General features: G+C 72.6%; 60 protein-coding genes and 1 tRNA gene (2 of these 61 cut by a window edge). 25 read left to right on the top strand and 36 right to left on the bottom strand.

Going from position 1 to position 55,712, the window contains the following annotated elements; translation table 11 throughout:
- From AC3CCI_RS13695 to argS, 18 genes are all read right to left on the bottom strand, one after another.
- Positions 1-473, bottom strand: the 5' portion of a protein-coding gene (locus AC3CCI_RS13695; protein ID WP_043594511.1) for a F0F1 ATP synthase subunit gamma. Its footprint begins 427 nt before the window's first position; 473 of the gene's 900 nt are visible here — the first part of the coding sequence; its start codon is at positions 471-473; its stop codon lies off the left edge, out of view.
- Positions 474-517: 44 nt separating this feature from the next.
- The gene (gene atpA, locus AC3CCI_RS13690; RefSeq protein WP_354592861.1) at positions 518-2,155 is read right to left on the bottom strand and encodes a F0F1 ATP synthase subunit alpha; all 1,638 of its coding nucleotides are present in this window, start codon (positions 2,153-2,155) and stop codon (positions 518-520) included.
- Positions 2,156-2,214: 59 nt separating this feature from the next.
- On the bottom strand, positions 2,215-3,009 hold the full coding sequence (locus AC3CCI_RS13685; protein WP_354592862.1) for a F0F1 ATP synthase subunit delta: 795 nt from the start codon (positions 3,007-3,009) through the stop codon (positions 2,215-2,217).
- 2 nt (positions 3,010-3,011) lie between these two features.
- A complete protein-coding gene (locus tag AC3CCI_RS13680; RefSeq protein ID WP_354592863.1) occupies positions 3,012-3,572 on the bottom strand; it encodes a F0F1 ATP synthase subunit B in 561 nt (186 codons plus the stop codon).
- 20 nt (positions 3,573-3,592) lie between these two features.
- Complete coding sequence (gene atpE, locus AC3CCI_RS13675) at positions 3,593-3,826, bottom strand: ATP synthase F0 subunit C (protein ID WP_043594505.1); 234 nt, start codon at positions 3,824-3,826, stop codon at positions 3,593-3,595.
- Between the two features lie 54 nt (positions 3,827-3,880).
- Positions 3,881-4,687 (bottom strand): F0F1 ATP synthase subunit A, encoded by an 807-nt coding sequence (gene atpB / locus AC3CCI_RS13670; RefSeq protein WP_354592864.1) that lies wholly within the window; start codon positions 4,685-4,687, stop codon positions 3,881-3,883.
- A 183-nt stretch (positions 4,688-4,870) separates the two neighbouring features.
- Positions 4,871-5,296: a Cg1360 family ATP-synthase-associated protein gene (locus tag AC3CCI_RS13665; RefSeq protein ID WP_354592865.1), complete on the bottom strand. Its 426-nt coding sequence runs from the start codon at positions 5,294-5,296 to the stop codon at positions 4,871-4,873.
- The gene (locus tag AC3CCI_RS13660) at positions 5,293-6,573 is read right to left on the bottom strand and encodes an MraY family glycosyltransferase (protein WP_354592866.1); all 1,281 of its coding nucleotides are present in this window, start codon (positions 6,571-6,573) and stop codon (positions 5,293-5,295) included. Before AC3CCI_RS13660 ends, AC3CCI_RS13665 begins: the two co-directional genes overlap by 4 nt.
- The gene (locus AC3CCI_RS13655) at positions 6,570-7,247 is read right to left on the bottom strand and encodes an L-threonylcarbamoyladenylate synthase (protein ID WP_354592867.1); all 678 of its coding nucleotides are present in this window, start codon (positions 7,245-7,247) and stop codon (positions 6,570-6,572) included. Before AC3CCI_RS13655 ends, AC3CCI_RS13660 begins: the two co-directional genes overlap by 4 nt.
- A gap of 39 nt (positions 7,248-7,286) precedes the next feature.
- Positions 7,287-8,177: a peptide chain release factor N(5)-glutamine methyltransferase gene (gene prmC / locus AC3CCI_RS13650; RefSeq protein WP_488627517.1), complete on the bottom strand. Its 891-nt coding sequence runs from the start codon at positions 8,175-8,177 to the stop codon at positions 7,287-7,289.
- The gene (prfA, locus tag AC3CCI_RS13645) at positions 8,174-9,256 is read right to left on the bottom strand and encodes a peptide chain release factor 1 (RefSeq protein WP_488627516.1); all 1,083 of its coding nucleotides are present in this window, start codon (positions 9,254-9,256) and stop codon (positions 8,174-8,176) included. Before prfA ends, prmC begins: the two co-directional genes overlap by 4 nt.
- A 2-nt stretch (positions 9,257-9,258) precedes the next feature.
- Positions 9,259-11,559 carry a transcription termination factor Rho gene (gene rho, locus AC3CCI_RS13640; RefSeq protein WP_488627515.1) on the bottom strand — a complete coding sequence of 767 codons (2,301 nt, stop codon included), beginning with the start codon at positions 11,557-11,559 and terminating at the stop codon, positions 9,259-9,261.
- A gap of 272 nt (positions 11,560-11,831) precedes the next feature.
- A complete protein-coding gene (gene thrB / locus AC3CCI_RS13635) occupies positions 11,832-12,785 on the bottom strand; it encodes a homoserine kinase (RefSeq protein WP_488627514.1) in 954 nt (317 codons plus the stop codon).
- Positions 12,782-13,864: a threonine synthase gene (gene thrC / locus AC3CCI_RS13630; RefSeq protein WP_354592870.1), complete on the bottom strand. Its 1,083-nt coding sequence runs from the start codon at positions 13,862-13,864 to the stop codon at positions 12,782-12,784. Before thrC ends, thrB begins: the two co-directional genes overlap by 4 nt.
- Entirely contained in the window at positions 13,864-15,195 is a 1,332-nt protein-coding gene (locus tag AC3CCI_RS13625) for a homoserine dehydrogenase (protein WP_488627513.1), read from the bottom strand. The genes thrC and AC3CCI_RS13625 overlap by 1 nt, the downstream gene beginning before the upstream one ends.
- 66 nt (positions 15,196-15,261) lie before the next feature.
- Positions 15,262-16,710: a diaminopimelate decarboxylase gene (lysA, locus tag AC3CCI_RS13620; protein WP_488627512.1), complete on the bottom strand. Its 1,449-nt coding sequence runs from the start codon at positions 16,708-16,710 to the stop codon at positions 15,262-15,264.
- Positions 16,711-16,775: 65 nt separating this feature from the next.
- On the bottom strand, positions 16,776-17,555 hold the full coding sequence (locus AC3CCI_RS13615; protein WP_488627511.1) for an LmeA family phospholipid-binding protein: 780 nt from the start codon (positions 17,553-17,555) through the stop codon (positions 16,776-16,778).
- An 83-nt stretch (positions 17,556-17,638) separates the two neighbouring features.
- Positions 17,639-19,300, bottom strand: coding sequence for an arginine--tRNA ligase (gene argS / locus AC3CCI_RS13610; protein WP_488627510.1), 1,662 nt, complete (start codon positions 19,298-19,300; stop codon positions 17,639-17,641).
- Positions 19,301-19,364: 64 nt separating this feature from the next.
- Here argS and AC3CCI_RS13605 point away from each other — a divergent pair, with 64 nt between their 5' ends.
- Positions 19,365-19,991 (top strand): hypothetical protein, encoded by a 627-nt coding sequence (locus tag AC3CCI_RS13605; RefSeq protein ID WP_488627509.1) that lies wholly within the window; start codon positions 19,365-19,367, stop codon positions 19,989-19,991.
- A 134-nt stretch (positions 19,992-20,125) separates the two neighbouring features.
- Here AC3CCI_RS13605 and AC3CCI_RS13600 read toward each other — a convergent pair whose 3' ends face one another.
- Positions 20,126-20,953 (bottom strand): gamma-glutamyl-gamma-aminobutyrate hydrolase family protein, encoded by an 828-nt coding sequence (locus AC3CCI_RS13600; RefSeq protein ID WP_488627508.1) that lies wholly within the window; start codon positions 20,951-20,953, stop codon positions 20,126-20,128.
- Positions 20,954-21,047: 94 nt separating this feature from the next.
- A complete protein-coding gene (locus tag AC3CCI_RS13595; RefSeq protein WP_354592877.1) occupies positions 21,048-21,767 on the bottom strand; it encodes a pyridoxine/pyridoxamine 5'-phosphate oxidase in 720 nt (239 codons plus the stop codon).
- Positions 21,768-21,844: 77 nt separating this feature from the next.
- Here AC3CCI_RS13595 and AC3CCI_RS13590 point away from each other — a divergent pair.
- Positions 21,845-21,919: transfer RNA gene (locus tag AC3CCI_RS13590), tRNA-Arg, on the top strand.
- Between the two features lie 112 nt (positions 21,920-22,031).
- On the opposite strand, the gene AC3CCI_RS13585 is transcribed toward AC3CCI_RS13590, so the two are convergent.
- The 4 genes from AC3CCI_RS13585 to AC3CCI_RS13570 all read right to left on the bottom strand — a co-directional run bounded on the left by AC3CCI_RS13585 (position 22,032) and on the right by AC3CCI_RS13570 (position 24,651).
- Complete coding sequence (locus AC3CCI_RS13585) at positions 22,032-22,670, bottom strand: hypothetical protein (protein ID WP_488627507.1); 639 nt, start codon at positions 22,668-22,670, stop codon at positions 22,032-22,034.
- Between the two features lie 40 nt (positions 22,671-22,710).
- On the bottom strand, positions 22,711-23,295 hold the full coding sequence (locus AC3CCI_RS13580) for a recombinase family protein (RefSeq protein WP_354592879.1): 585 nt from the start codon (positions 23,293-23,295) through the stop codon (positions 22,711-22,713).
- 98 nt (positions 23,296-23,393) lie between these two features.
- Complete coding sequence (locus AC3CCI_RS13575) at positions 23,394-23,609, bottom strand: hypothetical protein (protein ID WP_488627506.1); 216 nt, start codon at positions 23,607-23,609, stop codon at positions 23,394-23,396.
- A gap of 151 nt (positions 23,610-23,760) precedes the next feature.
- Complete coding sequence (locus AC3CCI_RS13570; protein WP_488627505.1) at positions 23,761-24,651, bottom strand: EamA family transporter; 891 nt, start codon at positions 24,649-24,651, stop codon at positions 23,761-23,763.
- 50 nt (positions 24,652-24,701) lie between these two features.
- Between AC3CCI_RS13570 and AC3CCI_RS13565 the strand changes: the two genes are divergently transcribed.
- The 6 genes from AC3CCI_RS13565 (at position 24,702) to AC3CCI_RS13540 (ending at position 30,835) form a co-directional block, all read left to right on the top strand.
- Positions 24,702-25,109, top strand: coding sequence for a hypothetical protein (locus AC3CCI_RS13565; protein WP_354592881.1), 408 nt, complete (start codon positions 24,702-24,704; stop codon positions 25,107-25,109).
- Between the two features lie 94 nt (positions 25,110-25,203).
- Positions 25,204-27,210 carry a TPM domain-containing protein gene (locus AC3CCI_RS13560; RefSeq protein ID WP_488627504.1) on the top strand — a complete coding sequence of 669 codons (2,007 nt, stop codon included), beginning with the start codon at positions 25,204-25,206 and terminating at the stop codon, positions 27,208-27,210.
- A gap of 107 nt (positions 27,211-27,317) precedes the next feature.
- On the top strand, positions 27,318-28,040 hold the full coding sequence (locus tag AC3CCI_RS13555) for a PspA/IM30 family protein (RefSeq protein ID WP_488627503.1): 723 nt from the start codon (positions 27,318-27,320) through the stop codon (positions 28,038-28,040).
- 80 nt (positions 28,041-28,120) lie between these two features.
- Entirely contained in the window at positions 28,121-29,176 is a 1,056-nt protein-coding gene (locus AC3CCI_RS13550) for a DUF418 domain-containing protein (protein WP_488627502.1), read from the top strand.
- Between the two features lie 13 nt (positions 29,177-29,189).
- Complete coding sequence (locus AC3CCI_RS13545; protein ID WP_488627501.1) at positions 29,190-30,032, top strand: arginase family protein; 843 nt, start codon at positions 29,190-29,192, stop codon at positions 30,030-30,032.
- Positions 30,029-30,835, top strand: coding sequence for a crotonase/enoyl-CoA hydratase family protein (locus AC3CCI_RS13540; protein ID WP_488627500.1), 807 nt, complete (start codon positions 30,029-30,031; stop codon positions 30,833-30,835). Before AC3CCI_RS13545 ends, AC3CCI_RS13540 begins: the two co-directional genes overlap by 4 nt.
- Before the next feature lie 78 nt (positions 30,836-30,913).
- Here the strand turns inward: AC3CCI_RS13540 and AC3CCI_RS13535 are convergent, their stop codons facing one another.
- Positions 30,914-31,084, bottom strand: coding sequence for a CsbD family protein (locus AC3CCI_RS13535; protein WP_043595102.1), 171 nt, complete (start codon positions 31,082-31,084; stop codon positions 30,914-30,916).
- Between the two features lie 194 nt (positions 31,085-31,278).
- On the opposite strand from AC3CCI_RS13535, the gene AC3CCI_RS13530 reads away from it, so the two are divergent.
- Genes AC3CCI_RS13530 through AC3CCI_RS13520 form a run of 3 tightly spaced genes read left to right on the top strand, consistent with a single transcriptional unit; the run spans position 31,279 to position 33,850 of the window.
- On the top strand, positions 31,279-32,679 hold the full coding sequence (locus tag AC3CCI_RS13530; protein WP_488627499.1) for a dihydrolipoyl dehydrogenase family protein: 1,401 nt from the start codon (positions 31,279-31,281) through the stop codon (positions 32,677-32,679).
- Positions 32,676-33,032 carry a Fe-S oxidoreductase gene (locus AC3CCI_RS13525; RefSeq protein WP_488627498.1) on the top strand — a complete coding sequence of 119 codons (357 nt, stop codon included), beginning with the start codon at positions 32,676-32,678 and terminating at the stop codon, positions 33,030-33,032. Before AC3CCI_RS13530 ends, AC3CCI_RS13525 begins: the two co-directional genes overlap by 4 nt.
- Positions 33,029-33,850 (top strand): SDR family NAD(P)-dependent oxidoreductase, encoded by an 822-nt coding sequence (locus AC3CCI_RS13520; protein ID WP_488627497.1) that lies wholly within the window; start codon positions 33,029-33,031, stop codon positions 33,848-33,850. Before AC3CCI_RS13525 ends, AC3CCI_RS13520 begins: the two co-directional genes overlap by 4 nt.
- A 103-nt stretch (positions 33,851-33,953) precedes the next feature.
- On the opposite strand, the gene AC3CCI_RS13515 is transcribed toward AC3CCI_RS13520, so the two are convergent.
- Positions 33,954-34,892 carry a siderophore-interacting protein gene (locus AC3CCI_RS13515; protein ID WP_354592890.1) on the bottom strand — a complete coding sequence of 313 codons (939 nt, stop codon included), beginning with the start codon at positions 34,890-34,892 and terminating at the stop codon, positions 33,954-33,956.
- 12 nt (positions 34,893-34,904) lie between these two features.
- Complete coding sequence (locus AC3CCI_RS13510; RefSeq protein WP_488627496.1) at positions 34,905-35,333, bottom strand: SIP domain-containing protein; 429 nt, start codon at positions 35,331-35,333, stop codon at positions 34,905-34,907.
- 284 nt (positions 35,334-35,617) lie between these two features.
- Between AC3CCI_RS13510 and AC3CCI_RS13505 the strand changes: the two genes are divergently transcribed.
- From AC3CCI_RS13505 to AC3CCI_RS13485, 5 genes are read left to right on the top strand one after another with little or no spacing between them, the layout of a single operon-like run.
- Positions 35,618-37,117 carry an ABC transporter substrate-binding protein gene (locus AC3CCI_RS13505; RefSeq protein WP_488627495.1) on the top strand — a complete coding sequence of 500 codons (1,500 nt, stop codon included), beginning with the start codon at positions 35,618-35,620 and terminating at the stop codon, positions 37,115-37,117.
- Complete coding sequence (locus AC3CCI_RS13500; protein WP_488627494.1) at positions 37,114-38,067, top strand: ABC transporter permease; 954 nt, start codon at positions 37,114-37,116, stop codon at positions 38,065-38,067. Before AC3CCI_RS13505 ends, AC3CCI_RS13500 begins: the two co-directional genes overlap by 4 nt.
- Positions 38,064-39,011, top strand: a complete 948-nt coding sequence (locus AC3CCI_RS13495) for an ABC transporter permease (RefSeq protein ID WP_488627493.1) — start codon at positions 38,064-38,066, stop codon at positions 39,009-39,011. The genes AC3CCI_RS13500 and AC3CCI_RS13495 overlap by 4 nt, the downstream gene beginning before the upstream one ends.
- Complete coding sequence (locus AC3CCI_RS13490) at positions 39,008-39,787, top strand: ABC transporter ATP-binding protein (protein ID WP_488627492.1); 780 nt, start codon at positions 39,008-39,010, stop codon at positions 39,785-39,787. Before AC3CCI_RS13495 ends, AC3CCI_RS13490 begins: the two co-directional genes overlap by 4 nt.
- Complete coding sequence (locus AC3CCI_RS13485; protein WP_488627491.1) at positions 39,784-40,590, top strand: ABC transporter ATP-binding protein; 807 nt, start codon at positions 39,784-39,786, stop codon at positions 40,588-40,590. Before AC3CCI_RS13490 ends, AC3CCI_RS13485 begins: the two co-directional genes overlap by 4 nt.
- 10 nt (positions 40,591-40,600) lie before the next feature.
- On the opposite strand, the gene AC3CCI_RS13480 is transcribed toward AC3CCI_RS13485, so the two are convergent.
- Positions 40,601-42,025, bottom strand: a complete 1,425-nt coding sequence (locus AC3CCI_RS13480; protein ID WP_488627490.1) for an amidase — start codon at positions 42,023-42,025, stop codon at positions 40,601-40,603.
- A gap of 121 nt (positions 42,026-42,146) precedes the next feature.
- Here AC3CCI_RS13480 and AC3CCI_RS13475 point away from each other — a divergent pair, with 121 nt between their 5' ends.
- Both AC3CCI_RS13475 and AC3CCI_RS13470 read left to right on the top strand, forming a co-directional pair.
- Positions 42,147-42,485 carry a DMT family transporter gene (locus tag AC3CCI_RS13475; protein WP_354592898.1) on the top strand — a complete coding sequence of 113 codons (339 nt, stop codon included), beginning with the start codon at positions 42,147-42,149 and terminating at the stop codon, positions 42,483-42,485.
- 4 nt (positions 42,486-42,489) lie between these two features.
- Positions 42,490-43,080, top strand: coding sequence for a TetR/AcrR family transcriptional regulator (locus tag AC3CCI_RS13470; RefSeq protein ID WP_488627489.1), 591 nt, complete (start codon positions 42,490-42,492; stop codon positions 43,078-43,080).
- 27 nt (positions 43,081-43,107) lie between these two features.
- Here AC3CCI_RS13470 and AC3CCI_RS13465 read toward each other — a convergent pair whose 3' ends face one another.
- The 6 genes from AC3CCI_RS13465 to AC3CCI_RS13440 all read right to left on the bottom strand — a co-directional run bounded on the left by AC3CCI_RS13465 (position 43,108) and on the right by AC3CCI_RS13440 (position 47,108).
- Positions 43,108-43,701, bottom strand: a complete 594-nt coding sequence (locus AC3CCI_RS13465; RefSeq protein WP_488627488.1) for a GNAT family N-acetyltransferase — start codon at positions 43,699-43,701, stop codon at positions 43,108-43,110.
- A 33-nt stretch (positions 43,702-43,734) separates the two neighbouring features.
- Complete coding sequence (locus tag AC3CCI_RS13460; protein WP_354592901.1) at positions 43,735-44,490, bottom strand: uracil-DNA glycosylase; 756 nt, start codon at positions 44,488-44,490, stop codon at positions 43,735-43,737.
- A complete protein-coding gene (locus AC3CCI_RS13455) occupies positions 44,487-45,230 on the bottom strand; it encodes a Type 1 glutamine amidotransferase-like domain-containing protein (protein ID WP_488627487.1) in 744 nt (247 codons plus the stop codon). The genes AC3CCI_RS13460 and AC3CCI_RS13455 overlap by 4 nt, the downstream gene beginning before the upstream one ends.
- A complete protein-coding gene (locus tag AC3CCI_RS13450) occupies positions 45,227-45,775 on the bottom strand; it encodes a phosphoribosyltransferase (RefSeq protein WP_488627486.1) in 549 nt (182 codons plus the stop codon). The genes AC3CCI_RS13455 and AC3CCI_RS13450 overlap by 4 nt, the downstream gene beginning before the upstream one ends.
- Before the next feature lie 34 nt (positions 45,776-45,809).
- On the bottom strand, positions 45,810-46,574 hold the full coding sequence (locus AC3CCI_RS13445) for a YqjF family protein (RefSeq protein WP_488627485.1): 765 nt from the start codon (positions 46,572-46,574) through the stop codon (positions 45,810-45,812).
- A gap of 90 nt (positions 46,575-46,664) precedes the next feature.
- A complete protein-coding gene (locus tag AC3CCI_RS13440) occupies positions 46,665-47,108 on the bottom strand; it encodes an SRPBCC family protein (protein WP_488627484.1) in 444 nt (147 codons plus the stop codon).
- Between the two features lie 72 nt (positions 47,109-47,180).
- On the opposite strand from AC3CCI_RS13440, the gene AC3CCI_RS13435 reads away from it, so the two are divergent.
- Positions 47,181-47,621, top strand: a complete 441-nt coding sequence (locus AC3CCI_RS13435) for a cytidine deaminase family protein (RefSeq protein WP_488627483.1) — start codon at positions 47,181-47,183, stop codon at positions 47,619-47,621.
- A gap of 38 nt (positions 47,622-47,659) precedes the next feature.
- Positions 47,660-48,073: a hypothetical protein gene (locus tag AC3CCI_RS13430; protein WP_488627482.1), complete on the top strand. Its 414-nt coding sequence runs from the start codon at positions 47,660-47,662 to the stop codon at positions 48,071-48,073.
- A 42-nt stretch (positions 48,074-48,115) separates the two neighbouring features.
- Here AC3CCI_RS13430 and AC3CCI_RS13425 read toward each other — a convergent pair whose 3' ends face one another.
- The gene (locus tag AC3CCI_RS13425; RefSeq protein ID WP_488627481.1) at positions 48,116-49,078 is read right to left on the bottom strand and encodes a glycosyltransferase family 2 protein; all 963 of its coding nucleotides are present in this window, start codon (positions 49,076-49,078) and stop codon (positions 48,116-48,118) included.
- Positions 49,079-49,765: 687 nt separating this feature from the next.
- Between AC3CCI_RS13425 and AC3CCI_RS13420 the strand changes: the two genes are divergently transcribed.
- Entirely contained in the window at positions 49,766-50,272 is a 507-nt protein-coding gene (locus tag AC3CCI_RS13420) for a hypothetical protein (protein WP_488627480.1), read from the top strand.
- Positions 50,273-50,284: 12 nt separating this feature from the next.
- On the opposite strand, the gene AC3CCI_RS13415 is transcribed toward AC3CCI_RS13420, so the two are convergent.
- Positions 50,285-51,061, bottom strand: a complete 777-nt coding sequence (locus AC3CCI_RS13415; RefSeq protein ID WP_488627479.1) for an SDR family oxidoreductase — start codon at positions 51,059-51,061, stop codon at positions 50,285-50,287.
- A gap of 186 nt (positions 51,062-51,247) precedes the next feature.
- Between AC3CCI_RS13415 and AC3CCI_RS13410 the strand changes: the two genes are divergently transcribed.
- From AC3CCI_RS13410 to AC3CCI_RS13395, 4 genes are all read left to right on the top strand, one after another.
- Positions 51,248-52,579, top strand: coding sequence for a bifunctional o-acetylhomoserine/o-acetylserine sulfhydrylase (locus AC3CCI_RS13410; RefSeq protein WP_488627478.1), 1,332 nt, complete (start codon positions 51,248-51,250; stop codon positions 52,577-52,579).
- Positions 52,580-52,667: 88 nt separating this feature from the next.
- Positions 52,668-53,867 (top strand): homoserine O-acetyltransferase MetX, encoded by a 1,200-nt coding sequence (metX, locus tag AC3CCI_RS13405; RefSeq protein WP_354592912.1) that lies wholly within the window; start codon positions 52,668-52,670, stop codon positions 53,865-53,867.
- 175 nt (positions 53,868-54,042) lie between these two features.
- Entirely contained in the window at positions 54,043-55,200 is a 1,158-nt protein-coding gene (locus tag AC3CCI_RS13400) for a sensor histidine kinase (protein ID WP_488627477.1), read from the top strand.
- On the top strand, positions 55,197-55,712 hold the start of the coding sequence (locus AC3CCI_RS13395; RefSeq protein ID WP_488627476.1) for a hypothetical protein. 735 nt of this gene lie beyond the right edge of the window; 516 of the gene's 1,251 nt are visible here — the first part of the coding sequence; its start codon is at positions 55,197-55,199; the stop codon falls past the right edge of the window. The genes AC3CCI_RS13400 and AC3CCI_RS13395 overlap by 4 nt, the downstream gene beginning before the upstream one ends.

Here is a 55,712-nt window from a genome sequence, read left to right as displayed (position 1 = left end):
ACCACCGCGTCGCCGATCTCCTTCGCCGTGGCGAACTCGGGCTGGTCGGTGTTGCCCGTCCAGACCTGCTCGGCGTCACGTCGACGGAAGGCGAAGTACCCCTGGGCCTTGCGACCCACCAGGTAGTAGACGACCTCTTTGCCCTGGCTGCGCAGCAGCTGTGCCAGCTGCTCGCTCTCTTTCAGCGTGTTCGAGCTGAACGCACCGTTCAGACCGCGGTCGGACGTGAACACGACGATCGCGGCACGCTCGACCGTCTCGGGCTCGGTGGTCAGCACGTGGTCGACGTCCGAGAACGTCGCCACGGCCGACACCGCCCGGGTGATGGCCCGCGAGTACGGCCCGGAAGCCTTCATCCGGGCCTGCGCCTTCTGGATGCGCGAGGCCGAGATGAGCTCCATCGCGCGAGTGACCTTCTTGGTCGTCTGCGCAGAGCGGATCCTCTGCCGGTAGACCCGGAGTTGGGCTCCCATTACTCTCCTGTTGTCTCGTCAGTCGTGAACGTCGGACGGGCGCGTCAGCGCTTCGTCTTGACGATCTTCTCCTGGTTGACGTCGTCGGCGTCGGTGGCCTGGAACTCTTCGCGTCCGACCGAGGCGAGCGGCTTGCCCTCACCGGTCTGGAACTCCTGCTTGAACGAGTCGATGCCGCTCTCGAGGGCCGCGACGATCTCGTCGGTCAGGACGTTCTTCTCCCGCAGGTCGGACAGCACCGAGGTGTTGCGACCCATGTAGTCGAGCAGCTCGCGCTCGAAGCGCAGGATGTCGGGAACGGGGACCTCGTCGAGCTTGCCGTTCGTGCCGGCCCAGATCGAGACGACCTGGTCCTCGACGGGGTACGGCGAGTACTGCGGCTGCTTGAGCAGCTCGGTGAGGCGGGCACCACGGGCGAGCTGACGGCGGCTCGCCGCGTCGAGGTCGGACGCGAACATCGCGAAGGCCTCGAGCGAGCGGTACTGGGCGAGCTCGAGCTTGAGCGTGCCGGAGACCTTCTTGATCGACTTCACCTGGGCGTCGCCACCGACGCGCGACACCGAGATGCCGACGTCGACCGCGGGACGCTGGTTGGCGTTGAACAGGTCGGACTGCAGGAAGATCTGGCCGTCGGTGATCGAGATGACGTTGGTCGGGATGTACGCCGAGACGTCGTTGGCCTTGGTCTCGATGATGGGCAGACCCGTCATCGAGCCGGCACCGAGCTCGTCGGACAGCTTCGCGCAACGCTCCAGCAGACGCGAGTGCAGGTAGAAGACGTCACCCGGGTACGCCTCGCGTCCCGGCGGGCGGCGGAGCAGCAGCGACACGGCACGGTAGGCCTCGGCCTGCTTCGACAGGTCGTCGAAGATGATAAGGACGTGCTTGCCGCTGTACATCCAGTGCTGGCCGATGGCCGAACCGGTGTACGGGGCGAGGTACTTGAAGCCGGCGGGGTCGGATGCCGGAGCCGCGACGATCGTCGTGTACTCCATGGCGCCGGCCTCTTCGAGGGCACCCTTCACCGAGGCGATGGTCGAACCCTTCTGACCGATGGCGACGTAGATGCAGCGGACCTGCTTGTTCTCGTCGCCGGACTCCCAGTTGGCCTTCTGGTTGATGATCGTGTCGATCGCGATCGCCGTCTTGCCGGTCTGGCGGTCGCCGATGATGAGCTGACGCTGGCCACGGCCGACGGGGATCATGGCGTCGATGGCCTTGATGCCGGTCTGCATCGGCTCGTGGACCGACTTGCGCTGCATGACGCCGGGAGCCTGGAGCTCGAGGGCACGACGCCCCTCGGTGGCGATGTCGCCGAGGCCGTCGATGGGAGCGCCCAGCGGGTCGACGACGCGACCCAGGTAGCCGTCTCCGACCGGGACGGACAGGACCTCACCCGTGCGGGTGACCTCCATGCCCTCTTCGATCCCGGAGAACTCGCCGAGCACGATGGCGCCGATCTCGTCCTCGTCGAGGTTCTGGGCCAGGCCCTGCGTGCCGTCCGCGAAGCGGATGAGCTCGTTCGCCATGACGCCGGGGAGTCCCTCGACGTGGGCGATGCCGTCGGCTGCGTCCGTGACGTGGCCGACCTCGGTGGTCGAGGCCTTCGAGGGCTCGTACGACGAGACGAAGTCCTTCAGCGCGTCGCGAATCTCATCCGGGCTGATCTTGATGTCTGCCATTGTGATTCCTATTCGTAGCGAGGCTTCGGGAGGCCTCGAGTCTGTGTGTGAGAGCGTGACTAGCCGGCGAGCTGCAGGCGGAGCAGGCTGAGCTTGGTCGCGACGGTGCCGTCGATGACCTCGTCGCCCACCTGGACGCGGAGACCGCCCACGACGGCGGGGTCGACGACCTGGTTGATGCGCAGGCTACGCCCGAACTGCTTGGCCAAGCCCTGTTGCAAGCGCGTGACGTGGGCGTCGTCGAGGACGACGGCGCTCGTGACGGTGGCGACGAGCTGGTCCGACTGGTCGGCGACGACGTCGGCCGCGTGACGCAGCAGTTCTCCGATGCGACGACCGCGGGGTTGGCGGACCAGGTGCATGACGATCACCACGGTCTGCCGACTGGCCTTGCCTCCGAGCAGCCGCTCGACGAGCGCCGCCTTGGCGGCGGGGTCGCCGAGCTTGGAACCGATGGCCAGTTCGAGCTGCGCGTCGGTGCGGACGGCGGCGTCGAAGGCGAAGAGCTCGTTCTCGATGCTGCTGTCGGCCGGGACCGTCGAGGCGATCGCACGGAAGGCGACCTCTTCGATGCCGGCGAGCAGGTCGTCGGACGACGACCAGCGGCTGCCGACGACGGACACGAGCAGAGCACGCGTCGAGTCGGAGAACGACCCGAAGAGCCGGTCGAGCAACTGCTTCTTCGTGACGACGTCGACGGCGGGGTCGGCGAGGTACGACTGCAGCTGGACGGAACCCCCGACGACCCGACCGGCGTCGAGCAGCTGCTCGCCCGTCGTCAGGTCGACCGACCCGCCGAGGTCGGACAGGACCGCCCGCGCCGAGCCGAGTGCTTCTCGGGACATGGAACCCATCGTCAGTTGCCCGCCTTAGCGTTCTCGTCCGCCTCGAGGTCGGCCAGGAACCGGTCGACCACGGCCGACGCCTTGGCGTCGTCGCTGAGCGACTCGCCGATGACGCCGGAGGCGAGGTCGATGGCCAGCGAACCGACCTCGGACCGCAGGGACGCGACGGCGGCCTGACGCTCGGCCTCGATCTGGGCGTGGGCGGAGGCGGTGATGCGGTCGGCATCGGCCTGCGCCTGCTGCTTCAGCTCGGCGATGATCTCGTTGCCCTCGGCTCGCGCAGCCTCACGGATGCGAGCGGCCTCGGCACGGGCGTCGGCCAGCTGCTTCTTGTATTCGTCGAGGGCCTTGGCCGCTTCGGCCTGGGCGGCCTCGGCGTGCTTGATGCCGCCTTCGATGCGCTCGGCACGCTCGTCGAGGATCTTGCGGAACCTGGGGATCGCGAAGAGCCCGAAGAACGCAGCGATGACCACGAAGACGACCAAGGACCAGAGGATGTCGTAACCAGCGGGGAAGAAGATGGCGGCGCCTTCGGGCGCACCACCCTCGGCCGCGAGGATCGTCTCGATCATCGGTGTGTCGTCCTAACTGATCAGGAGAAGATGAAGCCGGCGGCGAGGCCGATGAAGCCCAGCAGCTCGGTGAACGCGATGCCGAGGAACATCGTGACCTGCAGGCGGCCGGCCAGCTCGGGCTGACGTGCCATGGCCTCGACGGTCTTGCCCGCGACGATGCCGATACCGATGCCGGGGCCGATCGCAGCGAGGCCGTAGCCGACGGTCGCGATGTTGCCGTTGATCTCAGCGAGGATCGTGGTGGTGTCCACTTGTGTTTCCTTCCGGTTGGGCGATGCTCGTCGGATGACGTGCGTCGTCTGTATTTAGTGTTCTTTCGCCGCGGCCTGTTGGATGTAGACCGAGGCGAGGAGCGTGAAGACGTAGGCCTGCAGCACGGCGACGGCCATCTCGACGATGGTCATCACGAAGCCGCCGATGAGGGTGAGGGCGCCGAAGGCCACGAAGCCCCCGCTCATGCTGAAGAAGAAGAAGTGCGTCGCCGCGAAGCAGAGCACCAGCAGGAGGTGGCCGACCATCATGTTCAACAGCAGTCGGAGTGCCAACGAGATCGGGCGGACGATGAAGATGTTGATGAACTCGATGGGCGTCAGCAGGATGTACATGACCCACGGCACACCGGGCGGGAAGAGCGCGTTGCGCAGGAAGGTCGCCCCGCCGGCTTCACGGAAGCCCGCGTAGATGAACATGACGTACGCGACGACCGCCAACAGCAGCGGCATGGCGATGACCGAGGTGCCGGCGATGTTGAGGCCGGGGATGATGCCCGTGATGTTCATGGCGAAGATGCCGAAGAACATGGCGGCCAGCAGGGGCAGGTACTTCCGACCGAGCTTCTCGCCGAGGATCTCCTCGACGATCTGGATGCGGACGAAGTCGAGGCCCAGTTCGGCGATGCTCTGCCCGCGGGACGGGATGAGCCGCCCCTTGCGCAGGGCCAGCCAGAACAGCAGCAACATGACGGCGATCGCGAAGAGGCGGACCAGCATGATGCGGTTCAGCTCGAAGGGCGTGCCCTCGAAGAAGATGGCGGGAGGGAAGAACTCGTCAAGAGTCGGGGCGTGGAATCCCCCGTCCCCGTGGCCGGCTTCGGCAGCGGAGAGCAGGTTCACAGCGTTCGCTATCAGCGCTATCTCCTGTGTCGGGGCGAGCACCCTGAAGTGTCGCGACGATTGGTGGGGTTTGTCATCCGTGCACGCTGGAGACGCGGCCGGGGAACGTCGTCAACCCTATCAAGGTAATGCTTGCTTCCACGAATCGGTCGAGCTATTTTCACCGTCTGCACGCATCGTCGGTCACTCGCTGGGGGCGGGGGGCAACGACGCGTCGCTCACGTACGACAGGCGGCCTCGGACGACCACCAGCGCGTCGACCGCGAGGGTGCCGACGATCGACACCACGAGGGCGAGGAAGAGCACGACGTCGTCGACGAAGGGCTGGTCGCGCAGCACCACGAGCAGCGCGATGAAGATCACCAGCTTGAGCAGCCAGGCGCCCATCACGATGCCGAAGAAGGCCCCGAGCGTGAACCGGATGGCGACGAGCATGCTCGCGGCCGTGATGGCGGCGAAGAGGATCGCCAGCCCCACGCCCACGAGGGCGCTCCAGAGGCCGTCGGTGCCGGCGAACAGGTAGCCGAGCCCGCCGCCGACCACGGCGATGACGAGGGCGAGCAGGCCCGTGTACTTGAGGATCTGCGTGAAGATCGAGCTGGCGTTCATGGGTGGTCCTTCGGGTTCGTCAGTTCGGGCACCACGGCCTGGGCGGCGGTGTCGGTGTCGTGTGGGTCGAGTGCGTCGGCGGCGGCGTCGAGCGGATCGAAGCGGTCGGACGCGGTCGTCGACAGTTCTCCGGTGCGGGTGGTCTGGACGGCGATCTCGACCTTCTTGCGGCGACTCAGGGGCGAGAGGGTCGCCGCGGTGCAGGCGACGAGGCCGACGCCGAGGAACACGGCCACGAGGTAGGTCGGCTTGACGAAGAGGAACATCAGGCCGCCCACGGCGGCGACGAGCGTCCAGGCGTAGAAGATCAGGACGGCCTGGAAGTGCGAGTGGCCCATGTCGAGCAACCGGTGGTGGAGGTGCTTGCGATCGGCCGTGAAGGGCGACTTGCCGGCGCTGACGCGCCGCAGGACGGCCAGGCCGAAGTCGAGCAGCGGGACGATCAGGATCGCGAAGGGCAGCACGATCGGGATGAAGGCCGGGAGGAGCGCCGTCCGCGAGATGCCCGCCGGGTCGATCTGACCGGTCACCGAGATCGCGCTCGTGGCCATGACGAGGCCGGTCAGGAGGGCGCCGGCGTCGCCCATGAAGAGTTTGGCGGGGTGCCAGTTCAGGGGCAGGAAGCCCAGGCACGCCCCGATCAGCACGGCCGACAACAGCGCCGCGAGGTTGAAGTACTCGGTCTGGCCGATGGTGATCGAGATGACGAAGCTGTAGACGAAGAACACGCCGTTGGCGATGATGGCGACCCCGGCCACGAGACCGTCGAGACCGTCGATGAAGTTGACCGCGTTCATCACGAGGACGATGGTGAGCACCGTCAGCACGAGCGACATGTAGGGCGATCCGATGGCGAGGCTGCCGCCGATCGGCAGGGAGACCAGCTGCACGCCCTGCCAGGCCAGCACCCCGGCCGCGATGATCTGCCCGGCCAGCTTGGTCATCCAGTCGAGGTCGAAGAGGTCGTCGACGACGCCGATCACCACGATGATGGTCGCCGCGCCGATGATGGCGAGGGGCGGCCCGGCGTCGGCGAACACCAGGCGGAAGTAGTCGACGCCCGAGATCAGCGGGAAGACGAACCACGCCGCGAGCAAGGCGACGACGATGCCCGCCCACATCGCGATGCCGCCGAGACGAGGCGTGGGGGTCTGGTGGACGTCACGCTCGCGGATCTTCGGGTAGAGGCGGTACTTGAGCCCCACCCGCCAGACGACCACGGACAGCACGAAGCTGACCGCTGCCGAGATCGCCAGCGCGAGGAGGTAGTACCTCACGCGAGGGCGTCGGCCCCGACGACGCGGATGATGTCGGCGTCGGCGAGGACGCCGTGCCGCACGATGCGGAGCACGCCGTCCGCGCCCGCCGTCGCGTCGACGATGGTCGAGCCCGTGTTGGCCCCGGCCATGTGCTCGTACGACGTGCCCGCGGGGCCGTCGTCGAGGTAGACCGACACCGAGTCGCCGAGCATGCGTCGGGCGTCGCCCGCCGACTCGGCGGCCGGCTTGCCGGTGAGGTTGGCGCTCGACACCGCGAGGGGGCCCGTCTCTTCGAGCAACTCGAGTGCGATGCGGTGGCTCGGCACGCGGAGGGCGACGGTGCCCCGGGTCTCACCGAGATCCCAGCTGAGCGACGCCTGGGCCCGGAAGATCACCGTGAGCGGCCCGGGCCAGAACTCGTCGAGCAGCGGACGGACCACCTCGGGCACGCGGTCGGTGAGCGCGGCGAGGGTCTCTTGACCCTTGATCAGCACCGGGGGCGGCGACTGGCGCCCGCGGCCCTTGGCGTCGAGCAGGCGCTGGACGGCGGTCGGGTCGAAAGCGTCCGCGGCCACGCCGTAGACGGTGTCGGTGGGCAGCACCACGAGCTCACCCCGCCCGATGGCACCGCGCGCCATGCGCATGCCGGCGAGCAGTTCGGAGTCGACGGAGCAGTCGTGAAAAGTGGCCATGACCTGACGATGATAGTGCGACGGACCGGGAGAACCCGCTCAGCGCACCGCCGTGGTCGCCCGGTCGCGACCGGCCAGGTCGGGATGCGTGGCCGGGGACCGCCAGCCGTCGGCCGTCAGGAGGTCGCGGATCGCGCCTCCTTGTCGCTCGCCGTGCTCGATGACGAGGGCTCCCCCGGGCCGCAGCAGGCGCTTCGCCGTCAGCGACAACGCGCGCACCAGGTCGAGGCCGTCCTCACCGCCGTACAGGGCCAGGGCCGGGTCGTGCAGGCGCACCTCGGGGTCGCGCGGGACCATGCCCGTGGGCACGTAGGGCGGGTTCGAGACGACCACCGACACGAGGCCGTCGAGCTCGGGCAGCGCGTCGGCGAGGTCGCCCTCGACCAGCCGCACGTTGTCGACCCCCACGGCCGCGATGTTCCGGCGGGTCCAGACGGCCGCCTCGGGAGACAGCTCGACCGCGACGACGGACGCCGTCGGCACCTCGGAGGCCAGGGACAGCGCGAGGGCACCGCTGCCCGTGCCGAGGTCGACCGCCACCGGCGACGCCTCGGGCACCGCCCGCAGGGCGTCGACGGCCAGCTGGGCGACGCCCTCGGTCTCGGGTCGGGGCACGAACACCCCCGGCCCGACGAACAACTCGAGACGGCGGAAGGACGCCCGCCCCGTGATGTGCTGCAGCGGTTCTCGGGAGGCGCGGCGCGCGACCGCCGCGACCAGCGCCTCCTGCTCATCGGCCGTCAGTGCCGCCGAGGTGACGGCCCGCGCCCGGACCACGCCCCGGTCGAGGCCGGTGACGTGGCCGACCAACAGTTCGGCGTCGACCTCGGGCGAGGGCACGCCGGCGTCGGCGAGGACGGTCGACGCGACCCGGAGGGCGGCGTCGACCGTCGTCACGCCCTCGAGGGCCGCGGCGATGGCGTCGCTCACGACGAGGTGTCGCCGATCTCGGCCAGACGCGCCTCTTCGTCGGCCTGGATGCACGAGTCGACCACCGGGTCGAGCGCGCCGTCCATCACGGCGTCGAGGTTGTAGGCCTTGTAGCCGGTGCGGTGGTCGGCGATGCGGTTCTCGGGGAAGTTGTAGGTGCGGATGCGTTCCGACCGGTCCATGCCCCGGATCTGGCTCTTGCGGGCGTCCGACGCGATGGCCGCCTGCTCTTCCTGCTGGCGGGCCAGGATGCGCGCGCGCAGGACCCGCATGCCGGCCTCGCGGTTCTGCAGCTGGCTCTTCTCGTTCTGCATGGCCACCACGATGCCGGTGGGCAGGTGGGTGATGCGGACGGCGGAGTCGGTCGTGTTGACCGACTGACCGCCGGGTCCGCTCGACCGGTACACGTCGATCTTGAGGTCGTTCTGGTTGATCTCGACCTCTTCGGGCTCGTCGACCTCGGGGAACACGAGCACGCCCGTGGTCGAGGTGTGGATGCGTCCCTGCGACTCGGTCGCCGGCACCCGCTGGACCCGGTGCACGCCGCCCTCGTACTTGAGGTGCGCCCAGACGCCCTGCGAGGGGTCGGAGGCGTTCGACTTGATGGCGACCTGCACGTTCTTGTACCCGCCGAGGTCGGAGTCGTCGCTGGCGATCATCTCGGACTTCCAGCCCTTCGACTCGGCGTAGTGCAGGTACATGCGCAGCAGGTCCGCCGCGAACAGGGCGCTCTCGGCACCCCCCTCGCCGCCCTTGATCTCCATGATGACGTCGCGCCCGTCGTCGGGGTCGCGAGGGATCAGGAGGCGCCTCAGGCGTTCCTGGGACTCGTCGAGCGCCTGCTCGAGGGCGGGCACCTCGTCGGCGAACGCCTCGTCCTCCTTCGCGAGCTCGCGGGCGGCCTCGAGGTCCTCACCCGCCTGCTGCCACGCCGAGTGCGCAGCCACGATGCGGCTGAGCTCGGCGTAGCGGCGGTTGATCTTCTTGGCGCGAGCGGCGTCGGCGTGGACGGCGGGGTCGCTGAGCTGCGTCTGCAGGTCGTCGTGCTCCGACAGCAGCACGGCCACCGACTCGAACACGCTCAGTGCTCCTTGTGGCCCGAGTCGTGTCCGTTCGAGGCGGGGACCGACTTCTGGACCTGGACCAGGAACTCGACGTTCGACTGCGTCTCGCGCAGGTTGCGCAGGACGATCTCGAGCGCCTGCTGCTGGTCGAGCCCGGCCAGGGCCCGACGCAGGCGCCAGGTGATCTTGACCTCGTCGGGGCTGAGCAGCATCTCTTCGCGACGGGTGCCCGAGGCGTTGACGTCGACGGCGGGGAAGATGCGCTTGTCGGCCAGGTGGCGCGACAGGCGGAGCTCCATGTTGCCGGTGCCCTTGAACTCCTCGAAGATGACCTCGTCCATCTTCGAACCGGTCTCGACCAGGGCGGTGGCGAGGATGGTCAGCGAGCCGCCGTTCTCGATGTTGCGCGCGGCCCCGAAGAAGCGCTTGGGCGGGTACAGGGCCGACGAGTCGACGCCGCCCGAGAGGACGCGTCCCGACGCGGGGGCGGCCAGGTTGTACGCACGGCCGAGGCGCGTGATCGAGTCGAGCAGCACGACGACGTCGTGACCCAGCTCGACCAGGCGCTTCGCCCGCTCGATGGCGAGCTCGGCGACCGTCGTGTGGTCCTCGGCGGGGCGGTCGAAGGTCGAGGCGATGACCTCGCCCTTGACGGTGCGCTGCATGTCGGTGACCTCTTCGGGTCGCTCGTCGACGAGCACGACCATGAGGTGCACCTCGGGGTTGTTCACCGCGATGGCGTTCGCGATCGACTGCAGCACGAGGGTCTTGCCGGCCTTCGGCGGCGAGACGATGAGGCCGCGCTGGCCCTTGCCGATCGGCGACACGAGGTCGATGATGCGGGTCGAGAGCTTCTGGGGCTCGGTCTCGAGTCGGAGGCGCTCCTGCGGGTAGAGCGGGGTCAGCTTGCTGAACTCGACGCGCTTGGCGGCCTCGTCGACGGGCTGGCCGTTGATCGAGTCGATCTTGACGATGGCGTTGTACTTCTGACGCCCCTGGCCCTGGTCGCCCTCGCGCGGCTGGCGGATGGCGCCGACGACGGCGTCGCCCTTGCGCAGGTGGTACTTCTTGACCTGGCCGAGCGAGACGTAGACGTCGCTCGCCCCGGGCAGGTAACCCGTGGTGCGGACGAACGCGTAGTTCTCGAGCACGTCGAGGATTCCGGCGACGGGGATGAGCACGTCGTCCTCGCCGATCTCGGGCTCGAGGTCGTCGTTCTGGGCGCCGCGGCCACGCTTGCGGTCGCGCTGACGGCCACGACCCTGACGGCCGCCCTCGTCGGCCTGGCCGACGGAAGGGCCGGTGCCGGGCTGCTCGCCCCGGGCGGCGTCGTTCTTCTCGCCGGCGGCACGCTGGGCCTGCTGTTCGGCCTTCTGGTCGGCACGCTGCTGGGCGTTCTGCTGGCCGCCGTTCTGCTGCGGGGCGTTCTGCGACGCGTCGGCCTTCTGGCCGCCGTTCTGCTGGCCGCCGTTCTGCTCGGACGGGCCCTGCTGCGATCCGCCCTTGCCGCGGTTGCGGTTGCGGCTGCGACGACCGCCACCCTGCTGACCGCCGTTCTGCTGGTCGGCGGCCTGCTGGTCGCCCTGACCCTGGTCGCCGCGACCCTGCTGGTCGGCGGTGCCCTCGTCGTCGGACGTCGAGCCGCCGGCCTCGGTCGTGGCGCCCTCGGTCGAAGCACCCTCGGGTTCGGCGGCGGCGGTCGCGTCGGCGGCCTGGCCCTCGACGGACGCACCGGGGCGGGTCGCGTCGGCGGCGACGGACGCGTCGGAGGCGCGGCGTGAGCCCCGACGGCGCGACGGACGCTCGGCAGGGGCGTCCTGCTCGGCGGCGGGCACCTCGGCGGCCGCCTCGGACGCGGCGGGAGCCGCGGGGGCGTCGACGACGGCGGCCTCGGTGGCGGGCACCTCGACGAGGGGGGCGACGCCGGTCTCGCCGGCGTTGACGTGGTCGCCGGCGCCGCGGGACTCGGGGGCCCCGGCGGCGGACGTGGCGCGACGCGAGCCGCGACGGGCGCGGGTCGGTGCCTCGGCGGGCTCGGTCGCCTCGACGGCGGGGGCCTCGGTGCCCTCGGCGACGGCGGTCTCGACGGAGGCCGGGACGCCGGCGTCGACGACACCGTCGAGCGTCGGCTGGGGGGCGACCTCGGCGGCGGCCCCCTCGCCCTGCTTCGCCGCGATGGCGGCCACGAGGTCGCCCTTGCGCAGCTTCGAGATGCCGCTGATGCCGAGCGACGAGGCCAGGGCCTGCAGCTGGGGCAGGCGCATGGCGGTGAGTTCGGGCGTGGACGGCGCAGCGGCGCCGTTCTGGACGTCAGTCACGAGTGATGGGTTCCTTTCGCTCCCCCGCGTTGATCGGCGGGGCAGAGCTGGTCACACCTCGCGGCCTCGGGCCTGCACGGGGCGGGTTCGCCCCGAGGGGCTGCCCTGTGCGGGCTCTGCACGGGATGAGCAGGAGGCCGGGGAGGTGCGGTGCGCGCCGACCAGATCGGCAGACGAACACTGCTAGATGTGCACTACGGGATGTGCGACCCGGGGACTCGAAGACTTGTGACCCCACGCGGTTGCCCCCACGAATGACGGTGGAGACGTTGCTAGATGCCCAGGAAATCTGAGTTTTCTACCGGGTGCGGCACCACTGTAGCACCTTTGAGATCGACGGCCAGCATCAACGGGCGCCATGCCGACACGGCGTGTTCGCGGACCAGGTCGGCGGCGAAGAGACGCTGCGCGGGGTCGCTGCCGAGCACGAGCAACGAGGGCCCGGCACCCGAGACGACCGCGGCGAGACCGGCGTCGCGGAGCATGCGGATCAACGCGTCGGTCTCGGGCATGGCGCTCGCCCGGTAGCTCTGGTGCAGGCGGTCCTCGGTGGCGGCGAGCAGCAGTTCGGGGCTCTGCACGAGCGCCGCGACGAGCAGGGCCGAACGGGAGACGTTGAAGGTGGCGTCCTCGTGTGGCACCGACGCCGGTTGCAGGCTGCGGGCCAGCTTCGTCGACAACGTCGACTCGGGCACGAACACGACGGGCGAGACCCCGCGGTGGACGAGCAGGCGCTTGTGCGACGGACCGTGCGAGTTCATCCAGGCGATCGTGAGGCCGCCGAACAGCGCGGGTGCGACGTTGTCGGGGTGCCCCTCCATCTCGGTCGCCAGCGCCAGCAAAGCCGTCGAGTCGAGTTCGACGGTGCCCTCGAGCAGCCCCTTGGCGGCCATGATCCCCGAGACGATCGCCGCGGCGCTCGACCCGAGGCCCCGGCCGTGCGGGATGGCGTTCCGGGCGCGGAGGTACAACCCCGGCAGCGGGACGTCGACCGACGCGAAGGCGGTCGCGATCGCGCGGACGACGAGGTTCGTGGCGTCGGTCGGCACCTGGCCGGCCCCGACGCCCGACACGTCGATGCGGACGCCCGGCTCACGCGTCGCGGTGACCTCGAGCTCGTCGTACAGCGACAGCGCGAGGCCGAGCGTGTCGAAGCCGGGGCCCAGGTTCGCCGAGGTCGCGGGGACCTTGACCAGCACCGACCGTCCGACGACCTCGGAGGTCATGCAGAGGCCGGGACGAGACCGAGCACCTCGGCCACCCGGGTGGTGTCGCTGGCGACGACGGTCGGCTGGACGTCGCTGCCGTCGGATCGACGGAGGGCCCACTGCGGGTCTTTCAGGCCGTGGCCCGTGACGGTCAGCACGACCGTGGCGCCGGCGGGGACGACGCCGGCGTCGGCGCGCTCGAGCAGCCCGGCGACGCTGATGGCCGACGCGGGCTCGACGAAGACGCCGACCTCGGCCGAGAGGATCTTCTGGGCCGCGAGGATGGCCTCGTCGGTGATCGCCCCGAACCAGCCGTCCGTCAGGTCTCGTGCCTCGAGGGCGAGCTGCCACGAGGCCGGGTTGCCGATGCGGATTGCACTGGCGATGGTCTCGGGGGCCTTGACGACCTCGCCGGCGACGATGGGGGCCGAACCGGCGGCCTGGAACCCGAACATGCGCGGCAGCTTGGTGGCCCGACCGATCTCGAGGTCCTCACGGTAGCCTCGCGTGTAGGCCGTGTAGTTGCCGGCGTTGCCGACGGGGATGAAGTGGAAGTCGGGGGCGTCGCCGAGCACGTCGACGACCTCGAACGCTCCGGTCTTCTGGCCCTCGATGCGGTCGTTGTTGACCGAGTTGACGAGGTGCACCGGGTAGTTCGCGGCGAGGTCGCGCGCGATGTCGAGGCAGTCGTCGAAGTTGCCCTGGATCTGCAGCAGCTGCCCGTCGTGGGCCACGGCCTGGCTGAGCTTGCCCATGGCGATCTTGCCCTCGGGCACGAGCACGGCGGCCGTGATGCCCGCGTGCGCCGCGTAGGCGGCGGCCGACGCCGACGTGTTGCCCGTCGAGGCACAGATGACGGCCTTGGCGCCGTGCTCGACGGCCTTCGAGATGGCCATCGTCATGCCGCGGTCCTTGAACGACCCGGTCGGGTTCATGCCCTCGTACTTGACGTACACCTTCGCGCCCGTGCGGTTCGACAGCGCCGGAGCCGGGATGAGCGGCGTGCCGCCCTCGCCGAGCGTGACGATCGGGGTGGCGTCGGTGACGTCGAGACGGTCGGCGTATTCGCGCAGGACACCCTGCCACTGGTGGGCCATCAGGCTCCTTCGACTCTCAGCACGCTCGTGACGGAGTTCACGACCGTGGCGTTCTTCAGGGCGGCCACCGTGGCCGCGAGGTCGGACTCGCGCGCCCGGTGGGTGCCGATGATCAGCGTAGCGGTGGCCACGCCGTCGCCCTCGACCGTGACGCCCGGCGTCGCACCGGAGGTCTGCTCGACGTTGTGGACGCTGACGCCGTGCTCACTGAGCACGCCGGCGACCTCGGCGAGGACGCCCGGCTGGTCGGCGACGTCGAGGGTGATCTGGTAGCGGGTCGAGACGCGTCCGATCGGGAACACCGGCAGGTTGGCGTGGGTGGACTCGGCCACGCCGGGGCCGCCGATGACGTGCCGGCGGGCGGCCGAGACGAGGTCGCCCAGCACCGCCGACGCGGTCTCGACTCCCCCGGCACCGGCGCCGTAGAACATGAGGTCGCCGGCCGACTCGGCCTCGACGAAGACGGCGTTCTTCGCCCCGTGCACGGCCGCCAGCGGGTGGCTGAGCGGCACGAGTGCGGGGTAGACGCGGGCGCTGACCCCCTCGACGCCCTCGTCGTCGACGAGTCGCTCGCAGATCGCGAGGATCTTCACGACGTAACCCGCCTTGCGGGCGGCGACGACCTGGTCGTGCGTGACGGAGGTGATGCCCTCGCGGTGGACCGCGGCCAAGGGCACGGCCGTGTGGAACGCGAGGCTGGCCAGGATCGCGGCCTTCTGCGCGGCGTCGTAGCCCTCGATGTCGGCGGTGGGGTCGGCTTCGGCGTACCCGAGCGCGGTGGCCGTCGCCAGGGCGTCCTCGAGGGTCGAGCCGTCGGTGTCCATGCGGTCGAGGATGAAGTTGGTCGTGCCGTTGACGATGCCCATGATGCGCTGGACGCGGTCGCCGGCGAGGCTGTCGCGCAGCGGACGGATGATCGGGATCGCCCCGGCGACGGCGGCCTCGTAGTAGACCTGCGCGCCCACCTGCTCGGCGGCGTCGAAGAGCTCGGTGCCGTGGCTCGCGAGCAGGGCCTTGTTGCCCGTGATGACGTCGGCCCCCGAGTTGAGCGCCTGCAGGACGTAGCTGCGGGCCGGTTCGAGCCCCCCGATCAGCTCGACGACGATGTCGGCGCCGACGATGAGCGATTCGACGTCGGTCGTGAAGAGCTCGCGGGGCAGGTCGACGTCCCGCGGCGCGTCGACGTCACGGACGCCGATGCCGACGAGCTCGAGCCCGGCGCCCGCGCGACCGGCGAAGTCGTCGCCCTGCTCGAGCAGCAACCGCGCCACCTGGGACCCCACCGAGCCGGCGCCCAGCAGGGCGACCCTCACGTTGCGGTATTCGATCATGTCAGTCCGTTCTCGGGTGCGTCGTCGTCGGGGTGCGGGGTCGTCGGGGTGCCGGGCCGCGCGAGGTCAGGAGGCGCCGGGCGCCTGGTCGAGGCCGGCGTCGCGGGCCAGCAGGTCGGCCTCGCTCTCGCCCCGCACGATCACGCGGGCCCGGCCGTCGCGCACCGCGACGACGGGCGGACGCCCGACGTGGTTGTAGTTGCTGGCCAGGCTGTGGCAGTAGGCGCCCGTGGCGGGCACCGCGAGCAGGTCGCCGGGGGCGACGTCCCCGGGCAGGTAGTCGGCGAGCACGACGAGGTCGCCGCTCTCGCAGTGCTTGCCGGCCACCCGGACGAGCGCGGGCGACGCCGAGGAGGCACGGTTCGCGATGCGCACGGAGTAGTCCGCCGAGTAGAGGGCCGTCCGGGCGTTGTCGCTCATGCCGCCGTCGACGCTGACGTAGCGCCGCACGGCGCTGCCCTCGTCGGACGAGACCGTCACGTCCTTGATCGTGCCGACCTCGTAGAGGGTCGTCCCGGCGGGGCCGACGACGACGCGCCCGGGCTCGACCGCGAGCAGGGGGACGTCGACCTCGAGGCGGGCGCACTCGGCCTGGACGATGTCGGCCAGGGCCACGGCGAGCTCGTCGAGCGGGCGGGCGTCGTCGGCGCTCGTGTAGGCGATGCCGAACCCGCCGCCGAGGTTGAGCTCGGGGACCGGACCGGTGGCGAGCAGTTCGGCGTGCACGGCGAGCAGGCGACGGGCGGCCTCGGCGAAGCCGTCGGAGCCGAAGATCTGCGAACCGATGTGCGAGTGCAGGCCGACGAACTCCAACGAGGCGTGCTCGCGGATCGACCGGACGATGTCGGGCGTCTCGGTCAGCGGGACGCCGAACTTCTGGTCCTCGCGGGCGGTCGCGAGGTACTCGTGGGTCGAGGCGTGCACGCCCGAGTTCACCCGGAGGCGGACCCGCTGGACGCGTCCGTGCCGTTCGGCGGCGGCGGCCACGCGGTCGGCCTCGGCGGCGTTGTCGAGCACGATCGTGCCGATGCCGGCCTCGACGGTGCGGTCGATCTCGGCGAGCGACTTGTTGTTGCCGTGGAACCCCATGCGGGCGGGGTCGACGCCCGCGGCCCGGGCGACGGCGAACTCGCCCCCGGTGCAGATGTCGACGGCCATCCCGGCCTCGGCCACCCACCGCGCCACCTCGGCCGACAGGAACGCCTTGGCCGCGTAGTACACCGTCGCCGTCGTTCCGATGCGGGCCGCCTCGCGCTCGAACGAGCGGACGGCCTCGACGGCGCGCGTGCGGGCGTCGTCCTCGTCGACGACGTAGAGCGGGGTGCCGAACGTGGCGACGAGCTCGGACACCGGGACGCCGCCCAGCACGAGCTCGCCCTCGGGCGAGCGCCGGGCCGTGGCCGACCACACGACCGGATCGAGGGCGTTGGCGTCGGTCGGCTCGACGAGCCAGGCGGGTGCCAGGGGGTTCGGGGACACGCGGACCTCGGGTGATCGGGGGACGGGGAACGACATCAGAGCCTACCGACCGTCGACGACCGTGACGGCCACGGCCCGGTGGTCGCGGGCGCCGGGCACCGTCAGGAGCAGGAGCCCTTGCTGCCGATGCCGCTCGACGAGATCGGCAGGCCCGGCGAGGTCACCTCGAGGGTCGCCGCCGACGGGGTGACGGCGACGCCCGTGAGGGTCGTGCCCTGCGGGAGGTACTGCGCGGCGCAGACGTCGAACGCGTAGCCGCCGACGAAGGGTGCGAGGTCGAGCGAGAGGGAGGTGTCGCGCAGGGAGGCGGAGACCGGCGTCAGGGAGATGACCCGCCCCTCCTGGGTGATCGCCGGCGTCGCGACGACGTCCACCGGGACGACGGTGCCGATGACCGGGATGGTGAAGTCGCGGGCGTACGTGACCTGACCGTCGCCGAACGAGATCGCGCCGCCGGTCTCCTGCACGGCCGCGAGCCCGTTGACGGTCGCGGCGTCGGCGGTCACCGTGCCCGTGATCGCCCCGGTGCTGCCGGACAGGTCGGTCGGCACGTCCCGCACGTCGAAGTCGTACGAGAGGCCGTCGGACGAACCGGCCGACGAGATCGTGGCCTGGTCGATGCTGCCCTGGACGAGTTGCCAGAGCATCGAGAAGCCGCCGATCTGGACGTCGACGGGGCCCGCCGCGTCGCCGAGCTGCTGCGAGATCTGCTTCTCGGCCTGGTCCTCGGCGACCGTCCGGACCACGAGGTCGGCGACGACGGTGAGCACGCCCAGGATCACCACGATGCCGAGCAGCACGAAGACGAAGATGCCGAAGCCACGACCCCGGCGTCGGGCGACGGGCTTGGCCTCGAAGAAGTCGGAGTCGATGTCGCTCATCGGGCCATCTTGTCAGCCGGCGCCCGACGACCGCGCGCGCCGCGCCTCCTGCGGTCGAGACCGGGGAGGCGCGGCGCCGGGGGTCACATGCGGTCGGGTGCCGAGACGCCCAGCAGGCCGAGCCCGTTGCGGATGACCTGACCGGCTGCGTCGTTCAGCCACAGGCGCGTGCGGTGCAGGTCGGTGACCTCGTCGTCGCCGAGGGGCGTCACGCGGCAGCTGTCGTACCAGCGGTGGTAGGTGCCGGCCAGCTCTTCGACGTACCGGGCGACGCGGTGCGGCTCGCGCAGCTCGGCGGCCTGGACGACGACGCGCGGCAGCTCGGACAGCGCCCCCAGCAGTGCGCTCTCGGTCTCGTGGGTCAGGAGCGACGCGTCGAAGGCGTCTCGGGTGACCCCCGCGGCCTCGGCGTTGCGGGCCACGGCGCGGGTGCGGGCGTGGGCGTACTGCACGTAGAAGACGGGGTTGTCGTTGCTGCGCTTGGTGAGCAGGTCGAGGTCGATGTCGATCGAGCTGTTGACCGGGCTGCGGACGAGCGAGTACCGACCGGCGTCGACGCCGACCGCGTCGACGAGGTCCTCCATCGTGACGACGGTGCCCGCGCGCTTGGACATGCGCATCGGTTCGCCGTCGCGCAGCAGGTTGACCATCTGGCCGATGAGGATCTCGAGGTTGACGCCGGGCTCGTCGCCGAACGCCGCGCACATCGCCATCATGCGGCCGACGTAGCCGTGGTGGTCGGCGCCGAGCATGATCAGGTTGCGCTCGAAGCCCCGCTCGCGCTTGTCGAGGTAGTACGCCAGGTCGCCGGCGATGTAGGCCGCCTCGCCGTCGCTCTTGACGATGACCCGGTCGCGGTCGTCGCCGAACTCGGTCGTGCGCAGCCAGGTCGCGCCCTCGGCCTCGTAGACGTGCCCGAGCTCGCGCAGGCGCGCCACGGCACGCTCGACGGCCTTCGACTCGTGCAACGAGTTCTCGTGGAAGTACACGTCGAAGTCGACGCCGAAGTCGTGCAGCGACGCCTTGATGTCGGTGAACATGAAGTCGACGCCGACCGACCGGAACGTCTCTTGCGCCTCGTCACGGGGCAGCTCGCGCACGTCGCCGTCGACGGTGGCCACGACGCGGGCGGCGATCTCGGCGATGTACTGACCGCCGTAGCCGTCGTCGGGGGTGGGTTCGCCCAGCGCGCTGGCGAGCAGGCTGCGGGCGAAGCGGTCGATCTGCCCACCGTGGTCGTTGAAGTAGTACTCGCGGGTCACGAGGGCGCCCTGGGCCTGGAACACGCGGGCCAGGCTGTCGCCGACGGCCGCCCAGCGGACGCCGCCGAGGTGGATCGGGCCGGTCGGGTTGGCCGAGACGAACTCGAGGTCGATGGTGACGCCGCGGTAGTAGTCGCCGCGACCGTAGGCCTCGCCCTGCTCGACGATCGACCGGGCCAGCAGGCCGGCCGCGGCCGCGTCGACGCGGATGTTGATGAAGCCGGGACCCGCCACGTCGACGTCCGCGACGCCGTCGACCTCGGCCAGCTCGGCCGCGATCTCGGTGGCGAGCTCGCGGGGGTTCGTCCCCACGCGCTTGGCGAACTTCATGGCCACGTTCGAGGCCCAGTCGCCGTGGTCGCGGTTCTTCGGCCGCTCGAGGGCCACGTCGCCCTCGGTCACCGCCACGTCGACGGTGCCTCGGCGCTCGAGGACGCCCTGGACGACGGCGAGCAAGGACGTGGAGAGTTCGGCGGGAGTCACGAGGGACGATCCTACCGGCAGCGGCGAGGCCCCCGACGAGCGGGGCGTCGACGATGATGGAGGCATGCGTCACGCCCCGAGCCGCCCCTCCGCCGCCCTGCGCACCCTCGTCCTGACGGGCGCCCTCGCCCTGTCCCTGAGCGCGTGCACGGGCCCGTCCACGACCGGGCCGGACGCGTCCCCGACCCCGCGCGCGGCGTCGTCGGCCACCCCCGAGGCGACGACGACCGCGGCACCCGCCCCCGACCTCGTGAGCAGGCCCCTCACCGTCGACTGCGGCGACCTGATCGGGGCCGACGGCCTCTCGTCGTACTACCCGTCGCTCGCCCCCGTCCCGTCGGACGACGCCGCCGGCGACGAGAGCCGCGACGGCGAGGCCCTCGAGATCGTGGCCGAGGCCGACGGCACGATCTGCACCTGGCAGGACGCGGACGGTGCGACGATCACGGTCGGGGTCGCCCGCTTCGACGGCGAGAGCCTCGACGAACTGGCCAACGAGCTCGTCGCGACGAGCAACTCGGTGCCGACCTACGGCGTCGAGGGCTACTTCGACACGCCCGGAGGGGTGGGCACGGCCGAGGCGTTCTCGTCCCCGGCGTTCGTCGTGGCCCGCTCGACGACGTTCCTCGAACCGGGTGACGCCGAGCCGGTCGTCTCGGCCGTGGTGAACGTGCTGCAGACGATCGACTGACGTGCCCGGCCGAGGCCGGCCGGTGCCCGGGTGCGATCGACCGGACGAACCCGCCCGAGGCCACGGCGAGCGGCCGGGCGGCCTCGCCCGGTCGTGTCCTCGGAAAGGAGGCGCGCTCGGGTGAGGGGCGTGGCCTAGGCGACCAGCGCCTCCCGGTCCGTCCGCGAGGCCCCGGCCCCGGCGAGGCGACCGGCCAGGACGGACGCGGCCAACGACGCCAGCAGCGCCTCGAGCTGCCCGGCCGGCGCACCCTTGTCTTCGGGGTGCCACTGCACGCCGACGACGGGCGCGGAGACGTGCTCGACGGCCTCGACCGTGCCGTCGACGGCCCGACCGACGACGCGGAGCCCGTCACCGAGGCGCCCGACCGCCTGGTGGTGCGCGCTCTGCCCGACGGGCTCGGCACCCAGGGCGCGGGCGAGGCGGCTGCCGGACTCGAGCGAGACGGCGTGCGGGTGCATGAGGCGGTCGACGGAGGCCTCGGGCGTCCGGTGCAGGCCCTCGTGGTCGTCGAGGTGCTGCACGAGGTCGCCGCCGAGGGCGACGTTGATCACCTGGTGGCCACGGCAGACGCCGAGCACCGGGGTGCGGCGGGCGACGGCCCTCCGCACGAGCGCCAGCTGCGCCTCGTCGGCCACCGGGTCGTGACGACCCTCACCCGGGTAGCCGGTGGAGCCGCCGTAGAACCGGGGTGAGAGGTCTTCGCCGCCGAGCACGACGATCGCGTCGGCGTCGTCGGTCGCCCGCAGCAGCTCGGCGGTGCCGAGGTCGCCCGCCGCGAGACGGCTGGCCCGCCAGCCCGCGCCCTCGGCGGTCGCCTGCACCCGCGCGTTCATGTCGTCGACGTACGCGTGGTACTCGGCGGCGTGCGGCCGGTGCCGGGTGACCTCGACCACGGCGAGGCGCATCGAGGCGACGGCGGGGTCGCTCGGGCGGTTCGTCGGGGCGGCGTGCGAGGTCATGCCCCCATGCTGCCGACGCGGCCCGCGGAGGGCCAGGCGCGTGTCGCCGCGTTACGCCCACCGCGCGAGCCGCCGCGTCGGCACCGGGCGGTCGTCAGGGCCACAAGGAGGCGCGGGTCCAGCCGTCGCCGTCGCGGTCGTACCGCAGGCGCACCTGGTCGCGCCCCGTGGTGGCCTGCCAGAACTCGACCGACGTGGGGTCGACCCGCCAGGCCGTCCAGTCGTCCGGGACGAGGGTGTCGTCGGCCTCGATCGCGGCCTTCGCCTCGGCCAGTCGCGACCGGGTGGCGGCCTCGTCGGTGATCGGGCTGCTCTGCGGCTGGGTCATGGCGACGGCCCGCGAGTCGGGGTGGCGAGCGGTGAAGTCCTTCTCGCTGACCTCGCGCGGGCCGGCGGACGCCCGGCCGAGCACGCGGACCTGGCGACCCTGCTCGCGCCAGTACAGGGTGAGCGCGACCCGCGGGTTCTCGGTGATCTGCCGACCCTTCGGGCTGATCGACGACGTCGCGAACCAGAGGGCCCCGTCGTCGACGTCCTTGAGCAACAGCGTCCGGGCGGTGACGTCACCGTCGGACGACGAGGTCGAGAGCACCATCGCGTGCGGTTGGGCGACGTCCTGCTCGACGGCCTCGACGAGCCAGGCGACGAACTGGTCGACGGCGTCGTCGGCCACGTCGTCGACGTCGAAGGTGGGCAGCTCGGGGTGGAAGACCTTGGCCGAGCGGAGGCGCTCGCGCAGCGTCGGGCCCGCGGGGTCGGTGCGGTCGGAACGGGTGCCGGTGTCGGCCTGGTCGGTGCGGTTGTCGTCGGTCACCCGTCCACGATGCACCCCACGAGGCCCGGGCGTCCCGCACGGTGCCGATTCGCTGCTAGCCTTGACGACGTTCCCGGGCCCCCATAGCTCAGGGGATAGAGCACTGCCCTCCGGAGGCAGGGGCGAAGGTTCGAATCCTTCTGGGGGCACCACAGTCATCGTCGGCACCGTGGGCCTTCCTCGCGAGCGCGGCTTCCTCCGAATCGCGGGTCTCTCCCTGGACCACGGTTCGGCCATCGGTGCCCGATCGCACGACCGGCGAGGTCACGCCGTCGACGTGGCGGCCTCGTCCGCGGCGGCGAGCACCCGGTCGTCACGCCGGGTCTCGTAGAGCGTGACGGCCGCCAGGAAGACGACGAGGAACACCGGCGCCCCGACGGCGAGCAGCGGGGTGCCGGCGGCCGTACCGAGGGTGGCGATCATCAGGAACAACCCGGCGACGGGGAGCAACGCCGCTCGGTTCGCACGTCGTTTGAGCGTGATCAAGGCCCGGACGAGGTCGGCCCGCTCGGGTTCGATCGGGTCGCGGCCCATGATCTGTCGGTTCAGCGAGCGCCGCTCGGCCGGGCCGAGGGCCGCCGTCGGGGTGCCCGTGGTCCTCCAGACGAAGAACGGGGAGAGCGCTCGCGACGAGCGGGCACGGAGCCACCCGACGAGTACCACGACCACCGAGGTGACGCCGAGGCCGATCGTGAGGACCACGGACCCTCCCTCGTCGGTGCTCGCGACCCAGATGGCGAGGGCCGAGGCCGAGACGGCGACTGCGACCCCTACCGCCTGCATCGACGGGCCCCGGAAACGCTGCCCGTGCTCGGTGACGTCGCGTACGCGACGGGTGACGTCGGCCCAGTCGGGTCGTCCGGGGGCCGGTGCTCGGTCGCCGTGCGACGGTTCGTGGGTCATGGTGCCGACGGTAGCGACCCGGCTCGACTCGTGCCCGGGGTCAGTCGGCCTGCTGGCGGCGGGCGCGGTCGGCGTCGTCGCGCTCGAGCTCGCGCCGCAGGACGCGTTCGGGCACCGCGACGTGCTCGGCGGCCTCGCGCAGGCTCGCTCCCCCGGCGCGCAACTGACGGGCCGCGTCGAGGCGACGTCTCGAGACCGGGGGCTTCGGGGTCTGCGCCACCCGCGCCTCCTGGCGTCTGCGGGTCTCGGCGCGGTGCGGCTCGCCGCCGACCTGCTCGTCGAACCGGGCCAGGGCCGCCGTCACCCGGAAGAAGAAGCGCCCGTAGGCGTTGAGCTCGTCGATCTGCTCGTCGATCGATCGGAAGGCCACGCCCAGGGCGTCGAGGGTGGCCATCACCCCGACCAGCTCGGCGACAGAACGACCGATGCGGTCGACGGCCGTCACGACGAACACGTCCCCCTCGCGCAGGCTGCCGATGGCCTTCGCGAACTCGGGCCGCGACTGTCTCGTGCCGGTGGCGTGGTCGACGAACACCCGGTCGCACCCCCGGGCGCGCAGGCGCTCCGCCTGCCCCTCGGACGACGGGTCGTCACGCGAGACGCGGGCGTACCCGACGACGGTCACGATGGGCCTCCTGGCGAGGGCGGACAGAGAGATGAGGCCCCGCCGACGGCGAGGCCTCGTGTGGACGCCCTAGGGCACCCGTCGACGAACGGTCGTCGTCAACTGTAGGTCAGCGCGATCACCGCGACGTCGAGCGTGCGGTACGACCCCTCGCGACGGACGGCCGATCGCACGCGACCCCGCAGGACCTCGAACGACCCGTCGCTCTCGTGCACGAACCCGATCACCCCGGCGGTCGGCGTCGACACGCGGTGGAACCCGTCGCCCAGCGGGACGACCTCGGCTCGGGACGTACGCTCCAAGACAGCACCCATGATGTCTCCTCACTCCTTGCATCGTTCTCCGGCCCATCACTTCGGCCGTGGGTGCAGCGTACCCCGCAGGTGGGGTACAAGCCCTGGACCGGTCATCAGGCTCGGGCACTCTCGTTCGCCCTGCGGACAGACGGCGGGGCGACGACGGCCGTCAGGCGGCCGGCGCCTCGGGCAGGGGGCCCCGACGACGACGCCGACCGGCCGCGACCGTGACGCCGACGCTCGCGGCCGTGACGCAGGCGAGCGCCACGACCTCGCGGGGACCGAGGGCCTCGCCGAGCACGACCAGGCCGGCGAGCGCCGCCACGGCCGGCCCGAGGCTCGAGAGCACCCCGAACACCCGGGTCGGCAGGCGCCGCAACGCCACCGACTCGAGCGCGTACGGGATCGCCGAGGTCAGGGCCGCCACCACCAGGAAGACCACGAGGAGGCGCGGGTCGGCCCGGACGGCGACCGTCGCGTCGTGCGCCCCGAACGGCACGACGACGAGGGCCGCGACGACCATGGCCGTCGCGAGGGCACCCATCGGGTCGCGTCCCCGCCCGAGTGCGGCGTTGGCGAGGATGTAGCAGGCCCAGAACGCACCCGCGCCGAGGGCGAGCAGCACCCCGACGAACGGGATCGCCCCCGTCGAGTCGGAGCCGAGCAGGACGACGCCGGCGAGGGCGAGCAGGGCCCACGCCGCGTCCCACCACCGCCGGGTCTGCACGAGGGCGACCACGAGCGGTCCGAGGAACTCGAGGGTGACCGCGACCCCCAGGGGCACGACGTCGATCGCGAGGTAGATGAGGGAGTTCATGCCCGCCAGGGCGAGGCCGAGCACGACGACGCCGAGCCACGTGCGGCGCGGCCAGCGCCACGGGCGGGGGCGGAAGACCACGAGCAGCAGGGCGGCGCCGAACGCCAGGCGCAACGCGGCCGCGCCGGTCGGCCCCAGGGCCTCGAAGTGCGTCTTGGCGAGGGCGGCCCCGAACTGCACCGAGACGATCGCCGCGACGGCGAGCAGGGGGGCCGGCACACGGCCGAGGGGGCTGGGGTTCACGGGGCTCCGGGTTCGTCACGGGGTGCACGGCGGCACAGTACGATCGTGGCATGAGCGACGCCTTCTCCGTCATCGCGCCGGTGGTGGAGCTCTTCGGCTGGTTCGGCTTCGTGGTCGGCAGCCCCTTCCTCGTGGCCGGCTGGGTGCTGCGTCACCGTGCCACCCGCCTCGAGAGCACCGTCGGCGTGGTCATCCCCCCGCCCGAGTGGGCCCGGGCGGCCACGGCCCGCTGGATGGACGTCGATGGGCAGCTGCACGAGACGCAGTTCGGCGACGTCCCGCTCACCACCCCGCTCGAGACCGAGCTCACCGTGCACTACGACCCGGACCGCCCGCACCGGGCCCGCGTCCACCCGCCCCACGACGACGGCCGGGCTCCCCGCACGGTGGGGGCCGTGCTCTACGCCGTCGGCGCCGTCTGTGCCGTGGCGTCGGTGGCACTCCTCTTCCTGTCATGACCCGCGCGCCCTCGACGAGGTCCGCGGCCCCGCGACCCGGGCGTCCTGACGGGGGCCGTCGATAGACTCCCCCGCAACGAGCGAGGGGAGCGTCGTGAGCACGAGCGCAACGACCGGCCGACGATCGACCAGCCGTGCCGTGGTCGCCGTCACCACGGCGGTCCTGACCTGGCTCTGCGCCCTCGCCTTCGGGGCGGCCCCGGCCCAGGCCGTCGAACCGGTGCAGCTCTCCGGTGCCTACGTGGTCGACCAGGCGGACGTGCTCTCGAGCGCGGACGAGCGCCGGGTGACCGAGGCACTCGACTCGCTCTCGACCGACACGGGGGTCAACCTCTTCGTCGTCTACGTCGACTCGTTCACGTCGCCGTCCGACCGCACGGCCTGGGGTGAGGCGACCGCCTCGCTGAACCAGTTCGGCCCGAACGACGTCCTGCTGTCGGTGGCGGTCGACGACCGGCTCTACGACCTCTCGACCGACACCTCGGTCGTCTCGGAGTCCGACCGGCAGGCGCTGCAGACCGACGTGGTCGTCCCCCAGCTGCGTGACGGCGACTGGGCCGGTGCCGCCGTCGCCCTGGCGGACGGCATCCGCAGCGACGAGGCCGGGCCCGACCTCGGGTGGGTGCCCTGGGCCCTGCTGGTGCTGGTCCTCGTCGCGGCGGCGGTCGCCGTCGTGTTCGTGGTCCGTCGTGCCCGACGCCGCCGGCGCGAGCTCGACGCCCGAGAGGCCGACCAGCACGAACTCGACCAGCGTGCCGCCCGCGTGCTGGTCGCCCTGGACGACGAGCTGACCGCCGGCGCCCACGAGGTGGGCTTCGCCGCCGCGCAGTTCGGGGACGAGGCCGCCCGGCCCTTCGCCGAAGCGCTCGACGCGGCCCGGGTGCACGCCCGTGAGGCGTTCGAGCTGCAGCAGAGGTTGGACGACTCCGTGCCCGACTCCCCCGAGCAGCGCCGCGAGTGGACCACGCGCATCATCGAGCTGTGCGAGGCGGCCGACGCCTCGCTCGCCGAGCAGTCCGCCGCGTTCGACGAGCTCCGCGAGGCCGAGACCCGGGCGCCGCACGACGTCGAGGCCCTGCCGGGCGAGATCGCGACGCGACGAGGGCGCCTCGCGAAGGCCCGCACCGTCATCGACGAGCTCACCTCGATCTACTCGGCACGGGCCGTGGCGTCGATCGACCAGAACGACGACCAGGCCGACCGTCTGCTCGAGTTCGCCGACGAACGCCGGACCACGGCCGCGACGGCCCTCACGACGTCGTCGCCCTCCGAAGCCGTCGTGGCGATCCGCGAGGCACGTCAGGCGTTGGCCCAGGTCGACCAGCTGCTCACGGCGATCGACGGGGCGGGCGAGTCGCTGCGGACGGCGAGCAGCACGATCTCGGCCATGACCCTCGACCTGCGGCGCGACATCGCCACGGCCGAGGGGTTGCCCGACGGCTCCGCTCCGCAGGGCGTCGACGTCGCGGGCTCCGTGTCCGCCGCGCGCGCCTCCGTGGCCCTGGCCGAGACGACCACCGACGACCCGCTCGCCGTCGTCGCATCGCTCGGCGCCGCCAACGAGCGCATCGACCGGGTCCTGGCCGAGGTGCTCGAAGAGGCCGAGAAGCGACGGCGGGCGCAGGCCGCCCTCGACCAGGCCCTGCTGACCGCCCGCAGCCAGATCAGCGCCACCCGCGACTTCATCGAGACGCGTCGGGGCGGCATCGGTCCGCAGCCCCGGACGCGGCTGTCCGAGGCGGAACGCCACCTGGCCACGGCCGTGTCGCTGGCCACCTCCGACCGTGACGCCGCCCTGTTCGAGGCCCATCAGGCCGTCCAGCTCTCGCAGGCGGCCGCGGCCGGTGCCGAGGCCGAGGTCTCGTCGTACCAGCAGGCCGGTCCCTTCGGCGGGGCGACCCGGGGCTCGGCCGGCGCCGACCTGGGGGGCGTGGTCACCGGCATGCTGCTCGGCGGGCTCTTCAGCGGCGGCGGGGGCGGCTTCGGCGGCGGAGGCGGCTTCGGAGGGGGAGGCGGCTTCGGCGGAGGCGGGGGTGGCGGTTTCGGCGGAGGCGGCGGCGGGGGCGGCGGCGGTCGCAGTTCCGGCGGCGGCCGCTTCTGATCCCGCACGGCCCGCCCGCCACGACCCTCGGTCTCGAACCGGCACACCTCTCGACCCGCAGCACGACCGGCACCACCCTCCGGCACCACCTCTCGAAAGGACGCACCATGGCAAAGCAGTCGATCTTCGGACGCATCGCCCAGCTCACCCGCGCGAACATCAACAGCCTGCTCGACCAGGCCGAGGACCCGAGCAAGATGCTCGACCAGATGGTCCGCGACTACACCAACAGCATCGCCGAGGCCGAAGAAGCCGTCGCCACGACGATCGGCAACCTGCGCCTGCTCGAGCAGGACCACGCCGAGGACGTCGCCGCCGCCGCGGACTGGGAGCGCAAGGCCCTCGCGGCGAGCAACAAGGCCGACGAGCTCCGGTCGTCGGGCAACACCGTCGACGCAGACAAGTTCGACGCCCTCGCCCGGGTGGCCCTGGGCAAGCAGCTGACGAGCGAGAAGGAGGCCAAGACGGCCGAACCGCAGATCGCCTCGCAGACCGAGGTCGTCGAGAAACTGAAGACCGGGCTGAGCGGCATGCGGTCCAAGCTCGACCAGCTCGCCGCGAAGCGGGACGAACTGAACGCCCGCTCCAAGACCGTCGAGGCCCAGACCAAGGTCGCCGACGCCGTCCAGAGCATCGACATCATGGACCCCACCAGCGAGATCAGCCGGTTCGAGGACAAGGTCCGCCGCGAGGTGGCCAAGATGCTCGGCCGCCAAGAATTGGCCGCCTCGAGCCTCGACGCGCAGTTCGAGAGCCTCGACGACCTCGGCGAGCAGACCGAGGTCGACGCCCGCCTCGCCGCGCTCAAGCTGGGTGCGCTCGACAAGTGAGCCAGCCGCCGCCCCGCACGCCTGTCCCGGTGGCGACGCCGCCAGTGCAGGCGCGCCGGGCGGCGCCCCGTCTGGTGGGCGTGGACGTCGCTCGCGGCCTCGCCGTGATCGGCATGTTCGCCGCCCACCTGTGGCCTCGGCTCGAGCTCGACGAGAGGGTCTTCGACGGGCGCTCGGCGATCCTGTTCGCCACCCTCGCCGGGGTCTCGCTGGGGCTGATGTCGGGCGGCACCCGACCCACGCCTCCGGGTCGACGTGCCCGGGTGGTCGGCGGGATCGCCATCCGGGCCGGCCTGCTCGTCGTGCTGGGCCTCGCCCTGCAGGCCTGGAACCCCTACCTGCTCGTGATCCTGCCGTACTACGGCGTGATGTTCGTCCTGGCCCTGTCGGTGCTCTTCGCGTCCCGTGCGGTGCTGCTCGGCGTGGCGGCGCTGCTGACCGTCCTGGCCCCGTGGCTGGCCTCGACCGTCCCCGTCGACGCGTACGGCGACACGGCGCTGTCCGGCGTCGGGGGGCTCGCGACCCAGGCCCTGCTCGTCGGCGCCTACCCCGCCCTCGTCTGGACGCCCTTCCTGCTCGTCGGCCTCGCCGCCGCGCGGTCGGACCTGACCCGCACGCGCACCCAGGTCACGGTTCTCGTCGCCGGCACGCTGGCCGCGGTCGTGGGGTACTCGGCGCGCTTCCTGCCCGGCGCCTCCTCGGTCCCCTGGTTCGACCCCGCCGACCACGAGGGCATGCCGGCCGAGATCGTCGGCTCGGGTGGCGTCGCCGCCGCCGTCCTGGGCCTGCTGCTGCTCGCAACGTCGACCCGCAGGGCCGGGCCGACGGACGGCGAGCGGACGGGAGGCGCGGCAGCCGTCGTCCGCGTCGTCCTGCGACCGCTCGCCGCCACCGGAGCACAACCGCTCACGGTCTACACGGCTCACGTGCTGCTCACCGCTCCGCTCTTCACGGTCTACCGGCTGTCCGACCCGGGCGCGGGCTACGGACTGCCCCTCGGCAACCTGGTCGCCGCCGTCGTCGTCACGCTCGCCTACGCCACCCTCTGGCAACGCTTCGTCGGCCGTGGCCCCCTCGAGCGCGCGGTCGGTGCGCTGAGTCGCCCCTGGGCCTGGAGCGCGGGCACCCGCCCGTGACAGACTGACGCCCGTGAGGTTCGTCGTGGTTCCACAGTGGCAGGGTTCACCGTCGTCGAGGGCCATGCGGCTCGCCGAGGGGGCGTACGCGATCCTCGGCGACCTGCCGTCGACCGCGACGACCGTCGTCGAGGTGCCGGTCGGGGCGGGCGACTCGCTCGGCACCCGGGTGCACCGGCTCTCGTCGGTCCTGACCATCGCCGAGTCCGTCGGACGGGAGCTGCGCACCGACGACTCCCCCGCGATCGTCGTCGGCGGCGACTGCGGCGTCGAGTTCGCGGCCGTCCGCCACGCGGTCACCCCCCGTACCGCCGTCGTCTGGTTCGACGCGCACCCCGACCTCCACAGCCCGCGCAGCAGCGAGAGCGGTGCGTTCAGCGGCATGGTGCTGCGGGCCCTGATCGGTGACGCCACCGAAGACCTGCCCACCATCGGGCCCGGGCCGACTCCCGAGCCGCTCGACCCGGCCCGCGTGGTGCTCGCGGGTGCCCGCAGCTACGACGACGCGGAGGACCGGTACATCGAGAGCCGGCACGTCCGCGCGGTCTCGTCCCTCGACTTCGACCCCGCCGAGGTCGTCGCCGCCGTCGAGGACTCGGGTGCGACCGAGGTCTACCTGCACGTCGACCTCGACGTGCTCGACCCCGGAGCGATCGAGGGCCTGCTCGACCCCCAGCCGTTCGGCCTCGAGCCCGGCGTGCTGATCGAGACGATCACGGCACTCAAGGAGCGCTTCACGCTCGTGGGTGCCGGCCTGTGCTCGTTCGCCCCGGTCGACGCGGCCGCCGCGTCGGACGACATGGGCACCATCCTCCGCGTCCTCGGGGCGCTCTCGCGAGCGACGCCCGCGCGATGAACGCCCTGGCCCCGGGTGACGACCGCCCTCGCGTCACCGTCGAGCGTGACGGTCACGTGCTGCTGATCGGCCTCGACCGCCCCGAGAAGCGCAACGCCGCCGACCTGCGCATGCTGCGCGAACTGGCCGCGGCGTACGGCGAACTCGACCGCGACCCGCAGCTGCGGGTCGGCTTGCTCTTCGCGCACGGTGACCACTTCACGGCCGGCCTCGACCTCGGCGACGTCGTGCCCGCCGTGACCGACGAGGGTCTCGACGTCGTGCCCGAGGGCGGACTAGACCCGTGGCAGGTGCACGGTCGTCAGCTGACCAAGCCCGTGGTGATGGCGGTGCAGGGCACCTGTCTGACCCTGGGCGTCGAGCTCGCGCTGGCGAGCGACGTCGTCGTGGCGAGCCGTGACGCCCGCTTCGGCCAGATCGAGGTCAGCCGGGCCATCCTGCCCTTCGGCGGGGCGACCATCCGCCTGCCCCGGCGGGTCGGGTGGGGCGACGCGATGCGCTACCTGTTGACCGGCGACCTCCTCGACGCCGAGGAGGCACGGCGCATCGGGCTCGTGCAGGACCTGGTGGACGACGGGGCGGCCTACGGGCACGCCCTCGGGCTCGCACGCAAGATCGCCGCCCAGGCTCCCCTCGCCGTCCAGGCGACCCTGGCCGCCGCCCGCCTCGCCGTCCGCGAGGGCGACGCAGCGGCCGAGGCCCGGCTCCAACCCGAACTCGTGCGCCTCCTGGCCTCGGACGACGCCCGGATCGGCTTCGAGGCCTTCGTGTCGCGGACCGCCGCCGAGTTCACGGGAGGCTGACCGCGCCTCCCGGCCGGGACCACGAAAGGGCCCGCCCACCCCGAGGGGTGGACGGGCCCGAGAACGAGGCGGATCGGCCTACTTGAAGACGTCCTTGACGTCTTCGCCGACCTTCTTGGCGGAGGCACCGGCCTGGTCCTTCTGACCTTCGGCCTTCAGCTCGTCGTCGCCCTTGCGGTCGCCGAGAGCCTCTTTCGCCTTGCCGGCGATGTCCTGAGCGGCGTTCTTGATCTTGTCGTCGAGTCCCATGTGTGCCTCCTCGTAGGTTGACGCGCCCCGCCGCAAGGATCGCGGTGGTGCGCTGATGTCGGGGACGTTACCCGCGCCTCCTCGTTCGTGCCCGTGGCGTCCAGAGAACTCCCAGCGTCGGCTCATCGAACCGCTCTGTCCCCCGCGGCGACCCGCCTGGGAACCCGGCACCCCGGGCGACTAACGTCGGGCCCATGACGACTTATGACCTCATCGTGATCGGAGCCGGCGCGGTCGGCGAGAACGTGGCGGACTACGCCACCCGCAACGGCCTCAAGGTGGGCCTCGTCGAAGCCGAGCTCGTCGGTGGCGAGTGCTCGTACTGGGCGTGCATGCCCTCCAAGGCGCTGCTGCGCTCGAGTGCCGTCGTGCGGGCGGCCAAGTCGCTCGACGGGGCCAAGCAGGCCGTGACCGGTGACGTCGACGTCGCCGCCGTCCTCCGTCGCCGCGACTCGTTCACCAGCAACTGGGACGACTCGGGTCAGGCCGACTGGGTCGAGGGCGCCGGCATCGACCTCATCCGCGGGCACGCGACCATCACGGGCGTGAAAGAGGTGACGGTGAACGGCGAGGTGCACCAGGCGAAGTACGCCGTCGCGGCGGTGACGGGGTCTTCGGCGCTGCTGCCCGACATCCCCGGCCTCGCCGAGTCCAGGCCCTGGACCAGCCGTGAGGCCACCAGCGTGAAGGTGATGCCGCAGAGCGTCGTCATCGTCGGGGGCGGCGTCGTCGCGGCCGAGATGGCCACGGCCTACCAGCAGCTCGGCTCGACCGTCACCCTGATCGCCCGCAGCGGTCTGCTCGGCGGACAGGAGCCCTTCGCCGGCGAGCTCGTCGCCGACTCGCTGCGCGGACTCGGCGTCGACGTCCGCCTCGGCGTCTCGCCCTCGAACGTGCTGCGCACCGAGCACGACACGGTCGAGGTCACCCTCGACGACGACTCGACGGTGATCGCCGACGAGATCATCGTCGCGACCGGCCGCGTGCCCCGCACGACCGACCTCGGGCTCGAGAACGTCGGACTCACGCCGGGCGAGTGGCTCGACGTCGACGACACCATGCTCGTCAAGGGCACCGACTGGCTCTACGGCGTCGGAGACGTCAACCACCGCGCCCTGCTGACCCACCAGGGCAAGTACCAGGCCCGTGCCGCCGGCGAGGTCATCGCCGCGCGGTCCTTCGGCAAGCCCGTCCAGGCCGAGCCGTGGGGCGCGCACGTCGCCACGGCCGACGACGCCGCCGTGCCGCAGGTCACCTTCACCGACCCCGAGGTGGCGAGCGTGGGCCTCACCGCCGACGCCGCAGGCAAGCGCGGCATCGACGTGAAGGTCGTCGACTACGACCTCGCGGCCGTCGCGGGCTCGGCGATCCACTCGGACGAGTACCGAGGTCAGGCCCGCCTGGTCGTCGACGAGTCCCGCAAGGTGATCGTCGGCGCCACCTTCGTGGGCCCCGACGTGAGCGACCTGTTGCACGCCGCGACGATCGCGGTCGTCGGCGAGGTGCCGATCGACCGCCTCTGGCACGCCGTCCCCTCGTACCCGACGGTCAGCGAGGTCTGGCTGCGGCTGCTGGACGCGTACGGCCGTCCGTGATCAACCCGCTGGTCGACTCCACGATCTCGAGGCTCGGCTGCGCCTGGGCGACGGCCGTCGGCCTCGCGGTCGGGGTGCCGCTCAGCGTCGGCCGGGTCCGCGTGGTCGGTGACCTGATCGTCTGCCGGGGCCTGCCCCGGTGGGCGTTCAAGCGCGGCGGCACCTGCGTCGGCCGGGTGTACCTCACCCGCGACAACGACGGACCGCGCGTCCTCGAGCACGAGGCCGTGCACGTCCGTCAGTGGCAGAAGTACGGCATGCTGATGCCCGTACTGTACTTCTTGGCCGGCAGCGACCCGCTGTCGAACAGGTTCGAGATCGAGGCCGGCCTCGAGAAGGGCGGATATCGATGACCCGCACCGTGATCATCACCGGGGCGAGCAGCGGCATCGGCCGCGAGGCAGCCCGCGAGCTCGCGAAGGGCGGCGCCGACGTCGCCGTCGTGGGGCGGAACCCCGACCGCACGCAGGCCGTGGCGGACGAGGTGGGCGGGACGGCCTTCCTGGTCGACTACGACCGCCTGGACGACGTCCGGTCGCTCGCCGACCGACTGCTCGACCGCTACCCCACGATCGACGCCCTCGCCAACAACGCCGGAGGCCTCGTCAGCGAACGCGGCGTGACGGCCGACGGTTTCGAACGAACCCTGCAGTCGAACCACCTCGCGCCGTTCCTGCTGACCCGGTTGCTCCTGCCGCGCCTGCTCGAGAGCGGCGGCCGCGTCGTCTCGACGGCGAGCACGGCGAACCTGATGGGCCACGTGCGACTCGACGACCTCAACTGGTCGAAGCGCCGGTGGGCGGGCGGCTGGCGTCAGTACGGCACGACCAAGATCGAGACCGTGCTGTTCGTCCGCGAACTGGCGAAACGCACCGGGCTCGAGGCGTTCTCGTTCCACCCGGGCATCGTCGTCACCGGCTTCGGCTCGGACTCACGCACAATGCGCGTCGCCAACGTCCTGACCAACGGCAACTACGGCATCTCGGCCTCGGCCGGCGCCGTGCCGCTGATCCAGCTCGCGGGGCCGACGACGATCGCGGTCGAGAGCGGCACGTACTTCGACCAGCTGAAGCCCCACGGCCGACTGCACCGCCAGGCCACCGATCCGCTGCTCGCCGAGGCACTCTGGGAGCGCACCTCAGAACTCGTGGGACTGCCCGCCGAGGTCTAGGCCGAGCCACGGGCGCGACCCGACGACACGGGCGGGGCCCGATGACCAGGGCAGGAGGCGCGACCGACGAGGCCGCGCCTCCTGCGTCGTCGAGGCCCGCGGGTCAGGACTCGGACCTGCCGACGCGCCAGTACCCCATGAAGGCGACCTGGCGGCGGTCGATGCCGACCTCGCTCACCAGGAAGCGCCTCAGGGTCTTGATCGCCCCCGCCTCGCCCGCGAACCAGGCGTAGAGGTCGGCGCTGACGGCCGCACCGTGCGGGTCGTCGCCGTGGGGGACGTCCCAGAGGACGTCGTGGTCGACGTCGACCTCGCTCACCTCGACGCCGTGGTGCCAGGCGGTGACGTAGCGTGCCGTCCAGCGGCGGACCGCGACGACGAGGGCCTCGCCGTGGCCCGAGGTCGCCTCGCGACGCGGCAGCCAGTGCACGTCGACCCCGGGAGGCGCGACCAGGTCGAGCTCGTCGGCCGCGGTCGGGATCTCGATGAAGACGCACCCCCGCGCGTCGGAGGGCAGCGCCTCGACGATGGAGCAGATGGCCGGCGCCGCGGTCTCGTCGCCCGCCAGGAGGAGGGTGCGCGCGTCGCCCGGCGACCACTCGACCCCGCTGCCCGTGACGCCGCTCGTGGCGTCGGGGCCGACGAGCATCAGCTCGTCGCCGACCCGTGCCCGCCCGGCCCAGGCCGACGCGGGCCCGGTGTCGCCGTGGCAGACGAAGTCGACGTCGACCTCACGCTGCGCCGGGCGCGCGGCCCGGGCCGTGTAGGTGCGGAAGACGTTCTGCCGCTCGGCCGGCAGGGCACGCCACGACGAGTACCAGTCGTCGGTCGGGAAGTCGTCGTACCCGGTCGTCTCGAGGGGCAGGACGACCTTGATGCGCTGGTCGAGCCCGTCGACGCCGAAGTCGCCGAGGTCGTCGCCCGTGAAGGTGATCCGGACGAACGACGGCGCCAGGCGACGGACGGCCGCCACGCGGACTCGGTAGGGGCGGTGGGCCGGCTTCGCCGGGCGCTCGACGGTGGCGGTGGACGCGGTCGTCATGGACGTCGCCGCTCAGGCCGCGGCGGGGGTGCCGACGTGGAAGAGCTGGCGCAGGTCGTGCCGGAGGTCGTAGGCGAAGGCCGGAGGGCCGCCGAGCCAGACGACGTGCTCGCCGGTCGCGACGGTCTCGGGCTCGACGTACATCTCACCGAGCCAGGCACGGACGGCCCGCTCGAGGGCCTGGCCCGGAGCGCAGGACGTGCCCGTGCCGGGGACGCCGGAACGACGGTCGCGGGCGAGCCAGCTGACGGTGACGCGACCCGGCGAGGCGAGCGGCACGACGTCGTCGGCGCTGTCGACCTCGACGAACACCTGACCCCGGGCACAGATCGGCAGGACGGAGAGCATCTCTCGCAGCACGGGGATCGACGAGGCGTCCGCGGCGAAGAGGACGCGGAGGGCGTCGTGCGGCAGGGGCGGGTTCTGGTCTACGAGGAGCATGTCCCCTTCAATATAGGTAAGGCTTGCCTCATCCGCCACACGGGTCTCTCGACGGACAGCGACTTCCCCGGCGTGGTGGTAGGTTCTGTCGGGTCCGGCGTCCGTCAGCGACGCCCGGAACGAGGGGCCGTGCCGTGTCCGACAGCAACACGGTGGCGGATCGCGTGGACCGGTTCAGCAGCGACCGGGACTCCCCCGCCGAACGACCGAGGGGCCCTCCCGCGCCTCCGGTCCCCCGTCGCCGTGGACGAACCGCCACGGCCGTCCCCGGAAGGCCCCACCAGGTGCGCACCCTCCCCCTCTCCGCCGCCGTCGCCGCGCTGTTGCTCCTCGCGACGGGCTGCTCGTCCGCCTCGTCCCCCGACGGGTCGGGCACACCCGACGCCGACGCCACCGTCACGGTCGGACTCGTGCTCGAGCCGAGCGACCTCGACATCCGCAGCACGGCGGGCATCGCGCTCGACCAGGTGCTGATCGACAACGTCTACCAGGGTCTCGTCGGCCGCACGCAGGACAACGAGATCCGCGACGTGCTCGCCGAGAGCCACACGATCAGCGACGACGGCCTCACCTACACGTTCACGCTGCACGACGGCGTGACCTTCCACGACGGGGCCGCCCTGACGGCTGACGACGTCGTGTGGTCGCTGTCGCAGGTGAAAGACGACGCCTCCCTCGCGAACCACGCCGACCTCGCCGCCGTCTCGACGATCACGGCCCCCTCGGCCGACACGGTCGTGCTGACGCTCTCGCGGCCCGACTCGTCTCTGCTGTTCGACCTCACGGGGAGGGCCGGTCTCGTGCTGCAGCAGTCGGCGACGAACGACCTGTCGACCACGGCCAACGGCACGGGTCCGTTCGAGCTGACGAGCTGGCGCCAGGGCGACAACCTGCAGCTCGGGCGTTTCGCCGACTACTGGGGCACCCCGGCGAAGGTCGCCGGAGTCACCTTCCGGTACGTGACCGACCCGTCCGCGGCCATCAACGCCTCGATCTCGGGCGACGTCGACGTGCAGACCGCGGTCGACGCGACCCTCGCCGGCCAGCTCGACGGCGTCGACGGCATCACCGTCGAGAAGGGCAAGACGACCGACAAGTACACGCTCGCCTTCAACAACGCCGTCGCACCGTTCACCGACGCGACCGTCCGCAAGGCCCTCCGACTCGCGATCGACAACGACGCGCTGATCGCCGCCGTCGGCGGTTCGGCCGTCGACCAGGGCGGTCCGATCCCCGAGCTCGACCCCGGCTACCAGGACCTCACGAACGTCGACGCGTACGACCCCGACGAGGCGAAGGCCCTGCTCGCCGAGGCCGGCCACGACGGCGACCTGTCGCTGACCCTCGAGTACCCCAACGTCTACCCGACCGCGATCGGTGACGTGCTGACGACGCAGCTCAAGGCCGTCGGCGTCACGTTGTCGGTGCAGCAGGTCGACTTCAGCACCTGGCTCGACGACGTGTACTCGAACGGGGACTTCGAGCTCAGCATGGTGAACCACGCCGAGACCCACGACTTCTCGAACTGGGCGAACCCGGACTACTACTGGAACTACGACAGTGCTCCCGTGCAGCAGCTCTACGCCGAGTCGATCGCCGCGACCGACCCCACGGTGGCCGACGAGAAGCTCGCCGAAGCCGCGAAGATCGTGTCCGAGGACGCTCCTGCCGAGTGGCTCTACACGGCGACGACGTTGACGGCGATCCACGACGGCGTCACCGGGTTCCCGACGAGTTCGACCACGACGCGCCTCGACCTGGCCGACCTGGCCAAGGCGGAGTGACCCGCTTCGTCGCCGGCCGCCTGCTCCTCTTCGTCGGGGGGCTGGCCGTCGCGAGCGTGCTCATCTTCGCGACGCTGCGGTTGCTGCCGGGCGACGTCGCCCAGGCGATCGCCGGCACGACCGGGTCGCCCGAGCAGGTCGCGGCCCTGCGTCAGCAGCTCGGCCTCGACCGGCCCGTCGTCGCGCAGTACCTCGACTGGGCGGGCGGCCTGCTGCGCCTCGACCTCGGCGAGTCGCTCGTGACGGGCACCCCCGTGATCGACGAGGTGCTCGACAAGCTCGCCGTCACCCTGCCGCTCGCCGGGCTCTCGCTGGTCTTCGGGTTGCTGATCGGCATCCCGCTCGGGGTGACCAGCGCACTCCGCCGGGGCCGCGCCTCCGGGGTGGTCCTCGGCACCGGGGCCCAGCTGCTCGCGGCCGTGCCGGTCGTCTGGGCGGGCATGCTGTTGATCGGCGTCTTCGCGGTGACGCTGCGGCTGCTGCCCACGCAGGGGTTCCCGGCCGACGGCTGGAGCGACCCCGGCCGGGCCCTGCGCTCGCTCGTCCTGCCGGCGCTCACGATCGGCATCGTCGAGGGTGCCGTCCTGCTGCGGTTCACCCGGTCGGCGGCCCTCGGCGCCCTCGACCAGGACTACGTGCGGACGGCCGCGGCGAACGGCATGACGCGGTCCCGCGCCCTCGTGCGACACGGACTGCCGAACGTCCTGCTCAGCGTGGTGTCGATCCTCGGCCTGCAGGTGGCGGGCCTCGTGGTCTCGGCCGTCATCGTCGAACAGCTGTTCACGCTGCCGGGCCTCGGTCGCATGCTGGTCACCGACGTCGGCCGCCGCGACCTGACGAAGGTGCAGGGTGAGCTGATGACGCTCACCACGCTCGTGCTGGCCATCGGCCTGGTGATCGACGTGGTGCACCGCCGGCTCGACCCGCGCCTCCGGGAGGACGACCGATGAGGCGCGGCGCGTTCGTCCGCGACCTGCTGGGTCGACCGCAGGGTGCCTTCGGCGTCGGCTGGCTCGCCGTGGTGGTCGCGTGCGCGGTCCTCAGCCGGTTCTGGACGCCCCTCGACCCCTTCGACACCGACCCCTACTCGGCCTGGCTGACGCCGTCACCCGCGCACCCGTTCGGCACCGACTCGGTGGGACGCGACATCTTCAGCTACGTGTTCGCCGCCACCGGCACGACGGTCGTCGTCGCCGTCGCCTCGGGGGTCGTCGCGACCGTCGTCGGCGTCGGCCTCGCGGCCCTCGGCTCGTTGACGGCCCGCTGGGTGCGCGAGTCCGTCGCCGTCCTGATCGACGTGCTCGTGGCGTTCCCGACCCTGTTGATCGCCATGGCCCTCGCCGCCGCGTTCGGCGGGTCGCTGACGGTCGTCGTCGTCGCGGTCGGCATCGGCTACGGGGTCTCGATCGCCCGGGTCAGCCGGTCGGAGATCCGTCGGGTGGCACGGACCGACTACGTGCTGGCGGCCCGGGCGAACGGCCTCGGCACCGGGGCCGTGCTGCGGCGGCACCTGCTGCCGAACGTCGCCCCCGTGTTCGTCGTCCAGCTGTCGTTGTCGATGGCGACGAGCGTGCTCGCCGAGGCGGGACTGTCGTTCCTCGGCTACGGCGCCCCCGCCGACACCGCGTCGTGGGGCCGGCTGCTCAGCGACCTGCAGAAGTTCATCGGCATCCACCCGGGCTCGGTGGTGTGGCCCGGTCTCGCCATCACCCTCACGGTGCTGGCGCTCAACCTGCTGGGCGACGCCGTGCGCGACGCGTCCGACCCCCGTCTCCGGTCGGGCCGTGCGGGGCGTGGCGCCGCGGCCGGCCCGACCGGGCGGCCCACCGGTCCGACCGGTCCGGTGACGCCCGCAGCGCCCTCGCGACCCGTCGCCCCGGAGGTGGTCTCGTGAGCCTCGTGATCGACGACCTCACCGTCACCATCGGCGACCGTCGCGTCGTCGACGGCGTCTCGCTCGACGTGCCCGACGGCGCCCGGGTGGGGCTGATCGGCGAATCGGGTTCGGGCAAGTCGCTCACGACCCTGGCCGTGCTCGGCCTGCTTCCCGACGGTGCCCGGGCCACGGGCAGCATCCGGCTCGACGGGCGCGAACTGCTCGGCGCCTCCGAGCGAGAGCTCGCGGGCCTGCGGGGCCGCGTCGTCGGCACGGTCTTCCAGGACCCCGGCACGACCCTCGACCCGGTCGTCACCGTCGGCCGGCAGATCGCCGAACCCCTGCGGCTGCACACCCGGATCGGTCGGCGCGACGCCCGCGCCCGGGCGGTGGCCGCGGCCGCCGAGGTCGGCCTGCCCGAGCCCGAGAGCGTCGTCGACCTCTACCCGCACCAGCTCTCGGGCGGTCAACGCCAACGCGTCGGCATCGCCATGGCCCTGATCAACCGGCCTGGACTCGTGCTCGCCGACGAACCGACGACGGCCCTCGACGTCACGACGCAGGCCGAGGTGCTCGCGCTCTTCCAGCGCCTGGTCGACGAACGGCGGACGTCGCTGCTCTTCGTCACGCACGACCTCGCTGTCCTCTCACGGATCACCGACCACGCCGCCGTCCTGTCTCACGGCCGCGTCGTCGAGAGCGGCCCCGTCGAGCAGCTGCTGCACCGCCCCGAACACGAGGTCACCCGCGGACTCATCGAGGCGACGCGGGCGACGACCTGGAGGGCCTCGTGAGCGACCGGACGACCGACACCGCGCCTCCTCTGCTCGTGGCGCGCGGACTCACCCGCACCTTCACCCTGCCGCGACGGTCGCCGTTCCAGCCGGGTCCGGTCCGGCACGCCCTGGTCGACGCCGACCTCGAGGTCGCGGCCGGTGAGAGCGTCGCCTTGATCGGCGAGTCGGGGTCGGGCAAGTCGACCCTCGTGCGCCTGCTGCTCGCCCTCGACCGGGCCACGTCCGGCACGGTCGCGTTCGACGGCCGCACGGTCGCACCCGACCGCGCCTCGCGACTGCGCTGGCTGCGACGTCAGACGGGCATCGTGCCGCAGGACCCCTACAGCTCGCTCGACCCGCGCATGCGCGTCGGCGACACGATCGCCGAGCCCCTGCGCGCCCTCGGCGTCGAGGGCGACCACGACCGCCTCGTGGCCGAGATGCTCGAACGGGTCGGCCTCGACGCCGGCGACGCCGAGGCGTGGCCGCACGAGTTCAGCGGCGGGCAACGGCAACGCATCGCCCTCGCGCGGGCACTCGTGCACCGCCCGCGACTGCTGATCGGCGACGAGCCGATGAGCGCCCTCGACGTCACCGTGCGCGCGCAGGTCCTCGACCTGTTGCGAGAGCTCCGCGACGAACGGGGGCTCGCCCTGCTGCTCGTGTCGCACGACATCGGGCTCGTGCAGCACCTCGCCGACCGGGTCGCCGTGCTGCGCGACGGCCGCATCGTCGAGCAGGGCGCGACCGACGACGTCCTGCGACGGCCGCGGCACGCCTACACGCGCACGCTCGTGGACTCGGTTCCGACGCTCGACTAGGCCCCTCCGCTCACCACGTCGGCGGGTGGCGGCGCTGCCAGCGCAGGCGCCGCTCGAGCTGCGCGCCGATCGCGAGCAGCACGTCCTCGCGGCCCGGCCTCCCGATCAGCTGCACGCCCGCGGGCACGCCGTCGACCTCGGCCACCGGCAGGCTGATCGCGGGCAGCCCGGCCACGTTGACGAACGACGTGAAGGGCGAGTACAGGCACTGCTGCTCGAAGTTGCGCTCGGCGTCCTCGGCGTCGTACCAGCCGATCGGGCGCGGCAGCATCGCCAGCGTCGGCGTCAGGACCGCGTCGAACGGGGCGAAGCGCTCGATCACGCTGCGCTCGAAGGCGGTGAGACCGACGAGCGCCGCCGACAGCTCGCGAGCCGTCACGCGCCGCCCCTGCTCGACGAGCCACCGGGTGATCGGTTCGAGCAGCCCGAGCTCGGCCTCGGTCTCGGCCGGGATGCCCGCCGCGCCCGCCTGCCAGATCGTGCGGAACAGCGCCGGGTAGTCCGACGGCGGCAGGCTCGTCTCGTCGACGCCGTGGCCCATCGAGGCGAGCAGGTCGGCGGTCTCGCCGAGGACGCCGAGGAGGCGCGGGTCGACCCGGACGTCGAACGCGTCGTCCCACGGGCTGGTCGTCATCACCGCGACCTGGTACCGCCCCTCGCCCCGGACGGCGGTGCCGAGGTAGGCCCCGTCGGGCGACGGCGGGGCCCAGAGGGCCTGGTGGTGGCGCGGTGGGTGCCCGTCGGGCGACACCATCGCGTCGAGCAGCAGGGCGGCGTCGGCGACCGACCGGGCCAGGGCCCCGCCGACCGGCAGCCCGGCGAGGCTCGTGAGCCCCGACTGCGCCGGCACCCGACCCCGGGAGGGCTTCAGGCCGACGAGGCCGGTGGCGGCGGCCGGGATGCGGATGCTGCCCCCGCCGTCCGATCCGGGGGCGAACGGCAACAGACCCGCGGCGACGGCCGCCGCGGCCCCGCCGCTCGATCCACCGGCACCGGTCCCGGGCGCCCAGGGGTTCCGCGTGGGCGGGCCGACGAGCGTCTCGGTGTAGGCGGTCAGTCCGTACTCGGGGGTCGCCGTCTTGCCCAGGCTGACGGCCCCGGCCTGGTCGAGGGCCTCGGTGACCTCGGACGACGTCGTGGGCACCCGACCCCTGCTCAGGCGCGACCCCGACCAGGTCGGCACGCCCGCGCGGTCGCTGAGGTCCTTGTCGGCCAGGGGCAGCCCCCACAGCGCGGCGACCGACGGACCGGCCGCGGCGAGGTCGTCGGCCCGCTCGAGTGCGGCGTCGGCGGTCACGGTGACGAAGGCCCCGAGGTCGCCGTCGAGCCGCGCGATGCGCTCGAGGTAGTGGGCGGTCAGTTCGCGGGGCGAGACCTCGCCGCGACGCAGCCAGTCCCACTGCTCGTGGGCGCTCAGGTGGTGGAGTTCGAACACCCGTCGAGCCTAGGCCGCTGGCCGGCACGCCCGGCACGTTTTCTGGTACATTTGTCCCATTCGTGCTCCCCCGGCCGCAGGTCGCCGCCGGGACCGTCGCGCGTCTCGACAGGACTCCGTCATGGGTTACCTCTTCCTCGCGCTCGCCATCGTCGGCGAGGTCTTCGCCACGAGCTTCCTGAAGGTCACCAGCGGCCCCGACGCCAAGTGGTGGCAGTACGCCGCGGTCGTGGTCGGCTACGTCTTCGCGTTCGCCATGCTCTCGCAGTCGCTCGGCAAGGGCGTCCCGCTCGGCATCGCCTACGCGATCTGGGCAGGCATCGGCGTCGTGCTCGTCGCCCTGATCAGCTGGATCTTCTTCAAGGAGCCCCTGACGCTCGTCCAGCTCGGCGGCATCGTGCTCGTCATCGGCGGCGTCACCATGCTCGAGCTCGGCGGCCGCCACGAGGCCGCGGCCTGACCCGGTGGGCGACCCGACCTCGGGCGACGGCCGGCCCCCCGACGACACGGCCACCGGCGGCCCGGCCCTCACCCCCAAGGGCGAGGCGAGGAGGCGCGCGCTGCTCGACGGCGTCCTGACCGTCCTCGAGGCGGGCGGCCCCTCGGCCGTGACGCACCGGGCGGTCGCCCGGGCGGCCGGCGTCCCGGTCTCGGCGGCCACGTACTACTTCGCCGGCCGGGACGACCTGCTGCGCGCGGCGCTACGGCACGCGACCACCGACTGGGCCCGGTCGTTCGACCGCCTCGAGCGCGCCTCCCTGCGTGACCTGGCCGAGACCCTCGTCCGATACGCCGTCACCGAACGGGGGGCGGCGCGGGCGCAGTACGAACTGCTCTTCACCGCGATGCGTGACGAGTCGCTGCGCGAGGACGCCGAGCTCTGGTACTCGTCGCTCGAGCACGTGCTGTCGCGGGCGGGCGTGCCGCCGGACCGGGTCGACGTCGCGGCCCTGGCGGTCGACGGGTTGATCGTCCGCATGCTGTGGCGGGGCGAACCGGGCACCGCCGCCGCGACCGAACGGGTGCTGCGACAGGTCGTCGGACCGCTGTCCTGAGCCGTCGGCCTCCGACGCGCGGCCGGTTCAGCCCCTGCGACGCTTCTTGAGCGACTTCTGCATCGTGATCGTGCCGAGCCAGCGGCCGAACTTGAAGCCGACCCGCCCCATGCGCCCGACCTCGGTGAAGCCGAGACGGGCGTGCAGGCCGATGGACGCCTCGGCGTTCTTGTCGGCGATGACGGCGATCATCTCGCGGATGCCGGCGTCGCGGCACGCCTCGACGAGGGCCTCGAGCAGGGCCCGGCCGAGTCCCTTGCCGGTCGACGCGGCTCGCAGGTAGATCGAGCTCTCGACGGTGTAGCGGTAGGCGGCCTTGCCACCCCAGGGCGTCGCGACCGCGTAGCCGAGGGCCTCGCCGGACGGGTTGACCGCGACGAGGAACGGCATGCCGAGCTTCGTCACGAAGGCGAACTTGCGTCGCCATTCGGCGAGGGTCATCGCGTCCTCGTCGAAGGTGACCGACGAGTTGGCCACGTAGTGGTTGTAGATCTCTCGCACGTAGGGCAGGTCGGCGGGCGTCGCCGGGCGGATCTCGAACGAGAAGCCGGGTTCGACCGGAGCCGGGGGCCGCAGGGCTCGGGGAAGCCGCCGTCGGGGCTGGTATTCCTCTTCGAGCACGGGCCCACTCTGCCACGCCGGGGGCGGCCCGGCTCAGGACGCGGGCGGCAGGGTCCAGTCGACGGGCTCGCCGCCCTGCGCGACGAGCAGCTCGTTCGCCCGGCTGAACGGCCGCGAGCCGAAGAAGCCCCGTGACGCCGACAGCGGGCTCGGGTGCGGCGACTCGATCGCCGGGACGTCGCCGAGCAGCGGCTTGAGCGCCGACGCGTCACGCCCCCAGAGGATCGCCACGAGCGGCCCGCCCCGCGCGGCGAGCACCTCGATCGCCCGTTGCGTGACGGGCTCCCAGCCCTTGCCACGGTGCGACGCCGTCTCGCCCGGACGCACGGTGAGGACGCGGTTCAGCAACAGCACGCCGTGGCGCGACCACGAGGTCAGGTCGCCGTGCTCGACCACGGGCACGCCCAGGTCGTCGTGCAACTCGCGGTAGATGTTCGCCAGGCTGCGTGGCACGGGACGGACGTGAGGGTCGACCGCGAAGGACAGCCCGATCGGGTGACCCGGCGTGGGGTAGGGGTCTTGACCGACGATCAGGACGCGCACCTCGTCGAGCGGCTGGCGGAAGGCCCGCAGCACGTTCTCGCCCGCGGGCAGGTAGCCGCGCCCGGCGCGCACCTCGCCCCGCAGGTACTCCCCCATGTCGGCGATGCGGTCGGCCACGGGCTCGAGGGCGGTCGCCCACGACGGGTCGATCTGCTCGGAGAGCGGCCGACGGTGGACGTGCGTCTCGTCGCGAACCGGCTCACGACCGTGCTCGTCGCCCCGGCCGGCACCGCCCGCGTCGGTCACTCGACCCCGAGCGTGCCGACGGAGACGCCGACGATCTCGCCGTCGTCGTCGAGCTGCGGTTCGACCCGCCAGACGCTGCCCGTGCCGAGCACCGCGAGGGCGCCCTCGCCGACCACGAGGGCGGTGTTCTCGTCGATCGCGACGCCGCCGCGGACGAGCCCCGCCTCGGTGGCGGCGATCAGGCGGGTCAGGGTGCCCCACTGGGCGGCGTGCACGTCGATCGCGAGGTCGACGAGCCCGAGGCCGTCGGCGAGGGTGACCTCGTCGAGGTCTTCGGCGGCGTCCTCCGGGCAGACCGGCACGTCCCCGATCAGCCAGCCGCCGAGCAGGGCCCGGTCGGCGGCGATCATGGCCCCGGCCGAGAAGCCGAGGTAGGGCAGCCCGTCGGCGACGAGCAGTCGCACCTGGTCGATCAAGGGGGCGACGGCGTCGAGGTAGGCAGGGGTGAGTCCGCCCGCGACCAGCAGGCCGTCGACGTCGCTGAGCACGCGGGTGTCGAACTCGTCGCCCGCGGTGACGATGGTGGTGAGCGCCTCGCAGCGGCCGCCCGCGGCGAGCATGACGGGGTACCCGTCGCGGAACTCGGCCGAGGGCGAGTCGTCGGCGACGACGATCAGCACGGCGATGCGCGGCACGCTGCGACCGACGGCGGCGCCTCGGACGGCGGCCTCGGCCACGAAGAGGTCGTACAGCTCGGTGTCGTCGGGCGACCATCCGCCGCCCACGAGGTGGATGCTCACGCGCCCGCCCCCGAACCGACCTCGCGCGTGACGGGCGGCAGCGCGCTCCACGGGAAGGTGATCCACTGGTCGGTGCGCTTCCAGACGAAGTCGGGCTCGAGCACGGTGCGGGGCTTGCTGTAGAGGCACACGGTGCGCACCTCGGCGGCGACCTCGGCGAGCAGGTCGCGCACGAGCACGAGCGTGCGCCCCGAGTCGGAGACGTCGTCGACGACGAGCACCTTCTTGCCCTCGAGCGACGGGGCGTCGAGGGTGGGCGGCAGCAGCACCGGCTCGGGCAGCCGCTCGTCGACCCCGGTGTAGAACTCGACGTTGATCGAGCCGCACATCTTCGTGTCGAGCGCGTACGAGACGGCCCCCGCGAGCACGAGCCCGCCGCGGGCCACGGCCACGATCACGTCGGGCACGAACCCCGCCTGCACGACGTCGGAGGCCAGGTGGCGGGCGGCCTCACCGAACTCGAGCCAGCCCAGCACCTCCCTCTCGGGAGCCTCGACCTCGAGTCGTGCGGGGGCGGCCTGGCTGTCGTCGGGTGGGGTGACCATGCCGTCAACCGTAACGCGCGCGGGCCCCCGCGCGTCACGCCGGGACCCAGGCACCCCCGGGCGGTGCGAAGACGGTGTCGACGCCGGCGGACCAGAGCAGCGAGTCGGGTTCGCGGTCGGTGACGCCCGGCAGACCGCTGTCGGCCACCAGCTCGTCGTCGAGGTCGACCAGTTCGGCGCGACGGAGCGACCACGTGTCGTGCCGGTTCGGCCAGTAGCGCGTGCGTCCCCCGCGGGCGACGTGCATGCCCCAGCGGGCGGTGAGGAACTCGGCGAGCGGGTCGCCGGACACCACCTCGTCGGTGGGCCGGACGGCCAGGCGCGACGACGGGTTCGCCCCGGGCCCGAGCCGGGTGCTGCGGTACGTGACGACGCCGTCCGCCCGCGTGCGCTCCATCGACGCCCACCGGTACGGCAGGCCGAGGCCGGCGTTGGCCGCGAGCACCGAGACGAGCCGCTGGGCCTCGAGGGTGCGGAAGACGACGCCGCGCCTCCCGAGGGCGTCGACCGAGTACAGCCGCACGTTCGTCTCGAGGAAGTCGCCGGCCCAGGGCACGGCAGGCAGCGGACCGAAGGCACTGCCGGTCAGTTCGAACGGGATCAACCCCACCCAGGTCGAGCCGTCGAACACGTCGGGTCGGGTGCCGGGCGGCAGCAGCGGCGCGACGCGCTCGGGTTCGACCCGCCAGTGCGCGAAGGCGAGGCCGCCCCAGTGCTGCCGGATGAACGCGGGGCGGAGCAACGGAGGCGCGGTGGCGGTGACCGGTTCGGGCTCGGCCCCCTGCGTGGTCGGGTGCATGACGGCCACGCTACGGACGCCGCCCGTGAGCGGGCCGGGTCTGTCGGCGGGGTCGGTCGGCGGGGTCGCCCTCCGTCGGTCGCCGACGACCTACCGGTCGCGCGGGCCTCGTTCGTCGGGGCGGGCCTGGTCGAGGACGGTCTGGTCGAGCAGGGCCGTCAGCCGATCGAGGTCTCGTCGCACGGCGTCCGCGTCGGCCCGGAAGTCCGCCTCCGACGTGCCGTCGCGGCGGAAGAGGGTGAAGACGACCTCGCTGCCCCGGTCGTTCGGGACGACGCGGAGGGGGTTGTGGACCACCGTCCCGTCGGGCAGCGTCACGTCGTGGTCGAGCACGCCTTGCTCGACCGGTCCGGTGAAGGCGACCTCGACGACGCCCAGGGGCGACTCCGTGAACCAGCGGTCGCCCTCCGAGCGGATGCCGGCACCGAGGCCGGCCGCCCACAGCGGGAGGTTCCGCGGGTCCCCCGCGACGCGCGACACGACCGCGACGTCGTGGTCGAGCGGACGGGAGAGATGGACGACGGGCCAGGTCATGGTGGCAAGCTAGCAGGCGAGCTCCCGCGCCGGGCGACGCGGACGGAGGGCGGTCGTCGTAGGGTCGGGGTCGTGCCCGCCACCCTCCCGCCGTCAGCCACCGCCCTCACCGACGAGGACCACGCGCTCGTCGAGGCCGCCCGGTCGACCATCGACGCCGTCACCGACGCCGGCCCGGACGAGGACGGCGTGCACACCATGGGCGCGGCCGTCCGCGCGGCCGACGGCCGGATCTTCACCGGGGTCAACGTCTTCCACTTCACGGGCGGGCCCTGCGCCGAGCTCGTGGCCCTCGGCGCCGCACGGGCAGGCGGCGCCACCGACCTGACGCACGTGGTCGCCGTGGGCAACCACGGCCGGGGCGTCACGAGCCCGTGCGGGCGTGACCGTCAGGTGCTCGCCGACCTCCACCCCCACGTCCGCGTGATCCTGCGCGGCCCTGACGGTCTCGTCAGCGTGACGGCGGACGAACTGCTCCCGTTCGCCTACGACCACGGCGCCGAGCAGGTCTGATCGTCGTGTCCGTCGGAGGAAGGGGTCGGACGAGACCGGTGCACGTCGTGCTCGCCGGCGCGTGCGTGGCCGGGCTGCTCACCGGATGCGGCCCGAGCGCCGGAGGCACCACCTCGGCCTCCTGCGCGATCAAGGAGGTCGACCTCGACGGTTCCGACCTCCGGCCGGGTGGCGAGGTCCGACTGAGCGTCGACTGGATGACCTCGAGGTGCGAGGACACCGGCGGCATCGCGCGACCGGCCAGGGACGTCGACGTGACCGTCACCACGGCGGGCGACCGCGAGCCACGCCTGCTCGGGACGGTCGACGAGGCCGCCGGCCCACGCTTCACCGTCGCCGGCTCGTTCCCCCTGCCCGACGACCTGCCGATCGGTGAGGCCACGCTGGCCGTCACGTCGACGTCGGGCGAGGGGACGGTCGCCGAGACGCCGATCGTGCTGACCGCGGGCTAGGCCCGCGCGACCCGCCGGCGACGGGCCGCCCGGCGAGGGCCGTCAGTGACGGACCGTCGCCGATCGAAGCGGCTCGAGGTGGTCGACCGGCACGCCGATGCGGGCTCCGCGCAGCAGGCCCGACACGCGACCGGCGACCAGGCCCACGGCGGCGACGGCGAGCAGCGAGGCCCCCGGACGTCGACCGACCAGCGAACGCCACGCGGCCGCGGTCAGCCGACCGGGCGTGACGCGGCGGGCCGTGCCCGTGTCGGCGTCCCGACCGACCGAGCGTCGGAGGGCGGACTGGGCGACGCCGCGGTCGGACGCCGCGCCGGCGACCGACCGCCACCGCGTCTCGCCCGCGGCGACCGTGCGCGAGACGCGGGCCGACGAGGTCGAGACGACCCGCGCCTCCGGCTCGTCGGCGGCGAGGCGCAGGCAGAGCTCGGCGAACTCGGCGCCGCGAGGGGTCGTCTGGCGTGCGTCGGCGCCGCTGGCCAGGCCGCCGACCTGCAACAGGTCCCACCGTCGGAACGCCACGCTCGGACCCGAGACGTCCTCGAGGCCGACGGGGCCGTCGGGACGCGCACGCGGCGTGCAATCCACCGCCCAGAGGAGGGCGTCCGGCAGGCCCGACGCGGCCGTGCCGGGCCAGGTGGGCTCGGTCCGCCCGACGACGGCGACGACGTCGACCTCGTCGAACGGGGCGGCCATGGCCTGCGCCCAGCCCGCGTGGGCCGAGGAGTCCGCACCGAGGAACGCGACGACGTCGCCGCGCGCGGACTCGATGCCGGTGTCGCGACTGCCGGCGAGACCGGGCGTACGGGTGTTGTCGACGACGACGAGGTCGTCGTAGCGGTGGCGCAGGTCGTCGCGCAGCCTCGGCGCGCGGTCGACGACGACGAGGACCTCGTGCACGTCCCCGTCGCGGAGGACGGAGTCGAGGGCGGCCAGCAGGCCGTCGAACGGGGTGGTCTCGTCGGCGCAGACGACGACGCTGATGCGGGGGGCGGGGCGGTTCACGCGGTGCCTCCCCGGGGGGTGCGGCGGGCGGACGGGAGGACGGCGGGCTCGGGTAAGCGGACGCAGAGGGTCACGGGGTTCCTCGGGGTTCGTCGACGGTCGCCGGTCGCACCGTGGACGGTGCGTTCGGGTGGCGACCCTCGTCGGAGGGTGCGTTCGGGTGACGGGGCCGGGAGGGTGGTCCGGCGACGTCTGCCGGTGGCCGATTCGGGCGACCACGGCCGAGGCACGCCCCGGATTCGGGTTCGGGACGTCCTGACGGGGACAACGCTACGCGGGGCGTCCTGAGAACACGAGGCGAACGGGGGTCCCCCGTTCGAGGGGGACCCGTCCGGGTGACGCACGGGTGGCGTCGCCCGGCCGGGCACACCCCCCGGGGTGAGGCCCGCCGTCCGGTGCGGTTCGGCGCCCCGACGGCCCCCGGAGGGCAGGAGGCGCGGGTGCCGTCGACCGCGTCCGTCCGGCCTCCGGCCCGCTCGCCCCGGCCCCGAACCACCCGTCGGTGACCCGGGGGCCGTGTCGCGCGGCCGTCGCGCACCCGGCCCCCCACCCGGTCGGGCCCCCGCCCCACGCCGGTAGTCTCGGGGCCTCACCCCGAGCACGAGAGGACGTCGACGAGTGCCCCACGGCCCAGGATCACGGCGCCGAGCCGAACGCACGGCACTCGAGCGTGCGGTGGACGAGGGCGTGCTCATCGTGCGCGCCGCCCTGGTCGTCGCCGTCACCAACCGGATCATCCGGCGTGCGCTGCAGGAGCACCTGCCCTTCGACGAGGGCGTCGCCACCCGGGTCACGCGGGACGAGATCGACCGCCTGGCGGCCGAGCAGACGGCCGCCGCCGTCCGCGTCCGCAAGCTCCGTCGGATGACCGGCCGCTCGTACGGCCAGTCCCGCCACCAGTTCGACTACCGGCAGGAGGACGCCGGCGCGCTCAAGCTGCGCGAGGCCGCCTCGAAGGGCGTGGCCCGAGAACTCGCCGCGCGGCGGGACGACGACGCGTTCGTCGGCGGGGTCGTGGCGGACGCCCGGTCCCGCGCGTGGGACGACGTCGGGCAGACCGTCGTCGACCGGCTCGGCTGGGCCGCCCGGCCCGCCGACGACTACGACGACGGCCGAGCCGACCGGCTGCGCGACCTCGTGGAAGGCGACCTGGCCGCCCTGCGCGACGCGCACCCGCGCCCCGGACGCTCCTGACGCCCGGCCCGGTCAGTCCTTCCGGACGCGCAGCCCGCCCTTGGCGACCTTGTACGTCGCGGCCTGCGCCACCGGCTTGATGGTCACCAGGTCGAGGTTGACGTGGGCCGGCAGTTCGACCGAGTGCACGATCGACTCGGCGACGTCGCCGGCCGTCAGGGGCGCCTCGACGTCCCGGTAGACGGCGTCGGCGCGGTCCTGGTCGCCGCCGAACCGCACGAGCGAGAACTCCTCGGTGTGCACCATGCCCGGTGCGATCTCGATCACCCGGATCGGTTCGCCGGCGAGCTCGAGCCGCAGCACGGCCACGAGGGCGTGCTCGGCGAACTTCGAGGCGTTGTAGCCGCCGCCGTTCTCGTACGCGACGTGACCGGCGATCGAGGTGACCGTGACGACGTCGGCGCCCCGCGCCTCCTCGGCTCCCCGGCGCAGCGACGGCAGCAGCGCGGTGATCGCGCGCTTCGTGCCGAGGACGTTGACGTCGAACATGCGCTGCCAGTCGTCGATCGAGCCGTGCTCGACGCTGTCGAGGCCGAACGCGCCGCCGGCGTTGTTGACGAGCGCGTGCAGCGGACCGATGCCCTCGACGTGGGCCCGCAGGGCGGCCACGTCGTCGTCGCTCGTGAGGTCGGCCCGGAACCAGGTCGCCCCCGTCTCGTCGGCGAGCGCACGGAGGCGCTCCTCGCGTCGGGCGACCGCCAGCACCTCCCAGCCGCGCGAGCGGAACAACCGCACCGTCGCCGCTCCGATGCCCGAGCTGGCCCCCGTCACCACGACCCGTCCCACCATGTGCGCCTCCCGGTGCCTCGTCCGTCGGCGCCCGCCGTGGACGCACCGGTCCCACGCTAGCCGTCCGGTTACGTCGCGTGTCCGGCATCGTGGACGGTCGGGGGCGGGGTCCGTACCGTGGCTGTCATCGCAGGCCCCGACGACCCCGTCGGCCCACACGACACGACCCGACCGCAGGAGCAGACCATGACCGACGCCCAGCCCGCCTGGAAGTTCGAGACCCGGCAGATCCACGCCGGCGCCCAGCCCGACCCCACGACCCACGCCAGGGCCACGCCGATCTACAAGACGACCTCGTACGTCTTCCGCGACGCCCAGCACGCGCAGGACCTCTTCGCCCTCGCCGAGAACGGCAACATCTACTCGCGCATCATGAACCCCACCCACGACGTCGTGGAGAAGCGCATCGCCGCGCTCGAGGGCGGGACGGGTGCCCTGCTGGTGTCGTCGGGGCAGGCCGCGTCCACCTTCGCGGTGCTCAACATCGCCGAGGCCGGCGACCACATCGTGTCGTCGTCGTCCATCTACGGCGGCACGTACAACCTGTTCAAGTACACGCTGGCGAAGCTCGGCATCGAGACGACCTTCGTCGAGAACCAGGACGACGCCGACGAATGGCGCCGTGCCGTCCGCCCGAACACCAAGCTGTTCTTCGCCGAGACGATCGGCAACCCCAAGATCAACATCCTCGACATCGAGAAGGTGTCGGGCGTCGCGCACGACGAGGGCGTGCCCCTGATCGTCGACAACACGATCGCGACGCCCTACCTGATCCGGCCGCTCGAGCACGGGGCGGACGTCGTCGTGCACTCGGCGACGAAGTTCCTCGGCGGGCACGGCACGGTCATCGGCGGGTTCATCGTCGACGGCGGCACGTTCCCGTGGTCGGCCGACGCGGACCGCTTCCCCGGGTTGACCCGACCCGACCCGTCGTACCACGGGGCGGTCTACACGCAGGCGGTCGGCGACGAGCTCGCCTACGTCGTCAAGGCGCGCGTCCAGCTGCTGCGCGACCTCGGGGCGTCGAACAGCCCCGACACGGCCTTCTCGCTGATCCAGGGCATCGAGACGCTCAGCCTGCGCATCGAGCGACACGTCCAGAACGCCCAGGAGGTCGCGGAGTGGCTGGACGCCCGCGACGACGTCGCCGCCGTGTACTACGCAGGCCTGCCGACCAGCCCGTGGTACGCCGCGGCGAACAAGTACGCGCCCCGCGGCGTCGGGGCCGTCCTCTCGTTCGAGCTGAAGGGCGGGGTCGACGCCGGTCGGGCCCTCGTCGACGCCCTGCGGCTGTTCAGCCACCTGGCCAACATCGGCGACGTTCGCAGCCTGGTGATCCACCCCGCCTCGACGACGCACTCGCAGCTCACCCCCGAGCAGCAGCTGACGACCGGCGTCACGCCGGGCCTCGTGCGGCTCTCGGTCGGCCTCGAGAACGTCGACGACCTCAAGGCCGACCTCGACGCCGGGTTCGCCGCGGCTCGGGCGGTCACCCGCGAGTCGTTGCGCAGCAGCTAGGCCGTCGCCCCGAGGCGACCACCCGAGGAGGCGCGGTGCGCGTAACAAACGCGCCGCGCCTCCTCGCGTCCCCCAGGATGGACAGCACATGGACTGGCAGAGCACACCCGAGGACACCGTCCCGTCGAGCGTCATCAGCGAACGCACGCGCCTGGCCGTGCTGGGCCGCCCTCCGGTCACCGGAGCCTGGCGCGACGGCGACGACCCGGGCGGACGCCGGTTCGAGACGCTCGACGACCTGGTGCTCGAGAGCGGCGTCACGCTGCCCCGGCCCCGGCTCGCGTTCGAGACCTGGGGCGAGCTCGCCGCAGACGGCGGCAACGCCGTCCTCGTGTCGCACGCCCTCACCGGCGACAGCCACGTCGTCGGCGAGGCCGGCCCCGGGCACCCGACGGCCGGCTGGTGGAACGGCGTCGTCGGCCCCGGGCTCGCCGTCGACACCGACCGGTGGTTCGTCGTGGCGCCGAACGTGCTCGGCGGCTGCCAGGGCAGCACCGGGCCCTCGTCGTTCGCCCCGGACGCCGTCGAGTGGGGGTCGAGGTTCCCGCACCTGACGATCCGCGACCAGGTCGCCGCCCAGGCCGCCCTCGCCGACCGGCTCGGCATCGACCGCTGGGCGGCGGTCGTCGGCGGGTCGATGGGGGGCATGCACGCCCTCGAGTGGGCCGTCACGCACCCGTCGCGCGTCGAGCGCCTCGCCGTGCTGGCCGCACCGCCCGTCGTGAGCGCCGACCAGATCGCGCTGAACACGGTCCAGCACGAGGCCATCCGCATGGACTCCGCGTACGACGGCGGCGACTACTACGACGCGGTCGACGGGCCCTACCGGGGCCTGGCCCTCGCCCGACGCATGGCCCTGCTGAACTACCGTTCGCCCGACGAGCTCAACGCCCGCTTCGGACGCAGCTGGCAGAGCGAGATCTCACCGCTCGGCGGGCCCGGGCGGTTCCAGGTCGAGAGCTACCTCGACTTCCACGGCAACAAGTTCACGCGGCGCTTCGACGCCGGCAGCTACGCGACCCTGCTGGGCGCCATGAACTCGCACGACGTCGGACGCGACCGGGGCGGGGTCGCCGCCGCCCTGAACCGGGTCACGGCGCGTTCGCTCGTGCTCGGCGTCGACAGCGACCGGCTCTTCCCGGTGTCCGACCAGCGGGTCGTCGCGCGGCACCTCGCGAACGCCCTCGACGGCGACGACGTGGCGGTCGTGGGGAGTCCCTACGGGCACGACGGATTCCTCATCGAGACCGCCGCCGTGGGCGCTCAGCTCCGCCGACTGCTCGACTGACCTCCCTTCGGCGGACACCCCGGGGTACAGTTCGCGACCGGGACCGGATCGTTACCGGACCAATCCGCCCGTCGGGCCCTGCACGACCCCCTGAGAGGGTTCTGGGTGTGAAAACATGAGGGGTCGCCAGCCACCCGGCAGCCGCGACGCCCCCGTCGGAAGCCACTCACGAATCATGGACATCTTCGCCCAAGAGCGCGATCGTCTGCTCAGCAGCACGACCCGCACCCTGGGGCTCGCCTGCGCGGCGGTCTCGATCGTGGCGCTCGTGATCCCGGGGGTCACCGACCCGCTCCACCTGGCGGCCATCGCTCCGCTCGCCGCCCTGCTCATCGTGGCGCTGCTGTTCGTCACCGGGCCGCGCGCCCGCGTCTGGGTCCCCGTCGGCCTGGCGGCCGGCATCGCCGCCACCGTGGTCGCCCTGCTGCCGGCCGGCGGTCCCGACGACGGGCCGCTCGCCACGGCGATCATCCCGTTGGCCGGCGGGGCGACCGCCGCCTTCAGCCTCATGCTCTCGTCGAGCCGTCCGCGACTCACGACGGCCGTCGTCGCGTTCGTCGTCGAGATCACGCTCGTCGCGCTCGCGACGGGGTCGCTCTTCACCTTCCCGGTGGCGGCGGTGCTGCTCGGCTGGGTGTCGTGCTTCGTGACGGGCCTCTGGCTCGGCCGCGCGGTGCCCCTCGCCGCCCGGCGCATCTACAGCATCGGCAACGCCCACCGGGCCGAGCGCCAGGCCAGCGAGACCGAGGCGCAACGCCGTCAGGGCGCCCGGCTGCTGCACGACACCGTGCTGGCGACCCTGACGCTGCTCGCCCACTCGGGGTTCGGCGTCACGGCGCAGGCACTCCAGGACCAGGCGGCCGAGGACGCCCGCCTGCTGCGGCACCTCCGCCTCGGCGGCACGCCCCAGCCCCAGGCGTCGGGTGACTACAGCCTCGAGACGGTCGAGGAGTCGCCCCTCGGGCAGACCCTCGAGTCCGTCAAGCAACGCTTCGGTCGCATGGGCCTCGAGGTCAGCTGGCACGGCACCGGGCAGGTCCTGCTGCCGACCCACGTCCTCGACGCGTTCCTGCTCGCCCTGGCCGAGTGCCTCGAGAACGTCCGGCGTCACGCGGGCGTCACCGAGGCGCACGTGACGATCATCCACGACGACTCGATGGTGCGGGCCATGGTCACCGACGCCGGGGTGGGCTTCGACCTGGCCGGCATCAGCGAAGAACGCCTGGGCTTCAAAGAATCGGTCGTCGGCCGCCTGCACGAGGTGGGCGGCAGCGCCCGGCTCTTCTCCTCGCCCGGCTCGGGCACGACCGTCGTCCTGGAGGCACCCCGATGAGCGTCGACGAGAACACCTTCGGCATCGTCCGCGGCCGTCGTGCGGCACGAGGCCTGCCGATCAGTTCTACCGGTGCGCGGTCGCTGCGCCAGGCGCGGGCCGCCGGCGCCACCCTCGGCACGGGCTACCTCGGCGTCGGGGCGGCCGTGGTCGCGGCCCTCCAGGCCGTCTACGGCCTCACGTTCTTCCTCAGCCACTTGTCCGCCTACCCCGACGTCACGCCCGCGCTCGTCTCGTGGCTGCTGTACGTCGCCGCGTTCATCGGCACGGCCGCCCTCGTGACCGTCCGGGGCGAGCGGCTGACGACGGGCGTCTTCGCCGTCATCGGCGTCGTGCTGGCCGCCGTCGTCGCCCTCGACTTCGTCGCCGTCTGGCCCCTGCACGACGTCGGTGCCTACGCCACGTCGAGCGTCGCCGTGGGCTTCGGCCTGCTGCCGATCGTCACCCTGAGGCCCGTGCGCGAGGTCGTCGTCGCCACCGCCCTGCTGTTCGTGGCCTTCGTCGTCATGGTC

This window comes from Frigoribacterium sp. CF331 (assembly GCF_057787905.1).
Note: the sequence above shows the minus strand (reverse complement) of the source record. Positions and strands in the feature narration are given on the sequence as shown.

Bases quoted from the DNA above. Each gene is read 5' to 3' on its own strand.
- AC3CCI_RS13475 (WP_354592898.1), top strand. From the start codon at position 42,147: ATGGGTTACCTCTTCCTCGCGCTCGCCATCGTCGGCGAGGTCTTCGCC.
- AC3CCI_RS13665 (WP_354592865.1), bottom strand. From the start codon at position 5,296: ATGAACGCCAGCTCGATCTTCACGCAGATCCTCAAGTACACGGGCCTG.
- AC3CCI_RS13655 (WP_354592867.1), bottom strand. From the start codon at position 7,247: ATGGCCACTTTTCACGACTGCTCCGTCGACTCCGAACTGCTCGCCGGC.
- AC3CCI_RS13515 (WP_354592890.1), bottom strand. From the start codon at position 34,892: ATGACGACCGCGTCCACCGCCACCGTCGAGCGCCCGGCGAAGCCGGCC.
- lysA (WP_488627512.1), bottom strand. From the start codon at position 16,710: ATGTCGTTCCCCGTCCCCCGATCACCCGAGGTCCGCGTGTCCCCGAAC.
- metX (WP_354592912.1), top strand. From the start codon at position 52,668: ATGGACTGGCAGAGCACACCCGAGGACACCGTCCCGTCGAGCGTCATC.
- AC3CCI_RS13415 (WP_488627479.1), bottom strand. From the start codon at position 51,061: ATGGTGGGACGGGTCGTGGTGACGGGGGCCAGCTCGGGCATCGGAGCG.
- AC3CCI_RS13510 (WP_488627496.1), bottom strand. From the start codon at position 35,333: ATGCTCCTCGTAGACCAGAACCCGCCCCTGCCGCACGACGCCCTCCGC.
- AC3CCI_RS13625 (WP_488627513.1), bottom strand. From the start codon at position 15,195: ATGATCGAATACCGCAACGTGAGGGTCGCCCTGCTGGGCGCCGGCTCG.
- AC3CCI_RS13600 (WP_488627508.1), bottom strand. From the start codon at position 20,953: ATGACCTCGCACGCCGCCCCGACGAACCGCCCGAGCGACCCCGCCGTC.
- AC3CCI_RS13440 (WP_488627484.1), bottom strand. From the start codon at position 47,108: ATGACCTGGCCCGTCGTCCATCTCTCCCGTCCGCTCGACCACGACGTC.
- thrB (WP_488627514.1), bottom strand. From the start codon at position 12,785: ATGACCTCCGAGGTCGTCGGACGGTCGGTGCTGGTCAAGGTCCCCGCG.
- AC3CCI_RS13555 (WP_488627503.1), top strand. From the start codon at position 27,318: ATGGCAAAGCAGTCGATCTTCGGACGCATCGCCCAGCTCACCCGCGCG.
- AC3CCI_RS13530 (WP_488627499.1), top strand. From the start codon at position 31,279: ATGACGACTTATGACCTCATCGTGATCGGAGCCGGCGCGGTCGGCGAG.
- AC3CCI_RS13520 (WP_488627497.1), top strand. From the start codon at position 33,029: ATGACCCGCACCGTGATCATCACCGGGGCGAGCAGCGGCATCGGCCGC.
- AC3CCI_RS13400 (WP_488627477.1), top strand. From the start codon at position 54,043: ATGGACATCTTCGCCCAAGAGCGCGATCGTCTGCTCAGCAGCACGACC.
- AC3CCI_RS13585 (WP_488627507.1), bottom strand. From the start codon at position 22,670: ATGACCCACGAACCGTCGCACGGCGACCGAGCACCGGCCCCCGGACGA.
- AC3CCI_RS13565 (WP_354592881.1), top strand. From the start codon at position 24,702: ATGAGCGACGCCTTCTCCGTCATCGCGCCGGTGGTGGAGCTCTTCGGC.
- AC3CCI_RS13540 (WP_488627500.1), top strand. From the start codon at position 30,029: ATGAACGCCCTGGCCCCGGGTGACGACCGCCCTCGCGTCACCGTCGAG.
- AC3CCI_RS13605 (WP_488627509.1), top strand. From the start codon at position 19,365: ATGCGTCACGCCCCGAGCCGCCCCTCCGCCGCCCTGCGCACCCTCGTC.
- thrC (WP_354592870.1), bottom strand. From the start codon at position 13,864: ATGGCCCACCAGTGGCAGGGTGTCCTGCGCGAATACGCCGACCGTCTC.
- AC3CCI_RS13535 (WP_043595102.1), bottom strand. From the start codon at position 31,084: ATGGGACTCGACGACAAGATCAAGAACGCCGCTCAGGACATCGCCGGC.
- AC3CCI_RS13615 (WP_488627511.1), bottom strand. From the start codon at position 17,555: ATGAGCGACATCGACTCCGACTTCTTCGAGGCCAAGCCCGTCGCCCGA.
- AC3CCI_RS13495 (WP_488627493.1), top strand. From the start codon at position 38,064: ATGAGGCGCGGCGCGTTCGTCCGCGACCTGCTGGGTCGACCGCAGGGT.
- AC3CCI_RS13575 (WP_488627506.1), bottom strand. From the start codon at position 23,609: ATGGGTGCTGTCTTGGAGCGTACGTCCCGAGCCGAGGTCGTCCCGCTG.
- AC3CCI_RS13680 (WP_354592863.1), bottom strand. From the start codon at position 3,572: ATGATCGAGACGATCCTCGCGGCCGAGGGTGGTGCGCCCGAAGGCGCC.
- AC3CCI_RS13450 (WP_488627486.1), bottom strand. From the start codon at position 45,775: ATGGTCACCCCACCCGACGACAGCCAGGCCGCCCCCGCACGACTCGAG.
- atpA (WP_354592861.1), bottom strand. From the start codon at position 2,155: ATGGCAGACATCAAGATCAGCCCGGATGAGATTCGCGACGCGCTGAAG.
- AC3CCI_RS13685 (WP_354592862.1), bottom strand. From the start codon at position 3,009: ATGGGTTCCATGTCCCGAGAAGCACTCGGCTCGGCGCGGGCGGTCCTG.
- AC3CCI_RS13445 (WP_488627485.1), bottom strand. From the start codon at position 46,574: ATGCACCCGACCACGCAGGGGGCCGAGCCCGAACCGGTCACCGCCACC.
- AC3CCI_RS13410 (WP_488627478.1), top strand. From the start codon at position 51,248: ATGACCGACGCCCAGCCCGCCTGGAAGTTCGAGACCCGGCAGATCCAC.